Genomic DNA, 57671 nt, shown 5'->3' on the forward strand with positions numbered 1-57671 from the left:
CCTTCCCAACCAGCGCGTCAACGCCGGTCTTGATCAGAGAACCTTGGACTTCAGATCATCCCCGGGAAGGTGCGCCCACTTTCATGCCGCCCCACCGAGGGTCATCCACAGGTTCTGATCATTGCTCGGTGGTTGGCCGTATACCCCGCAACCATGGCAACCACGAGGTGTAGCCCTGCAAGCCGTGGCCGCGGCCCGACCACGAGAGCCAGACTCGCTAGACCAGGAAAGAGGACCAGCCATGTTGCACGATCGGCGTTGAGGGTGTCGCCATCCCAAGCGAGGAACCACAGCGCGAGCGCCGTCAGATATCCGAGCCCACACGCCGCGGCGAGCACGGCGATCGCGGCTGGGGGAGATCGCGTGAACGTCACCGCCAGCATCAACCAGCCCGGGACAAACGCACACAACACCGCAAGGGGTGTCCAGCACCACGCGACAATTGCTGCATCGGAAGACATTTCGGGAAGGCACACAAGAAAGTACAGAACGTAGCCGCCGCCGATGAATCGGCTTAGTGCCGACCGGATCCGTTGGCCATCGGCGACTGGATCCGCAGCACGTTCGGCGAGGATCACGTACCGATCTGTCCGCGTTGGGGGTACGGCAGGAAGCCGTCTTCCATCGCGCGTTTCGGGAAATCGAGCTTCGATCGGATCGGCCGGCCAGCTTCTGCGTACTTGAGCCGAATCCTTTTGAGGTAATCGTTGACGGTCTCGACGCTGATACCTAGGCCACGGCCAATGGCCGCGGCCGTTTGTCCGGAGGCGTATCGCGTGAGGACCCGCTGTAACTGGGGGCTGAGATCGACCGTACCGAGGTCAGGATCGCCGTCGATCGCCGCCGCCCACTCTTTAGTGACGACGGGCTGCTCTCGCACCACCGCGCGGATCGCGCTCAGCACGGCTTCGTTGGGTTCCGATTTCAGAACGATCCCGAGAACGCCCGCTCGTGCCGCTGACCGCAGCAATTCGGGGTGCTCGCCTGAGGTGTAGACGAGCACCTTGACTCCGCGTGCGCGGAGATGTTCGACGTTGTCGTACGGTGTCGAGCCGTCGACAAGCCGTAGGTCCAGGACTGCAACATCGACATGCCCATAGTCGCTTAACATTTCCTCGACGGTTGCGCTTGCTCCCACCCACTCCACGTCGGCGGCGGTGTTGAGGAGTTGCTCCAGAGCGAGTGCAAACAAGGGGTGGTCATCGATCAACCCGACGCGGCAAATCGGGTGCGCCTGCGACCGCTTCGATTGGTCTTCCACGGAGCCTATCGTCGCTGACGAATTGACGACTCGCTCGCCAATTTCGTCAACCGTCGTTCGTGAGTCCCACGCGCACGGTAGCTCGAATTCCCGACCAACCATCACCTCGGTGTCCGGCAGAAGTAGCCTGCGTGAGGCTCTGGGCGAGCTGCTCACCGGGTTGTCCTCGAGGTCGTAGGCAGCACCGCTTGATGGTCTGGCCAATACTCGCTGGGGTGATTGGAAGGCGTGGCTGCCGCTGATGGCTGGTGGGCGGCAGTTCCGAATCGCCGCGGTGCTGCAGGATCTGTTGTGGCGCAGGGGCACGGCGGTACGCGGCGAGGTTTTGAAACCTTTCCGGATGGCGCGTTTCACGAGCTGTGACGCCCCCACGGCGCAGCACCAATGCCACCAACAATGGGGGCCACATAGTTGGGCTTGTTGGCATCGCCATTGACCTAGTACTTACTGTGTATGCCGCAAACAACTATTGCCCACTGGGATGACGAACTCGGCGAACCCACTCCCTCCCAAGCCATCTCGGCGCTATGCGGCATCGGTGCCGCTCCGGTTCGCCGCCACGAGGTAGTCTTCCATGCCTGAGTCCCTGCTAGCTCAGGCCCAGCGAGAGCGATGTTCTGAAGGCCGGTATCGGCGGGTTTCGGCACGCCACGGGCTCCCGCACAGTTTGCCCCCTGCCTCGACCGCGGCAGCGATAGGAGATGCAGATGTTTGAGCTTCGAGCCGGAATAGCCCTCGCGATGGCAGCGGCGGCAACACTCATTCTCAGCCCCGCCGCGTCGGCGGACCCCGATCCACACATACCGAACGCAAACGAAGATTATTGTCCCGGTGGGCAGCGGTCCGACTACGGCGGCATCAAGTATTGCCTAGGCATTTCGTTCCCTAGTGGTGCGTTCTACGCCCAACGTGGCGGGTTCGGGGCGGCTGGCCCCTTCGGGCCCTGGCGTTGGGGAAACGGCGCCACTTGCATGGTCATGATTGATGGCACCGCACAGTACGTCGGCCCCTCCGGTAGTGTGCCTGACTGCGGAGGACCTCAGTCCATCGACTTTGGCTAAAGCTACGTGTGTGTTGCGGCCCAAGCGAGTTACGCCATGCCTGTGTGTTGCCGGAATGAGTGGTGGATAGGCCGTCACTATAGTCACCGAATTTGGAACCCAAACGGTAGGTCAGGTCAAACTGTCACCTGATCGTGCAGCAGACCCAGGGGTGCCTCATCAACTGTGTTCGTGCGGCGGCTTCGAAGCTGTTGACGCGATGTGTTCGCGAGGGCGTTCGTCATTGGGAAGATTCGCCTAAGCTATCCAGCGGGATCGAGAGACCCTTCGGGGGGAGACCATGCAGCTCAGGAGGAGACCATGCAGCAGCATCGTCGTATCGTAACGGCGTTCATCGTCTTACTTGCGTGGTCTGCATCGGTGTCGTGTGGCAATGGCTCATTAGCCAGTCCGCCGGTGTCCTCTGCCGATGGAGTGAAGGTATCCGCGTCCGCCTCGGGCGACCGCACAGGACCTGTGCCTTTACCGTTGATGAGTCACGTCGAAAGGTGCGGCTACCTGACGGATGCTGACTGGCCTTTTCCTGCCGGGAGTTACGCTGAATACAGCTACGATGCATCCGAGCTATCTGGTGTGTGGTGCGACGATGAGGACAAAACATACAGCGCAGAAGAATTTGAGGCGATCCCAAACAAGACGTTAAAATGTACCGATGTGATATACACGGGCAATTGGCCTACTAACATGAACTTTTACGTCTCTCCGAGTGTTTCGGAGACCGACGCTCAATATATTTGCCAGTATTACCGCGCCTTCAGAACTCCCGCACCACCGGTTCCTTGATGTCGGGACCGTAGTGCTCGAGCGCGCACGCTGTCGCGGAGCCGGGCTTCGCTCAGGCGAATCTCTGTCACCTGTGTCGACGGCAACTGACCTCATAGCCCATCCCGCCGCGAAGTCCCACCACCATCACCTTGGACGAAAAATGGAGGTTAGAACCAGGGCCCGTCGTACGCACCGTTCTGCCCCCGCCGCAAGTTAGCCGCCGACATCTCGAGGTCAGAGCCGGGTTCGTCGGGCAAGACAATGACCCATCCCTCTGGAACAGGCGCGACCGGCCGAAGTTTCCATCCAGATGATACTTGCTCACTGTTGAGAAAATTAATCACTGGATTGTCCGACGCGTTGGTGATGTAGAGGAAGTCTCCACCGATACTCGTATTATCTAAGTCGATCTTGAGCCCGTCCAGCTTTTCAGCCGGCAGGTCCAAGAGCACGCGCATCTCGGATGTATCGAAGACCTTCAGATACTTGCCCTCGCCGCCTCGAGTGCCCTTAAGGAGAATACGCTCGCCATAAATGGTCCGATCGCTAGGTAACTGAGCAAACCCCTCACCGGCTGGATTATAGTCGATGTAAGGAGCGATGGGACCGGTCGACTTTTTGGACCGCATGTCAAAGTAGTAGAGGCCCGGCTGAATGTCAGGGCTCGGGTTGCTCGAAATGTTGCGTTCGACCAGAAATCCATGATCGACACGCCTCGGGCCAGATGCGTCAGAAAGCATTCCCACGTCTGCTCCATTGAAGTCGTAGAAGTGGAGGCCGGACCCGTTTTGGTAAATGGCGTATCCGTCGTAGCAGAGCCAAATGGCGTCCAACGTTGGGCCGGCGTTAACTCCAGTTACAGTTCTGCGGGTGTTGCCGTCGGCATCATAAATCGTGAGAGCAACTATGTCATTCTCGATAAGTTTTCCTACTGCGAAGCCGTGGGCAACGGTATACATCACCATTTGTTGGCCAGCACCGTCAAGATATGGACCGGTGTAGGGTTTTGTTTGCAACGGTGTATTCGATGCCGGGTCCATGACAACAATATCCGTATGCGTTGATTCTTCGGTTAATCCGTGCGACGGCGTCCGGGCTGTGATGAAGTAAACGATTCGCAGTTGACCGGCGTCAGTCGCGGTGACGGTACACGCATACCCAACCAACGCGTCACCTGCGGCAAGTGTCGGTGCAGGGAATCGACTGTTGGTACCAGTTTTGGCATTGAAAAGCTGGCCGAACGTGGTGTTGTCCGGCCACGTCGTCGTGTGGACAAAGCCGGGAGTACAGCCCGCATAGAGAGCGACTGGGTTCAGATGAAGATCGGCGCCGTCGCCTGACACAGGGAGTGCTGCTTGGGTGGTTCGTACCGGCGCTGTGGACGTCGATGAAGCAGTCGAAGTTTGAGTGCTGGCAGTTGACGACACGGACTGCTGCGCTCCCTGTCCCGAGCAACCGACCAGAGTGACGAGGGCCATCGCCGCGCCAACGGTCAACCTGCGCATCAAACATCCTCCCAGATCGTGCGGGCACCCCCGCCCTCCACTTCGGTGCTTGAGCGTAATGATCCGCCCCGGCGTGTCGGGAGGCTCTCTGACACGCCGGGGCGGATCACCCAGGACGGAGGCTACCGGTTCACCTGATCGCAGCCGCGCAATGATTTGCCGGCGTACCGGCGACGAGTACTGGCGAGGCATGTGACCTCCCGAAGATCACTCTGCCCTCAACTCTGACAACAGTGGACCCAACAACACGGGTACAGATCTCCCGGTCTCAATCACGGGAAAAACGCCAAACCGATCGGGGTCAGGCCAGTCCGTTCAATTACTTGGGCTGCGCACTGGAGAGCTTAGTCGGTTCAATCCATCCTGCGTCGGAGGAAGTAACAGCAGGGCTTGTTATCACCCACCGATTATTGATAAAGCTTTCTTGTTCTTCCGTAAGAGGACGACCGCTTAAATCTTGAGTATCCATTTGTAAGGTAATGCGAGAAGGGGTGGCGGCGGTCGGGTCGACCGGAGTCGCAAACTCAACCATTTGTCCTGTGATTTTCGAGATATCTTGCGAAGTAAAGGTTACCTGGACATCTTGTTGGCGGCGTTCGGTACGTGACAGTGTGAAGGTTTTGCCAAAACTCTTCATTACGTACGCATGTGGATTATCAAGGATTACGTTATCATAAGCTGCTGCAAGCATTTTCTTTGCAGTTGGCAAATCCTTAGCATACGCAGCAGCTGCGACTACAAGGGTCCGCAGGAGATTCGACTCGTTAGCGGTATTAGACAGCGCCGGCTCTACGAGCTGGGAGCCGGTAAGTTCCTCAAGCGGCATACGATTGTTTTTCTTTAGGTTTGCATTCAAGCGTTGATGGGCCGCTTCCAGAACGGTCATATTTGGGTAATCAGGATCCCGGCTGGGTGCTTGCAGCTGTTCAACTGCCCATTGCTGTCTTTCGGCATCCGTAAAGTTGCTGTCTGCATCAAACTGACTTGGCGTTGCGGCGTCGAGCGTAAGCCCCGCAGTATTGCTCGGTGCGGACGTCGAGTGGTCATTATCCCGGGTCGAAATTGCGGCCAGTTGTCCTTTAGCTTGAAAGTACCCCCACGCATACCAAGCCCCACAGCCCACTAGAACGATGACGACACCGATCATTACCCATTTCCCAAAGGTACCGTCATGTGGTGACGGATTTGCCATGCCCGCTCCTCTGTCGTTTCGCACCAGCCTGTTAGGTCTGTATCGCCCGCATCATGACAGACGTTTCGCGGTCAGGGCGGGTCAAAGGCCGATTAACGGGTCCGCTATACCGGGCCATCGCCTCCGGTAAATGTCAACACGGTCCTGAACGTTCCTCACCCAGTCGCGTTTTATACCCAACCATGACCACCCGATCACCACCTCGTGGGGGGCGGTGGCAACGGTTTCACCACCTCCCACCCCGGCGGGATGTGCACTATCCCGGTCTTATCGTCGCAGAACCGTTGCAGCGCTTGAGAGACCATCTCCGAACCGTTGTTCAAACGCAGCACCTTCGGCGGTCCACCGCGGGCGGCGAACATCTTTTTAAACTCCTCGACGAGCGCTTTGCCGGTGATCGAGTGCTCCACCAGATTCAGCAGGACTCCCCGGGTGTTCATCGAACATCGACGCGAACTTGACAGCATTGTCATCGATGGTCGAGTCGAATTGGAAGTCGAGGTATAGCAAAGGGTAGCGGTCGCACGCGCCAGATATCACTGGCATATTTCATGGATAATGTAGATTATCCATGAACGGCATCGAATCTTCTGGGTACAGCTTGATTGGCACGCCACTGCGTCAGAACGCGTATCGGCCGTGAATAGCCCGCGGATGCGCCCATCACGAAGACACTGGGCTGGTTTTTGGCGTGGCGCCTTGCTTAGCGGCACTTGCGTGACGGTGACACATTAGACGCACCCGACTCGACGGCGCGTATGGGTGGATCACGCTGTCAAGTAGTGGTTTCCGCGTGCCCGGTCTGGAACTAGTTGAGAATCGCACGAACCCGGAGAAGCGACGACCGGCGGCGGCTGGAGAAGAAGAGTGTGGCTGTCGGGCCGGAATCGAGATACTTGATTTTCGCCACCCAGCGGCGGGTCGGTGCATGAGTGACGCCACCTGCGGCTGATCAAGATCTGAACAACTTCCTAGTTATCGGATTCGCCACCAAACCGGAAATTGCCGTCCGCCATTTCTTGGCGGAATTCTGTACATGAGTAGGTTAGGGAGTGGGTGGCCGCCAGCTCGGCCTGGAACCTAGACCCCTTCGCTGCCGCCGCCCCGACCAGTTGCGAGATCTTCAATGTGGCTGACTGATTTGGCGTCGACTACCGGGGCGTGTCGATCTCCGTCGTCGTGCCGTCGCGGCGCGTCTCGATCATCCGGCCGTGCTCGTCTAGCGAGACGGGCGTGATGCCCTGCTCCGCCAGCTTCCGCCCGTAGTCGATCTGGTCGAGCTGAGCTGCGATGGCCTCCGCGATCGCCGCGAGCGCAGCCGAACCCTCGGGCCTCATACCCATTCCTCTAGTGTGCCGCGGCGATCACTCTGGGTCTGTCTCGGCCTGAGCGCCTAACTCTTAATCAGCAGGTCCTGGGTTCGAAAACGCGGATGGCCGCCGAGGCCGATGCGGGCTGAGCGAGGCCAGATTTGGGAACGCTTTTGGGAACACAACGCTGCGAAACACCCCAAAAAGTATGGGGCCCGGCGGTACTGAGCGGACCTAGACAACGGATTGACCACCACTTTGGGAATTTGGCGTGGCGACGAAAACGCCCGGTGCGTAGCTCATAACCCAGACGTCGCCACCGCTTCGATTGGCAGGTTCGTCAAAGGTGTTTTCCCACAGGCCGCGCGGCGGCCCTAGGACGTGGGGTCGGTCGTCGTTGAGCGCAATTGTGATCCGATGGGTCGACGGGCGGCCGCCGGCCAGTAGGCCCGCGCCAGCATCGAACGCGCTGCCCAGTCCTCAGGTTGCAATGCGTCCAAAGCGATTTCGAGCAACACTGTAGCCTCTGGGTCGTTCAGCGCTGTGTGCAGTTCCGCGCAGTTGAAGACCTTCCCTGAGGACACTGACCATAGATCACCGGAGGCTGTGCGCCGCAGCACGAGCTGGTCGCATTCAGCCAAGGCCTCGTCGACGAGCTCGCGAGCGGGATAGTCCTCGCCGGCGCCGGACCGGGCTAGGGCCTCGCGCAGTAGCTGGCCGACTTTCACCTTGGCTCCGGTCGGATGCTTGTATCGCCACATGTCGACGTAGCGGCTCATACCTTCGGGCAGTCCGGGGATTTGCGAGCCGAACTTGCCAAAATACAGCAGATTGGCGGCCACCGACTGGCGAACACCGTTGCTGTTCACTGCATCTCGCAGCGCGTCGCGGATCACGAATTTGTGCTCGGGGCTCTTGGCCGCCGCGGATAGGCCGCGTGCGATGGCCTTGGTGTCCTCCGGTACGGGCCCGTCGAGGCTGCCCAATGCCAGTTCGATGAGCCGGCGTTGGTCGTTGGGTCGTGTTGCGGCGACGCCGTCTTCGAGGACGTCGGCGGCCAGTTCGGGTGCGGCGCGATACAGCCAGCCTGGCCAGTGGCCTGTTTGGTCGCAGCGGGCGACGATATCGAGAACCAGGGCGCGATGGTGATCGCCTCCGGTGTAGAGCCGCCCGGCGGCGAACAACCAGGTGTTGCGCCAGTGCGGGCTGGCCGCGGTGGTGATCAAGTTGTGTCGGATCAGGTCGTCGCTGCCGTCGACAAGGGCACACCCGGCCATGAGTTCCTGCAGGCTGCGCACATCGAATGAGACGGTGTCTCCCTCGTCGGGTCCCAGCAGCACAAGTCGTTTGGTGGCGACCTCGATCATGCGGGCGGCGAGCTCGTTGGCGGCTGCGATGCCGTGTCCTACGGCCAGAAGCCGCTCTTTCGCCAACTCACGCAGTTTCGTTCGCGGCATGAGACCGCGTGTCTCGAACGTGGCTTCGCACTGGACTTGCAGCAGGAACCCGACCTCTTGGTGTAGTTCGGTGATGTCGGCGCGATGGTTGGTGAAAAAGTCCCGATAGGTGGTTGGCTTGGCGGCTTCGCGCCGAAACACCGTTTCGTAGTAGGTCCAAAAGAGCAGGTATCGGTTGGCCGGTAGGCCTCCTGAGCTGGCGACGATGACGGTCAAGATCAGCACCTGCAGTGGGGTTTTCAGCAGTCGCTCGGAGCCGGGGTTGGCCAGTGCAGCCTTGAAGGCGACCAGGACTGCTTCTCCGCGCTCGGGGTCGTCGTGGTAGCGCTGCTGCGTGACCAGGTGTGCGTAGGCTTCAGCTTCCTTCGGAAGCAGGTCGTCGAGATCCACCTGGCCGAAGTGCTCGGGCAGGAGCTGCTCGGTGTAGCCGGTGGGGCGTGTGGTCACGACGATGAACAGGTCGGCGTCGTTGGCATCGGCCTTTTCCACCAGCGCGGTGATCTCGCTCAGCACTCGCTGGCGCGCCCTGACTTGGGTGACCTCATCGAGGCCATCGAAGATCAGGACGCAGGGCCAAGCCTTAAGCCAGTCATCGAGAGTGGCGGGATTGACGTCGACGTTGGCGGCGTGATTGATCAGGCGGCACAGCCAGCGCCGCAGTGTGGGGCCGCCGTCGTCGGGCCCCATGGCCTCGGCCATCGGGGCGAGGTCGACCCGCAGCGGCCAGCGGGCCGACCTGGGCGGCCGCAGGCTTAGCCGTTTGAGCGAAGAGTCGGTGCTGGTGATCAGGTTTGCGATGGTGGGCTCGTTGACCTCGTTTTTTGTGAATGCGGCGCGGTAGACCTGCGTGATGTATTTGGCCAGCGTGCTCTTGCCGTTTCCGGGGGCGCCGGTGATGACGAGGTGCCGCGGTGGCGGGGGCTGATCAGGCTCGTCGGACAGCCACACTGATTGGCGTAGAACGTCATCGCCGCGGGCCAGTACGGGCCGCAGTATGTTGGTGCGCTCGTTGTACTGGTCCCGCGCGGGCAGATTGACGACGACGCGCTCGATTGACTGCTTGTCGGAGTCGTCGTGGCCAGCTTCGTCGAAGCGGATCCAGCGCTGCGTCCCCAGTGTGGTTTGGGCATGATCGACCAGAACCTTGGCGAAGAGCTGCGGGTCGACCACACCCGGCAGTCGGTCCTGCCCGCTCAATTGCTGGATTCGGTGCAGGATGTCGCCGGCGGTGAGCAGGGCTGGAAATGCGTGGCGGATGCTGTCGCTGACCGTGATCGCGGCGTTGAGGTAATCGCGATGCCAGAACTTGATGTTGCGTAGACCGCGGCCGCGCGGCGTCTTTGGTCTATCCGGTGGCCCGTACTTACGTTCCAGGAGTTCCGCGGCGAAGCGCTCGACTTGGTCGATGCCGCCGGCCGGGTCTCCCGACGACAGCCGCGCGTTGGTAATGATCAGCAGGTTGTTGGGAAATCGGCTGCGTGGGCTCTCGGGCTCCATCCACGCGTCGATCTCCTTGCGCAGATGCGGCTTGAGCCACGCGAGGTTTCGGTGCGGGTCCTCGGAGGGGTGTTCGCACTGTTTGGCCTGAACGACCGTATAGCCGTTCCAGGCCGCATCGTCATCGCCGCTGGCCGCCCAGTCGATTCGGCCGTCGAACGTGGCTTCGCGCCCCCCGTCGGGGCCAGAGCCGTATACCTGAAGGCCGGCCCCGATCACTTTCAGGGCGAGCGCGACAGCGAGCTGCTCGAAGCCACGTGGGCTGAGCTCTTCAAGCTGGTAGTCGTGCATGGGTTATCCAGCGGTCGTGCATGGGTGATCGGGTGTGGTGAGTCGGAGCGTTCGAATGACGATGTGGCTCATTGTCTCGCAGGAAGAGTGACACTGTCGCGAACGACGCCACCGGCGCGGCGGCCGGTACATCTGCCGTGTCAGGGCCGCATCGGGCAGCCAGTAGGACGCGACCGTAACTTGTGTGCGCAATCGTATCCATTTGATACGATTGCGCACATGGCAATCTGGGATCGGCTTGTTGAGCTTGCCGCCGAGCAGCATGGCTACGTCACGACGCGCGATGCGCGTGATATCGGTGTCGACCCGGTACAGCTTCGGCTTCTGACAGCGCGCGGCCGTCTTGAGCGCGCCGGCCGTGGTGTGTATCGGGTGCCCGTTCTGCCGCGCGGTGAGCACGACGATCTTGCTGCTGCCGTGGCGTGGACGTTAGGTCGCGGTGTCATCTCGCATGAGTCGGCTCTAGCGCTTCACGCTCTTGCTGACGTCAACCCTTCGCGCATTCACCTCACTGTCCCACGTGATAACCATCCACGTGCAGCCGGGAGTGGGCTGTACCGGCTTCACCGCCGCGACCTTCAGGCAGCCGACATCACCTCGGTCGACGCCATACCCGTCACGACGGTTGTGCGCACCATCAAAGACTGCCTGGACACGGGCACTGATCCCTATCAGCTTCGGACTGCGATCGACCGGGCCGAAGCGCAGGGCACGCTTCGTCGTGCGCCAGCCGCTGAGCTACGCGCCGCGCTCAATGGACACGGTCCCGGCGTGCGCACTAAGGGGGCGTCGGCGTGAACCAGCCGTATTCGTCACCGCCGACGAACCTGCGCTCATTGCGTGATCGGCTCACGCAGGCAGCGCAACGGCAAGGTGTGGTGTTTGGCAGATTGCAGCGCCACGTCGCGATGGTCGTTGTCGCGCAATTCGCGGCGATACTCACCGATGACAGCGGTGCTCCGCTGCTGTTGGTCAAGGGTGGATCATCGTTGGAAATGCGGCGGGGGATCCCCGATTCGCGGACCTCCAAAGACTTCGACACTGTCGCACGACTCGACATTGAGGAAGTACACGAGCGGCTGGCCGAGGCGGGCGAGACAGGCTGGGAAGGGTTCACCGCGATCTTCACCGTCCCCGAGGAGATCGACGTTCCCGGCATGCCGGTGAAGCCGCGCCGATTCACAGCGAAACTGAACTACCACGGCAAGCCTTTCGCATCTGTTCCGATCGAGGTCTCGACCGTCGAGTCTGGCAACACCGACCAGTTCGACGTCCTCACATCTGACGCCCTGGGCCTTGTCGGGGGGCCCGCGCTGGTATCCGTGCCGTGCATGACCGTTCCGTGGCAGATCGCGCAAAAACTCCACGCGGTCACCGCAGAACTTGGAGGGGGCAGGGTCAACGACCGCGCTCACGATTTGGTGGACTTGCAGCTCCTCGAAGGGCTGCTGCCACATACCGAACTTTCGTCAACGCGCAGCGCGTGCATTGCCGTATTCGAAGCGCGCGCGCAGCATTTGTGGCCGCCAACTGTGGCGGCGCTCGCGCACTGGCCGGCTATCTACTCGGGTGCGCTGGAGGGGCTGGACCACCTCGAACTTGCCCCGACTGCGGAAGAGGCTGCAGAGGTCGTGCAACGATTCGTTGCGCGGATAGAGGCCGCACGCAACGAGCCGTAGCGCCTTCAAACCCACAGCATGCAAGTCCGGCCAATCAGCCTCGATAGGCGGAAGGTCACCCGCAGCGCACCGACGACAATAGTGACCCCCGGTGTGCCGAGAGTGTGCCAAGACGCGCAAAAACGGGCGACATGCCCTCGACGCTGTGAAACCAATGCGACGCGCTGACCTGCGTGGATCCGACGAGAATGTACCAGACGAGACGACAGAGATACGTCAAAAAGCCATTTACACACCAGCGGTCGGCGGTTCGATACCGTCCGCGCCCACCATCGGTAAGGTTTCGCGTCATGCGGCTCGACCACGTCGTCTTGTGGGTCAAGGATCCCGCCGCCGCCATGGACTTCTACACCCGCGTCGTCGGCCTCGCGCCTGTCCGCTTCGAGCAGTTCACAGCCGGCGACGCGCCGTTCCCCAGTGTGCGGGTCTCCGAGGACTCGATCATCGACCTGGCGCTCATCGACACCGCCGATGACATAGCCGGCCACCGGGTCAACCACGTGTGCGTGGCGATGACCAAAGCCGAATACGACGCACTCGATCAGCGCCTGCAGGCCGAGGGCATCGACACCAGTGACCGGCTGGCCCCCACCTTCGGTGCTCGCGGATGGGGGCCAGAGGGCATGTACTTCCCGGACCCGGACGGCAACGTCATCGAGGCCCGCTACTACGACGACTGACTAGTGACCCATACCGGGCATGCTCGCGGCCATCGGCTGGCCCAGCGTGGGCACCACGGTATTGGCCACATTCGCCGGGTCGACCACACCGCGGAAGCAGCCCACGGAGTACGGGTACTCGCTGTTGAGCACGTAGTGGTAGATGTTCTGGATCTTGCCGTTCCACATCACCGGCGACGTCATGCCATGGCATTCATCCAGCTGGGCGTTTTTGATCTCCTTGCCGTCGGCGCCGCGCGGTCCGTAAATGCCGAACCCGTCCAGCGCGTAGCCGAGCAGCGGTGACGGACCGCTGGTCCCGTTGGGCAGGCACTTCCACGAGAACGCATGCAGGTGGTACTGCTGGCTGTAGGGATGTCCGAAGCATTGGTCCAACGGCAGAATTGAAATCGGGTTGTACCAGGCATTGGTGGACGCATTCGCAATTTCGGCGTGCCACACCGTGCCGGTCAGCGTGACGCCGGTGATCAGGTATTGGATCGGTTGCGGAGTGCTGAGGTACTTGGGTGCCATCGGCACTTTGATGTCGAGGTTGTACGGCGAAATTCCGATAGCGGCGGCATTCGGATACGGCTGGCCGAATCCGGGGGTGCCAGGTGTCGTGTTGGTACCACCGGGAGCGCCCGCGTAATACGGATAGGCCGGAGTGCCGGATTGCACGGGGCCGAATTTGCCCATCGGCGTGCTGGGCAGACCGTTGCCTTTGAAGTACCGATAGTTCTTGTCCGAGGTGACCTTGAAGACGCTGCCGCGCGGATCGATGTCCTTGGCGGATACGCTTCCCGCCACCGTCGGCAGCTTGGCGATCACAATCGAATTGCTTGCCGCATCCACCCACGGCAGGGTGCTGGTCTGCAACGTGGTTCCCGGCGGGATGACCACCGAGAACAGTTGGCCCCCAACATAAATACCGCCCTTCTGAGGTGTGAAGATGCTCAGATTCGGTGCAGAGTTGCCCACCGAAACCGGCGCCACCGCGGACGCCGGCGTTGCCGCTGAGGTGGCTGCCACCAACACTCCGGCGAACAGCGCAGCGACCGCGCTCTTACTGCGAATCATCATGTCTTCCCTTCGATTTATGCGCTGATCACCGACACCACCCCCGACAGCGAGGTGATGTAGACATTGCCTTCGTTGTCGCCGGTGGGGCTGATCGCGACCCCGTACGCGAAGGCGCTGATATCGATGTTGTTGATGACCACCCCGTCGGTATTGATCACCGACACCGTCCCCGCCCCACCGTTGGTGACGTAGACGTAGCCGGTCGAACTGACCGCCACGCCTTGCGGATTGGGGCCGACGGTGATGGTCTTGGCGACGTTGCCCGCGGGGTTGATCACCGACACCGTGTCGGCCCCGCTGTTGGTGACGTAGACGTAGCCGGTCGAACTGACTGCTATCCCTTGTGGATTGGGGCCGACGGTGATCGTGTCGACGACCGAGCCGGCGGCGTTGAGCACCGACACTGTGCCACTGTTGTAGTTGGTGACGTAGACATTGCCGCCGGCGCTGACTGCAACGCCGCTCGGGCTGTCGCCGACCGTGACGGTGTTGACGACGTTGCCGGCCGGATTGATCACCGACACGGTGCCGTCCATGTTGTTGGCAACGTAGACAAAGCCGGTCGAGCTGACCGCAACCGCGCTCGGGCTGTTGCCGACGGTGATGGTGTCGATGACATTGCCGTCGGAGTCGAGCCACGACACCGTGTTGTCGCCGCTGTTGGTGACGTAGATGTCACCAGTTGGGCCGACCGCCACGCCATTTGGGCTGTTGCCCACTGTGATGGTGGTGACGACGCTGCCGGTGGGAGTGATGTAGGGGAGTGTCCCGAGGAAATCGGCGAGGTAGATGTTGCCCGCGTTGCTGCCGCCGGCGCCGGCCGCGCCCACCCCGCCCAGGAAGCCGCCGACGTCGATCGTCGACACCAAGAACGTCGACCCCGCGGCACCGCCCGCTCCGCCCGCACCGACGACACGGGTGACGGCAGCGCCGCTGGATCCTGCGGCGCCGGCACTGCCGCCGTTGCCGCCATCGCCGGCGAGCCCGCCGAGGCCGGCTGCGCCGCCGTCCCCGCCGTCCCCGCCGGTGCTCACCGAATCGGTGCCGGCGTCGGTCGTGTAGACGCTGCTGTTGCCGCCGAATCCGCCGGCCCCGCCGGTCGCGAATGCGCCGCCCGCACCACCGTCACCGCCGGCTCCGGCCGTCGCGTTGCCGCCATCGCCACCGCTCGCCGAGCCGGTGGCGGCGTTGCCGCCGAAACCGCCTGCGCCACCGTCGGCCAACAGCGCGCCCGCGCCGCCCTGCCCGCCGGCACCGCCTGCCGCCGCGCCCGCGCCGTCGGCCTTCGCAGCACCGCCGACACCACCCACCCCTCCGGTGCGTCCGAGGGCGCCCGCCCGGCCGCCGTCGCCGCCGTCGCCGCCGGTCGCCGTTGCCGTGCTGCTGACCAACGACTCCCCATAGCCGCCTGCGCCGCCTGCGCCGCCCGCGGCACCGATCGAGCCACGACCGCCGTCGCCGCCGTTCCCGCCCGTCGCCGATTGGTTGGCGATCGCCGACCCGCCTGCGCCACCGGCTCCTCCTGTGCCGCCGGTGATCCCGTCACCGAAAATGCCGCTGTCACCGCCGTCGCCACCGTGACCGGCGATCGCCACGCCCTCGCCCTGATTGATTGCCCCGTTGCCCGCGAACGGCAGATCGGCGTTGCCGCCGTCGCCGGCCCGGCCGATGAACAACACCGAACCGCCCCGGCCACCCGAACCGCCTGTGGCGGTGCCCGTTCCCGACGAGCCCTCGCCCGCATCGCCGATGTTGGCCGAGGCGCCGCCACCGCCGGTCCCGCCATTGCCGCCGGGGCCGACCGTGCTGTCGCCACCGGCCCCGCCGTTGCCGGCCACCGCGGCACCGTAGGCGCTGAATACCACGCCTTCCCAAGCACTTCCGCCGGCACCGCCGGCACCGGCCAGTAGGCCGCCTCGGCCACCGTTACCGCCGTTGCCGCCCGTCGCGGTGCCCGCCGCGCCGTCGGCATCGATGCCGTCCCAGTTCTGGGTGGCCGCACCGCCACCACCGCCGGCGCCACCGTTCCCGAAAAGTCCGGTCAAGCCACCGTTGCCGCCATTGCCCCCGGTGGCATAGCCGTTCACCGCGAAGGAGACGTAGCCGCCGACACCGCCGCCGCCGCTGTTACCCGAGAGCAGGCCTGCGTTGCCGCCATTGCCGCCGTTACCGGCCGTCGCACCAAACCAATTCACGTTGCCGTTGTCGGCGCCGCCGTATCCGCCGCTGCCGCCGTTGCCCACCAACAGCCCGCCGTTGCCGCCGCGCCCACCGTTGGTGGCCGCCGACACCAAGAACCCGGTTGTGCTGTCGTACACGGCATCCGTGCCGTTGCCGCCGGCCCCGCCGTTTCCGAACAGCATCGCGTTGCCACCATGCCCGGCGTCGCAGGCGGGACCCATGCAGCCCGCAGCGCCACCGGCGCCGTCACCGGGTTTGAACACGCTGCCGAAGAACAGTCCGGCGTTGCCGCCGTTGCCGCCGTTGTACCCATTGCCGCCGGACCCGAGCAGCAGGCCACCGTGGCCGCCGTTGCACTTCACGATCCCGGTGCACTGCACATCGGTGGAGCTGTAGCTATAGCCGTTGCCGACCAACAACCCCGCGTTCGGGTGATCCGCAGTGCCGTTCGACACGAAGATCGAATAGATGGCTCCGGCGACCAAGCCCGGCTGCCACACCGGCAGCGCCGAAGCCGACGGGAGTTTGAAAGGCTTTGGTGCGCTGGTCCTTTCGGCGACAATTCGGGCCGGTCTCTCGGCGGCCTTGCCGGCTGCCGCCTTCTTGGCCGACCGTGTTGTCGAGACCGGTTTCTTCCCAGCGGTTTTGGTGCCGGGTTTTAGCCTGGCCGCGTGCGATGCCGTCGCGCCGGTTGCGGTGTCGGCGGTGGCGACACCCGCCCCGCCGGTCAGCGCCGCACCGGCCAGCGCCGCGCCCACACCGAGACTGAGTGCGCCCATTCCAAGCCAGGAATACGTGCTGGACTGATCCATCGGTTCGGCCCTTCCGGCAAACAGCAAATTCACAGGTTGCACCAATTTTAGGAATTTGCGTGTGCGAAAGTTGGAACCGACTCGCCGTTATTTTGATCCGCAATGCGGACTTAATGCGAAATGTTCCGCAATGCGGATTCAACCGCGACGGAATTCATGTGAATTCAAATCGGCCTTTTCTGGAAGTTCACCGATGAGCGCGTCGAGGAAGCCGCCGGCTTCGCGGCCGGCGCGGTCGGCGTCTTGGGCGGCGATCGCTTCGATCAGATCCGTGTGATCGACGTGGGGGTCCATCGTGCTGGTGATGGCGACACTGTCGGCCACCGCCTCGGTCAATCCGCGGTACAGCTCGATGAGCACGGTGTTGTGCGACGCCCGGACCACAGCGAAATGTAGGTCGGCATCGGCGCGCGAGAAGTCGGCGGCGCCGTGCTGGTCGTCTCGGCAGTTGAGGAGCTCGCGGAGCTCGACGACATCGTCTTCGGTGCGGGCTGCCGCCGCCAGCCGGGCGCCCTCGACCTCCAGGCATCGGCGGACCTGAAGCACCTCGCGCAGTCTCGATCCGCACATCCGGCTCAGCGCGCCGGAGATCTCACTGGTGGCGCGGACATAGGTGCCATCACCCCGGCGGACCTCCAGGATCCCGCTGTGTGCCAGCGCGCGGACGGCCTCCCGGACGGTGTTGCGTCCGACCCCGAGGGCGGCGGCCAAGCCCGGTTCGGTCGGGATTCGCGTTCCGACCGGCCATTCACCCGACGTGATGGACAGTCGCAGCTGGTCGATGGCGTGGTCGACCAGCCCGGCGGGGCGTGCGGCGGCGAGCGGCATCCGGAAAACCCTTTTCATCCGATCATGGGATGTATGGCAGGATAGCTCGGTGAGTCGCTACGAGCACGACCTGAGCCTCGAATTGGAGGGTTGCGTCGAAGTGCCGCCCGCCGGCCGGGTCGCCGCCGGCGGAGTCCTGATCGTCGCCGTGGTGCTCACCGCCCTCAACCTGCGCCCCGCGGTCACCAGTGTCGGGCCCGTCCTCGGCGATATGCAGCGAGCACTCGGTGCGTCCGCGATCTGGGCCGGTGTGCTGACCACTTTGCCCGGATTATGTTTCGCGGGAGCCGGTCTGGCGGCGGCGACATTGTCTCGCCGGTTCGGGCTGGGCCGCTCGATCAGCATGGCGCTGGCCATCTTGATTGCGGGCCTTCTTGTCCGAGTGCTCGACGGCCCCTATGTCGTCATCGGCGGAACATTGGTGGCGACGGCGGGAATCGCGGTCATCAACGTCCTGATCCCGGTGGTGATCAAGCAGGCGTTCCCCACCCAACTCGGACTGATGACGGGCATCTATACCGCCGCCCTCCAGGGCGGCGGTGCGCTGGGCTCTGCGGTCACACCGCCGCTCGAGAACGTCTTCGGTGGCTGGCGACCGGCATTGAGCAGTTGGGCGGTGCTGGCCATCGTCGCGCTGCTGGCGTGGCTGATCGCCGTGCGCCACGTCGGCGGCGGCACCCAGGACGTCGCCGGGTCGGGCGAGCACCGGTCGCTGTTGCGGAATCGGCTGGCCTGGACCGTGACGCTGTTCTTCGGAACGCAGTCGATGCTGGCCTACATCATGATGGGCTGGCTGCCCGAAGTGTTCATCGACAACGGCGTCGACAAGACATCCGCGGGCTTGCTCGTCGGGCTGCTCTCGGTGATCGCGGTGCCCATCAGCCTGATCCTCGCGCCGATGGCGGCGCGCTCGGCGCACCAGAGTGGCTGGATCGCCGCGCTGGGCGCGTGCGGTGTCGCCGGGGTGGTGGGCCTGCTGGTCGCCCCGGACTACAGCCCGCTGTTGTGGAGTGTCCTGGTCGGCATCGGCATGAGCGTGTTCTCGTTGGCCCTCACCGTGATCGCCTTGCGCTCTCGCACGCCGCAGGACACCGTTCAGTTGTCAGCCATGGCACAGGGTTACGGCTACCTATTGGCCGGCGTCGGCCCGTTCCTGTTCGGGACGCTCCATGCTGTGACGGGCGGGTGGACCGTACCGTTCATCATGGTGCTGGCTGTGTATGCGGTGCAGATCGTGCTGGGCGTGCTGGCGGGCCGCAACCGCTACGTCTGAGCGAGGAGGGGCGCGGTGTTATCGACGGACTGGTCGCGGTCGATCGGCATCGACGTTCCGATCGTGAACGCGCCGATGGGCGGCGTGGCCGGGGGTGCACTGGCCGCCGCGGTTTCGGGTGCGGGTGGCCTCGGCATGATCGGGATGGGCAGCTCCGGTACCGCCGAGCGACTTGCCGCCGAGCTCGAGCACGTGTCGAATCCGGAGCGCCCCTTCGGGATTGGCCTGGTGGATTGGGTGGTCGCCAGCCAGCCCGGCCTGCTCGATACCGCGCTGGCCGCGGGCCCCACGCTGCTGTGCGTGAGTTTCGGCGACACCTGGGATTGGGTGCCGCGCGCGCACGACGCGGGCGTGATCGCCGCGACCCAGGTCAGTGATCTGTCCAGTGCGCAGCGTGCGGTGGCCGCAGGCATCGACGTGGTGATCGCCCGTGGAGCCGAAGGCGGTGGTCACGGTCAGCCGCTCGTGGGCACGCTGCCGCTGCTGACGGCACTGCTCGATCGCGTATCAGTACCGGTTTTGGCGGCCGGCGGCATCTCGTCCGCGCGGGGGCTGGCCGCGGCGCTCGCCGCGGGTGCCTCGGCGGCGTGGGTGGGAACGGCATTCTGCGCGTGCCCCGAATCGCTGCTGTCCGACAAGGCGCGTGACGTGATGCTGGCGGCGGGGGAGACCGGAACCGTCACCACGCGGGTCTTCGATATCGCGCTGGGGTACCCGTGGCCGGCGCAGCTTCCAGAACGGGTGCTGCGCAACAGCTTCAGTGATCGCTGGGACGGTGACGAGGCCGCGTTGAGTGTCGATCCGGGTGCGGCCGAGGAGTTGGCTCAGGCGATCGCGGCCGAGAATTACTCTGTCGCGCCGATCAACGCCGGGCAGGGTGTTGGTGAGCTGGTCGAGGTTCGGTCGGTCGCCGAGGTGATCGACAAGCTGACTATGCGGGATTGAACGCGTGCCGCGGGATCGTCAGCGGCAGGTCCACCGAGCTCACCAGGCCGGGTTCGGCTGCGACGACATAGGGCACGGCATTGACGACGCGCATCGCGGTGGCCACCATGGCGCCCGCGCCGGACGTCATCGACTCGATGCCGGCCTTCTTGCGATCGCGCAGCGTCACGTCGAACGTGCAGTCGATATCCGGTGTCCCGGTGACAACTATGCGATAACCGAGGGCGTTGGGCAAGGTCGGCCAGTGCGGCGCGACATCGGGCGCCAGCCGGGTGACGTGCTCGATGACGATGGCTTCCTTGCCGTCGACGATTCCGATCGCCTGCATCCGTAACGCGCCGCAGGTGCCGGCCTCGACGGTGCCCATCGCCACGTCCAGCGTCCGCTCGGTGACCGCGCGGTCGAATGTCTCACGCACCTCCTGCAATTCGACGCCGAGCGCGTCGGCCACCATCCGGATCTGGCCGTGCCATTCGCCCGCGATCGCGCCGGGGAAACTGATCCATGGCGTGTAGTCCAGCGGCCGGCCGAATCCCAGTGCGTCGCTCATGATGTCGGGTACGCCGTAGTCGTCGTACAGGCCGATCTCATAGGAGTGGATCTTCTCGATCTGCGACGACTGCGTACTGAGCACGAGCGGCAGGTAATCCGCCGCGAAGCCCGGCTCGATTCCCGACGCGTACAACGTGGCCTGGCCCTGTTTGGCGGCGACCGCCAGTTGATCGCGCCACTGCGCCGGTTCGTAGGCGTGTGGATTGACCAACCGGGTGGTGCTGGTCGTCACGACGTTGAGTCCGGCGCTCAGCAGCGTGACGTAGTCGGGGATATGGCCGGCATCGCGCTCGGGCCCGCTGGCCGCATAGATCACGCAGTCCGGCTTCAGCGCGATCAACGCGTCGGCATCGGTGGTGACCGCCAGCCCGATCGGATCACCGTTGGCCAGCTCGCCGGCGTCACGGCCGTCCTTGTCCGGCGAGTGCACCCAGACGCCGACGAGGTCGAGATCGGGGCGCTGGTGGATGGCGCGGATCGCGATCGATCCGATGCCACCGGTCGACCAGACGACGACGCGGTATCGACCTTCAGCCATCCCGACCTCCGAAACCTAACGTTTGATCCGGAACCTAACAGTCGTCTGTCGGCACGGTCAAGGAAACGGGCGATCCGCCGTCATCGGGAACAAAATTTAGGTTATTGTGAGCCGAGCTCACGCCGCCCCGCGATACCACGCAACGAGGTGTCGCGGACGTGGACCTGTGCAGCTCTGGTCCCCAGATCACGCAGGATGTTCTCCGGGATCCAGCCGACTCCGATGACGGCACGGGCCAGCGTCTCGTTTGACGGGCAGTCGATGCTGATCTCGCCGGACCGGATACCCTCGGCCAGAAGTGATTTCATCTGTTCGACGCGAGTCGAGAACAGCCAGCCGGGGCTCGGGGTGTCCGGGGGGCACTGACGCATCCACGCCAGCTGGATGCGGAACTCGTCACCGAATCGGTCCAGCACGTTGGTGTGAATCCATGACATCGCATCGATCTTCTCCAGTGGCGAGGAGTTCGACTGCAGTACGCGGGTCCATCCTGGCGCGATCTTCTCGCCGAAGGTGCGCATGATGTCGGCCAGCAGTTGGTCTTTCGAACCGATCAGCCGGTACACCGTGCCTATCCCGAGGCCGGCGGCCGAGGCGATGTCCCGGATCGAGGTGAACTCGAAGCCCTTGCGGCCGAACTCAGTACGGGCGACCGCCCGGATACGTCCGCCCTCGTCGTCGGGATCGGTCATCTCTTGCCAGGATTGCACCACCTCGTCGGCGGCGCGGTACGCGGGCGAGGCATCGAGTTCGGCGTCGGTGACGATCTCGGCGGCCAGCCCTTCCAACAGAATCCGGCACAACAGGGCGGCGAGCTTGTCGGCGCCGGCATTGTGCCGGATGACATCCAGGCCGACGTGCAGCATCGTCTGCACGAATCGGTCGGCGAAGACCGGAAGGACGACATGCGCTCCGATGTAGCCGCTCCACCTCGCGGCCCGCAGCGTCTGCAGGGTGGCCGCCAAGATGGCGGCCGGCCGCTGCTGGGCGAGCGCGGTCAGCTCCGGGTCCGGTGACGGAAATTCGTAGAAGGTCATCTGCAATGCGGCCCGATGAGTCACCGCGCACTGGGCGATCGCCGAACCGAGATCGACGAGGCGGTCGAACGCCGACAACGTGCCCGGGTCGTCCAGACGACTCTCGGCCTGCGCGGCGATCCGGTCGAGATCCTCGTGGTAGCGCCGCAGCAGCTCGACAAGGATCGCTTCTTTGGAGTCGAAGTGGTGGTACAGGCTGCCCGCCTGGATGCCCGCGGCGTCGGCGATGTCCTGCAATGACGTTCGGAGCCCGGACACGGCGATCAGCGCAGCGGCGGACTGCAGTATCTCGGTGCGTCGTACCATTGCACCTCCGCCTAGCTGACCAGATGTTTGGTAAACGGTAACAGAACGCCGGTTACGCGCGGGCCGCTCTATCGTTGACGACGGCTAGGCGACTGGGTAGGGTCCGAACAAAAGTTAGGTCATGCACTCGATGGGCAGAAACAATGGCTGACGCACGCTTCGAGCCGAAGATGATGATCGACGGCAAGCTGGTCGACGGCGAGGCGGGCACCTTCGCCAACATCAATCCGGCGACCGAAGAGGTGATCGGCGAGGTGGCCGACGCGTCGAAGGCTGATATGCACCGCGCCATCGACGCGGCCCGGCGCGCGTTCGACGGCACCGATTGGGCCACCAACCACGCCTTCCGGCAGATGTGCCTGCTGCAGCTGCAAGACGCACTGGAAGGCGAGCGGGAAGAACTCCGTGAGGAACTCATCCGCGAGGTCGGCTGTCCGCGCGCCATCACCCATGGGCCGCAGCTCGACGCCCCGCTGGCAGATGCGCTGCGCTACCCGGTCCAGCTCATCGACGAATACGCCTGGGAGACCTCGTTGGGCGACACCGTCGTGTCGGTCACCGGGGTCAACACCACCCGCAAGGTCTGGCGGGAACCGGTCGGTGTCGTGGGCGCGATCGTGCCGTGGAACTTTCCGTTCGAGGTCACCATCCAGAAGATCGGCCAGGCCCTGGGGACCGGCAACACCGTCGTGCTGAAGCCTGCGCCCAACACGCCGTTCAACGCGACCCGGCTGGGCCGGCTGATCGCCGAGAACACCGACATCCCGCCCGGCGTGGTCAATGTCGTCACCGCGTCCGACCACTTCGTCGGCGAGGAACTCACGCTCTCGCCGAAGGTCGACATGATCTCCTTCACCGGATCGACGGTGGTGGGGCAGCGGATCATGGAAAAGGGCGCCGCGACCATGAAGCGGCTCTTCCTCGAACTCGGCGGCAAGTCGGCGACCATCGTTCTGGAGGATGCGGACTTCGCGATCGGCTGCATGATGGGCATCGCCCCCTGCATGCACGCCGGCCAGGGATGCGCCAACCCCACCCGCTTGCTGCTGCCCCGCTCCCGATACGACGAAGGGGTGGAGATCCTGCGCGGCATCTACTCCGGTGTCGCCGCCGGTGACCCACAAGATCCGGGCACGCTGTGCGGCCCGGTGATCTCCGACCGGCAGCGCAGCCGGATCCGCGGCTACATCGGCAAAGGTGTCGAGGAGGGTGCAACGCTGCTCGTCGGTGGAGCCGAGGCGCCTGAAGGACTCGACAAGGGATATTTCGTCAAGCCAACGCTTTTCGTCAACGTCGACAACTCGATGACGATCGCCCAGGAAGAGATCTTCGGCCCGGTGCTCTCGGTGATCCCGTTCGACGACGAGGATGACGCCGTGCGCATCGCCAACGACAGCCCCTACGGTCTGGCCGGCAATGTCATGGCGGGCACTCTGGACAGAGCACTGTCGGTGGCCCGCAGACTGCGGGCCGGGTTCATCGGGCTCAACGGCACCGCAGGCTATGGTGCCGATACGCCGTTCGGGGGATACAAGGCCAGTGGCGTGGGCCGACAGAATGGCACCGCTGGATTCGATCAATACACCGAGATCAAATCGGTTGCCTACCCGGCGAATTGAGGACAGATCTCTTGACCGACTACGACCTGGTGGACTTCTTCACCGACCAGACGCTGGTTCCCGACCCGTATCCCTACTTCGACCACCTGCGTTCGAAATGCCCGGTGACGCCGGCCACCGCGTTCAACGTGCTGGCCGTCACCGGATACGACGCGGCATTGAGCGTGTACAAGAATCCAGCGTTCTCGTCCTGCGTCTCGGTGGCGGGACCGTTCTCGGGCATGCCGATCACCCCGGGTCAGAGTGACGACGTCAGCGAACTGATCGAGCAGCACTGCGCCAATGTGCCTATGGCCGAACACATCACGTCGCAGGATCCGCCGCTGCACACCCGCACCCGCAGCCTGATGAACACTCTCATCACACCCAAGCGGCTCAAGGAGAACGAAGATTTCATGTGGCGGCTGGCCGACCAGCAGCTCGACACCTTCCTGGCCAAAGGACAGTGCGAGTTCCTGGCCGACTACGCAAAACCCTTCTCACTGCTGGTGATTGCCGATCTGCTTGGCGTACCCGCCGGGGATCATGAGGACTTCAAGGCGGTGTTCGCCAATGAGACCGTCGGTGAAATCGGCAAGGATGCGCCGACTACCTCGCACAACCCGCTGGAGTGGCTGAACGAGCGGTTCTACCGCTACCTCGACGAGCGCAGGCGCGCGCCACGCGAGGACGTGCTCACCGGACTGGCGCTCGCTAAGTACGAGGACGGGTCGACCCCCGATCTCGACGACGTGGTGAACCTGTCGACGTTCCTGTTCGCCGCCGGGAGCGAGACGACGACCAAGCTGGTGAGCTCTGCGGTCCGATTCATCGGCGACAACCCCGGATTCGAAGGGCAACTGCGAGACGACCGCAACAAGATCCCGGCGTTCCTCGAAGAGACGCTCCGGATGGAGAGCCCGGTCAAGGCCCACTTCCGGATGGCACGCACCACGACGACGATCGGAGATGTCACCGTCCCGGCCGGAACCACAGTGATGCTGCTGCCAGGCGCCTGTAACCGGGACGCCGCCAAGTTCGAGAACCCGCACGAGTTTCGCGCCGACCGGTCGAACGTGCGCGAGCACATCGCGTTCATCCGCGGTGCGCACTCCTGTCCGGGCGCACCGCTGGCCAGGGCCGAGGGCCGAATTTCGCTGAACCGCATCCTGGATCGCATGCACGACATCAGAATTTCCGAATCCCACCACGGGCCTGCCGAGAACCGGCACTACCGATACGAGCCGACGTTCATCATGCGTGGGCTCAGCGAACTACACATCACCTTCGAGGAGAACCGATGACCGGAAAGCTGGAAGGGAAGGTCGCTTTCATCACCGGCGCCGCTCGCGGGCAGGGCCGGGCGCATGCGATCGCGATGGCCAGGGAAGGCGCCGACATCATCGCCGTCGACATCTGCCGCGACATCCCGTCCAACCCTTACCCGTTGGCCACACCGGATGACCTGGCCGAAACCGAGCGCTCGATCAAGGAGCTCGGCCGCCAGGTCCTGGCGCGGGTGGGAGACGTCCGGGAGCGGCACGAACTGCGCGAAGCCGTCGAGGCCGGCGTGGCGAACTTCGGCAAGATCGACATCGTCGTCGCCAACGCCGGAATCCTGCCGATGGCCATGGGCCGCCCACACGACGCGATGTCGTTCGTGGACGCCAGCGACGTGGATCTGCTCGGGGTGATGAACACCGTCGCGGTGACGGTTCCACACCTGCCCAATGGATCGTCGGTCATCATCACCGGATCGACCGCGGGCATGATTCGGGGCACCACCGACAACCCGAACATGGGGCCCGGCGGGCGTGGCTACGGCTGGAGTAAGCGGGTCATCATCGAGTACGTCGAGGAGATGTCACTGGCTTTGGCGGACAGAATGATCCGCGTCAACGCGATTCATCCGACGAACTGCAACACCCATCTGCTGCAGAACGACGGGATGTACAGCATGTTCCGGCCGGACCTGACCCAGGCGGGTAAGCAGGCCAGCCGCGAAGACGCCGAGCCGCTGTTCACGCTCTTCCAGGCAATGCCGATCCCGTATATCGAGCCCGAGGACATGGCCAACCTCGGCGTGTTCCTCGCCAGCGACGACAGCCGCTACATCACCGGGCAGCAGATCCGGGTCGATGCCGGCTCACTGCTCAAATGGCCGAACGGTCCTGGGGGATAACGGGACACTCATGGGTGCGCTCATCATGCTCGGCACACTGCTCGGTCTGATCGTGCTGATCTTCGCTCTGGTCATCTACTTCGATCCGGAAGCGCGGGACAAATGAACACCTCGCTGACGCCGGTGATGATCGCCGGACTCACCTTCGCCTACGTCGGCGGTGTGGTGTTCCTGCTCGTCGGTGTGTACCTGAGCATTCGACGCGGTCGCATCCACCCGCTGCTGCTGGTCTCCATCTCGGCCATCTCGTTCTCGTGGATCGAAGCGCCCTACGACTGGGCGATGTATGCCCAGTTTCCGCCTGCGCTCCCACGGATGCCGTCGTGGTGGCCGATGAACATGACCTGGGGCGGCGGGCTGCCGTCCTCGGTGCCCATCGGATACATCTCCTACTTCGTCTTCCCGGCGCTGATCGGCGCGGCCGTCGGCCGGTGGCTGGTGAAGCGGTTCGGGTGGCGGCGCCCACAGACCCTGTTGATCGCCGGCTTGGGAGTCGGGTTCTGCTGGGCGTTGTTCTTCAACGCGGTCGTCGGTGCCCACCTTGGGGTCTTCTACTACGGCTACGTGATTCCGGGGCTGGCGATCTTCGAAGGGACCAAGCACCAGTACCCGATCTACGACTCGATTGCGATGGGCGTGCAGATGATGGTGTTCGCCTACCTGCTCGGCCGCACTGACGACCAGGGCCGCAACGCGATCGAAGTCTGGGCCGACAAGCGATCGTCGAGCCGAGCCGGGTCGGCGGTGCTCTCGATCGTGGCGGTCGTCGTCGTGGGACACCTTCTGTACGGGGCGGTGTTCGCACCGCACCTCGCGACCAAGCTGGGAGGCTACGTGACCGCAGGCCCGACCGAGCAGCTCTTCCCAGGCGTCCCGAACCAACCCAGATAGGCCGGCCCGGAATGTACTACGACCCTTTTGATTTCGCGATCGACGACGACCCGTACCCGGTGTGGCGGTGGATGCGCGAAGAGGCGCCGCTGTACTTCAACGACAAGCACGGCTTCTACGCGCTGAGCCGTTATGCCGATGTGGCACGGGCACTTCCGGACTGGCAGACGTACCGATCCGGTCGGGGCACCACCCTGGACATCTTGGCCAGCGGCATCGAGGTGCCGCCGGGCATTCTGCTGTTCGAAGATCCGCCACTACACGATCTGCACCGGCGGCTGCTGTCGCGCGTCTTCACCCCGCGGCGCATGCTGGCGGTCGAGGATCTGGTGCGGAGCTTCTGTGCCCGGGCGCTCGAACCGCTCATGGACGGTGACGGTTTCGACTTCGTCGTCGATCTCGGCGCGATGATGCCGATGCGAACGATCGGCTATCTGCTCGGCATCCCCGAGGAGAGCCAGGAAGCGATCCGCGACCGCAACGACCACCGCATCAGTGTCGCCGCCGGTGCCGGAGATGTCAGCCCGACGATCTTCCAGGATGCGATCGCGGAGTTCGCCGAGTACATCGAGTGGCGGTCGGCCCATCCCTCCGATGATCTGATGACCGACCTGCTCAACGCCGAGGTCGAGGAACCGGACGGCACCCGGCGGCGGCTGGAACGCAACGAGGTGCTCGCTTACACGGCGATGATCGCCGGTGCGGGCAATGAAACCACCGCCCGGCTCATCGGATTCATGGGCCAGTTGCTGGGCGAACACCCGGAGCAGCGGCATGAACTCGCCGGGGACCCGTCGCTGATCGCGGGCGCGGTGGAGGAGACGCTGCGCTACGAGCCGCCGTCGCCTGTCCAAGCGCGGTACGTGGCACGTGATGTCGAACTGTACGGCCAGACCGTCGCCGAGGGGTCGCACATGTTGTTGCTCAACGGCTCGGCGAACCGGGACGACGCGCATTTCGCCGACCCGGATCGCTTCGACATCCACCGCGGCGGCGGGCATCTGAGCTTCGGTCAGGGCATCCACTTCTGCCTCGGTTCGGCGCTGGCCCGGCTCGAAGCCCGGGTGGCGTTCGAGGAGGTTCTCAAACGATGGATCGACTGGGATGTGGACTACGAAAATGCCAGCAGGGGAAGGACATCCAGCGTGCGGGGCTGGGCGCGGCTGCCGGTCAGGACACGGTAGCCGGCTGGCGGTTCAGCCACCGCCGCACCGTGAAGAACGGTATCGTCCAGCCTAACCATGCACCGAGACCCGCGGCCAACCACAGGTAGTGGTCCCGATTACCCTCAAAGACGCTGTCCTGCAACGGCTGCAATGAGACAAAGATGATCGGCGTCCAGATCCGGTTGGTGACGATCGACAGCGCGAGGGTGGCGGACAGGACCATCTGACGGCGGTGCTCGGCGAATCGACGCCGGCGCGCGAACAGGTATCCGGTCGACGTGAACCACAACCACACGCACGCCAGCGTCACATTGCTGACCGCCAGGAGCGGCCCGAACGGGGTCGCGGCCCCGATGACCAGCGCGCTGAGCGCGGCAGGGATGGCGGTAGCCACGTAGATGCGACCGCAGCGGCGGTGCAGCGTCGGTCGCCGGGCACGCAGTCCCGGCCAGAGCTGGGCGACTGCCATCACCATCGCCACGGCGGCGAACATGACATGTGCCACCAGCAGCGGGTAGTGCAGCGCGAATGTCGCCGGCACCCGGGTATGGCCGGTGAGATAGGGCGGCAGGGAGAAGACGAGAAACACCGCGACGACCAGGGCAAGGATTTTTGCGTATGACATACGCAAAAGCGTACGCTATACGCACCAGCGGTGTGCGTCGTTTAGGCTGGCCCTGATGCCCAGCGAGAAATTGCGCCTGAGCCGCGACCGGATCGTCACGGCGGCGATCGAGCACGCCGATGTCGACGGCCTCGGCGCCCTGTCGATGGCCAGGCTGGCCGAGCGGCTGGGCTGCGGCACCATGTCGCTGTATCGGCATATCGCCAACAAGGACGAATTGGTGGTGTGCATGCTCTCGGCCGCCTCCGGGCCGCCGCCGGTGGCGGCCCAAGGCGCGGATTGGCGTGCCGCTCTTACTGATTGGTCCTTCGGTCTATGGGATGTCTACCACCGGCATCCATGGATCCTGGCGGCATCGGCCGCCGGGCCGCCCACCGACCCGGGCCAATTGGCTTGGCTGGATGCCGGTTTGGCCGCCCTCGGCGGGACTCGGATGAGCGAGCGCGACAAGCTGGCCGCCGTCCTGGCGATACTGCATTTCGCCCGCGGTGCCGCTGCCCTGGCAATCGAGGCGCCCGCGGACGGTCCGGACTACCCGGGACTGATGCGCAGCGTGATCGACTCGGATCGGTTCCCCGCGCTGGCGTCCGCGCTCGAGGCCGGCGCCTTCGACGACGGCGACGACAGCCATGTCGGCGAGTTCCGATCCGGGCTGGATCAGCTGCTCGACGGCATCTCGCTCAAGGTCTAGCCTGCCGGCTGATAGATCGACTTGGTCTCCAGATAGGCGGCCAACCCCTCGGGTCCGAGTTCACGCCCCAGGCCGCTGGCCTTCACACCGCCGAACGGCGCTGTCGGGTCGGGCAGGTAGTGGTTGATTCCCACCGTGCCCGACCGCACACCCTTGGCGACGGCCAGCCCGCGCTGCGGGTCGGTGGTCCATACCGAACCGCCGAGGCCGTAGTCGTTGGCATTGGCAATGCGGACCGCGTCCTCGTCGTCGTCGTAGCCGATGACTGTCAGCACCGGCCCGAAAATCTCCTCTCGGGCGATCGAGGTGTCGTTGTCCACGTCGGCGAAGACGGTCGGCGAGACGAACCACCCGGTGTCGAACGGACGCGTGCCGCCGGTGGTGAGGCGGGCGCCGCTGCTCGCGGCGGCGGCGATCGCGGATTCGACGCGGTCGCGCTGGCGCGAACTCACCAGCGGCCCGATCTGGGTGGCCGGATCCAAGGAGTCGCCCACGGTCAGCGAGGCCGCCAACGCCGTCACCACGTCGACGACCTCGGTGTAGCGGCTTCGGGGCGCAAGGATTCTCGTCCCGAGGAAGCAGGTCTGTCCGTTGTTGAGCAGCGTTGCGGCAAAGAGCTTCTCGCCGATCACGCCCAGATCCAGGTCGGCGTCGTCGAGGAAGATCGCGGCCGATTTGCCGCCGAGTTCCAGCGTGACCGGCCGCAGCAGTCCGCCGCACACCGTCGCGATCTCCCGGCCGGTCTGGGTGGAGCCGGTGAACGCCACCTTGTCGATTCCGGGGTGCGCCACCAGGTATGCGCCCGTCTCGCGCCCGCCGGGCACCACGTTGATGACCCCCGGCGGGATATCGGACTCGGCCACGGCTTCGGCGAACAGGACGGCGTCGAATACCGTCTCCGGCGCGGGCTTGATGACGAAGGTGCAGCCCGCGGCCAGACCGGGGGCGTACTTGAACGCACCCAGCACCTGCGGGAAATTCCACGGCACGATCGCACCCACCACTCCGACCGGGGTCCGCGTGATGGTGGTCTGTCCGCCGAGCAGGCCTGGTCGCTCGCTGCTGAACTCCTCGGCGCAGGCCAGCTGGGCGTAGTAGCGCAGCAGCAGCTGGGGGAACACCGCCTCGAGCTGGCCGGCGATCGTGACCGGCATCCCATTCTGAGTGCTGACGGCCTGTGCCAGTTGCTCACTGCGCCGGTCGAGAGCGTCGGCGAGGGTTTCCATGGCGGCCGCCCGCTTGTCCGCGGGCCAGTTCGGCCAGCCGTCCGGGGCGTCGAAGGCGGCCCTGGCCGCGGCGACCGCCGCATCGATATCGGCGTGGACACCCGCGGCAACCGTCGCGAGCCGCTGCTCGTTGTTGGGCGAGACCAGAACGATCTCTTCGCCGGAGCTCGGTGCGGTCCACCGGCCGCCGATCAGGAACCTGTCGTATTGGGTGCTCATGGGCCCACAACGTATTCATCCCGGTACCGCAGCGGTACCGGGATGAATAGCAATGCGCCCGAATGAGCGCCGGAAATATCCCTTCCGGGAGGGTTACGGGGCGTAGCAGCGCTCGTCACCGTTGATGTTGATCCAGCAGTTGGGGCTGATGAAGTGTGCGTTGGGTCCGGGCTCGTTCAGCACGCAGTTCGGGCCCTCCAGGTGAAAGCCGATTCCGCAGCCGTCGGCTGCGCTTGCGGTGGGAGCGAAGCTCAGGCCCAGGGCCAGCGCGCCGGCGGCGGCGACACTGGCGAAAAGTCCTGCGGCACGCTTCGAGATCTGTGCAGTCATCGTGTCCTCCGAGTTTCAGTCCTGCCCTGGTTGGGCGAGGTACGAAAGGAATAGTGCGCTCGGGGTGCCTCGTCGTCTGTCCGCCAAGCGGAGGTTGTGCGGGACGAATCCTGGATCCACCGATTGGGGGATGTATCGCGTTGACCGCCAAAAAAACTCGCCCGGGCCACAGGCCCGGGCGAGTTCGAGGGAGATCTCAGTAGCAGCGCTGATCCCCGGCGGCATTGATCCAGCAGTTCGGATGCCCCGGGTCGAAGCCGGCGTCGGGCCCGGGCGCATTGACCCGGCAGTCACCGCCGGCGAGGTGGTAGCCATAGCCGCAGCCGTCGGCTGCGCTTGCGGTGGGGGCGAAGCTCAGTCCCAGGGTCAGTGCACCGGCGGCGACGGCACTGGCGAAGAGTCCTGCAGCACGCTTGGTGATCTGTGCAGTCATGGTGTCCTCCGAGATTCTGGGCCTGCCCTGGCTGAGCGAGGCACGAGACGAATACTGCGCCCTGCCGCGCGGCGCGTCTGTCCGCCAAGCGGACCGGGTAACGGGCGAATTGCGCATCCGCCGATCGGGGGACGCCGTAGACTCCCGGGTAGTAGTAGCGGGGGGTGGCCATGCGTACAGCGGCCTGCATAGCGGGAATTGGCGGTTTTGCCGTGGCGCTGGGCGTGGGTGCCGCGGTGACCGCGGGTTGCGGGCTCGCCTCGGCCGACGCGCCCGATTCCGGGTCGTCGGCGCGTCAAGCGACGTCGAGCACTCACGCGAGCGTTGGCCGTTCGCCGCGGCCCAAACCCAAGACCGCCACGGCGCCGAAGACTGCGAAACCCTTGTCCGACAACATCTCCCGAATATCTTTGGGTCGGCCCAAGGCGACGGCGACGACGACAGCCGCCGTCGCCAGTTCGCCCGTCACCACCAAAGAAGGCTGGGTCACCGGCCCGAACACCCTGACGCCGAGCCGATTCGGTATCTATGGCACCGACGTCGGCATCATGTGGGACAACGGCATGACCGGCGACAACCGCCAGGTGCTGATGATCTTCGGGGACACCTTCAGCGCCGCGGGCATGAGAGGAGTCTGGCGCTCGAACGTGCTGCTGCGGACCAGTGATCCCATCAACCGCGTCTTCGCGCCCGGCTCGACCACCAACCCGTTCGCCGGTTCGCCGCTGAGTTCGGCCGGCATGTCCAAGCAGGTGATCGCCGGCAGCGCACGGCATCTCGGCCCATTCGGCTCCGAGGTGACGATCATTCCCACTGCCGCGATCTCAGTGCCCTACGACAATCAGTACGGCGCCCGGCAATATGTGAACTTCATGTCGGTGCGGTCCTGGGACTTCGGCGGCGCATGGACCACCAACTACTCGGCAATCGCCTACTCCGATGACAACGGCCAGAACTGGACGGTCGCACCGCAGACCATCAGGGCGGCCAGCTGGCTGCGGTCGAGCACGCCATTCGTGTACGGAAACCAGAACTTTCAGCAAGGTGCGTTCGTCAAGCCGCCAGCCGATTCCGAGGATGCCGGATACGTCTTCTCCTACGGAACCCCGTCGGGCCGGCTGGGCTCGGCCTATGTATCCCGGGTCAAAGAGGCCGACATCCTGGACCTGACGAAATACGAGTACTGGGACGGCGACGCCTGGGTTGCGGGCAAGCCCGGCGCGGCGGTGCCCATCCTGCCGGCAACTCGCAGTAATCAGTACGCCGGCGGGATCCTCGGCCAGCTCGGCCTGTTCTTCGGCAGCTGGGTGGCCGGTATCTTCGGGGTCGGCGGCCCCAGCGGACATGTCAGCGAGATGTCTGTGCAGTACAACACCTATCTCAACAAGTACGTGGCGATGTACTCCAGCAGCGTCGGCAGCGTGATCATCCGCACCGCCGACACCCCGCAAGGCACCTGGTCGGCGCCCACCACCCTGGTGACGTCGCTGCAATACCCGGGGCTGTACGCGCCGATGATGGATCCGTGGTCGACCGGCCAGGACATCTACTGGAACCTGTCGATCTGGGGCGACTACAACGTCGCGCTGATGAAGACGACGCTGGCTTAGGCGCCGGCGAAGAACTCCAGCGTTATCCCGTCGGGATCGCGGAAACTCAACCCGGAACCGTAGTGCGCGTCCACGATTCCGCCGTGGGCGATGCCCAGCTCGTCCAGGCGCGCCTCCCACTGCTCCAGTTCGGCACGGTTGGCGACGCCGAATCCGACGTGGTCCAGGCCGACGTTGTGCTCGCTGAACGGCTGATCCGCGGGAGCGGTGGTGTGCTGGTGCAAGCCGAACAGGGTGCCGTTGTCGAGCAGGAACACCGAATGGTGAAAACCGGCGTCGGTGTCCTCGTCGAGCACCGGATCCGAGCCGATGAGCGCGCGGTACCACGGCACGCTGACCGAGAGGTCACGCACCGTGACCGCGACGTGGGCGAGGGTGGGAAACGTCATGGCACACCTTCCTGGAGGGGTACTAACAACAGGTATTACGAGGATGCTCGGCCAGATGTTCATGCCGGCCGGTATCTGAGCCGCTGACTGCGTCGACGAACGCAGCCAGATCGGTGCGCTCGCCGCTGAGCCAGGTGCCACTCACGAGGGCCGTGTCGGCCAACTCGGCGGGATCCACGGCGTACGGATCTGCGGTCAGCTCGGTGAAATCGGCCAGCTTGCCGATCTCGATCGATCCGATCAGCTTGTCCCGGTGCAGGGTTCGGGCGGCATTGATGGTGTGCGCACACAGCGCCTGGTCGAGGGCGATGCACTGATCGGCGCCGTGGACCGTGCCGGCCCGGGTCCGCCGGGTCACGGCCGTCTGGATGTTGAGCACCGGCGTCGGCGGCGACACTGACCCGTCGTTGTGCAGCGAAACCACCGCCCCGGAGGCCACCGCGTCGGCGAAGGCCGCCCACCGGCTGCCGTGCTCGTGGTCGAAGATCTGTCCGTCCAGCAGATCACCCCAGTAGTAGTACTGGAACGGTGCCATCGACACGTGCACGCCCAGACTCGCGGCCCGGTCGAACTGCTTGCGGGTGCCAGCCCCGAGATGTTCCAGACGCCAACGGTGGTCGGTGCCGAGGAGGTTGTGGCGGTGCAGCGCATCTTGGTACGCGTCCAGCGCCAGGTCGACGGCCAGATCGCCATTGGCGTGAAAGGCCATCTGCCAGCCGGTGGGTGCCGCGACGTCGAGGACGGCGTCGAGCTGCTCGCGGGTGTAGTTCATCGACTGCATGCCGCCGGCCACCGCGGGGTCGATGCCTGCCGTTCTGGTGGCCTCGGTGCCCAGATACGGAAATGAGATCGCGATGTTCCCGATCCACGGTGACCCGTCTGTCCAGAGTTTGACGCCCTGCTTGACCAGCAATTGTTCTGCGACACTGAAGCTTTCGGCGGCGTTGTAGGTGTCGGTGGTCGACATCTCCCACATGCTGACCCGCAGCGGGCAGGACGGCGCGGCCGCCAGCGCCTCGTAGGCCGATTTGAATTTCGGGTCGTAGGTCATGTCCGAGGTCGACGTGTAGCCGCCCCGGGACATCCAGGCGTAGTACTCGGCGGCACTGACCAGCGGGTTGCCCAGTTGGGCCAACACCGGCCCGGCGACGGCGAGCAGCACCGCCGTCTCGAACCCCTGCCCGTCCAGGCTGCCGTCGGGATTCCGGCCGAAATGAGCGCCGACCGGATCGGCCGGCGGGTTAACGTCCCAGCCGTGCTGTTTCATGACCGCGGTGTTGAAATACACGCCATGGCCGGAGTTGTCGGTGACGACCGCGATCCGCTCGCCGAAGATGCGGTCGAGTTCGGGGGCCTTCGGCGACGGGCGCTTGTGCAGCAGCGCGTCGAAGCCGGCGAACAGCAGCGGGGTGGCGGGGTCGGTGTTGGCTTTCGCGTCGGCGAAGATCGCCTCGATATCTGACCAGGCCGGCGCGTCCCATGGCGCGATCGAACGTGCCGGCGCCTGGGTGGCGATTCCGCTCATGATCGGATGGCTGTGCGGCTCAACGAATCCCGGGAGCAGGGCGGCGGCACCGGTGTCGATCAGCTCGGCGTCGGGGTGCTCCGCCCGGCACTGCGCGACCGAGCCCACCGCTGCGATGCGCCCGTCCGTTATCGCAACGGCCTCCGCGCGGGACTGCACCGGATCCATCGTGATGACGGTCCCTGCTGTGAGAATTTTCGTCGACATCAGACGATCCGCTGTCCGCGTCGGGCCCTGGCACGCATATCCCAGAGGTAGAGCTGATAACCGAAGATCCACGCCTGATGGGGGATCAGCTTGTCCGCCAGGCGCAACGCGGCGAGCAGCCATTCGAAGCGGCGCTGCTGTTCGGCACCCCACCGCAGGCGCATCATCGAGCGGAACTCAGGCGGCAGGAAACCGGTCGTCGCGAACAAGTTGAACCGGCCGAGTGTCGCGCGCACCGGCCAGGGCATAAAGGCCATGGCCGCAACGCCTTTGAGATGTTCGCGCACCGGCGGGTCGATGGTCAGGTCGTCGAGCGCGTTCTTCCAGTACTCGTCGAACGCCGCGCGGTCGGCCGGCCACATGCTCTCCCGCACCTGCAGCGTGGTGCCCAGCCGGCTGGCGTCGGCGTACACCGCGTCGGCTGCGGCCTCGTCGAGCGGGCCGTAGAGGAATTCGTGCTGGTCGATGTAATAGCGGTACAGGCATGCCGCCACCCACAGTTGCAGCTGCGGATCGAAGGCGCGGTAGGACACCGGGCTGGCCGGCGTCGAACGCACCTGCGCGTGGGCGGTGTCGACCGCGGAGCGGATCAGGGCGCGGTCGGCATCGGTCCCAATGGTGGCCGCGGCCAGATAGGTGCCGGTGGTGCGGGCCCGCTTGATCGGATGCTTGTAGACGTTGCCGCTGTCCACCGGGCTCTCGAGCACGCCGTAACCCACACCGGGATGCGCGAGCTGCATGATCACGTTGGCCGCGGGTGCCAGCGCGGCGGCCGGGTTGAGCAGGTCGGAGACCCGCTTCGGATGGCGCATCATCGCGGCCTCATTCGGGCAGTACATCACGTGTGAGAGAGTGCCGGGGTGTTTGCGCGCAGACCGTGGCGGGGTGTCGGCATCCTGGCGGGCCAACTGGCCGACGTGGCCCTCGGCGATCCGGTACGTGGTCATCCCGTTTCGGGGTTCGGTTGGTGTGCAGCCGCACTCGAAGAACTGACCTACCGTGACAGCCGCGCGGCCGGCGCGCTGCACACCGCTGTGCTGCTGGGCGGGCTCGCTGTCTCCGGTGCGCTGGCGGAGCGGGGCAGGGGCGGTCCCGGACTGGCGTTGGCCACTGCCTCGGCCACGTGGTCGGCATTGGGCGGAACGACACTGGGCCGCACCGGTGAGCGGGTGGCTGATCTGGTGGCCGCCGGTGACATCGACGGCGCCAGGGCGGTGCTGCCGTCGCTGTGCGGCCGGGACCCGTCGGCACTCGACGCCGACGGGCTGGTCAGGGCGGCGCTCGAATCGGTGGCCGAGAACACCTCTGACGCCCACGTTGCGCCGCTCTTGTGGGCGGCGGCCGGGGGAGTGCCGGGCGTCATGGTGTACCGGGGCGTCAACACTCTCGACGCGATGATCGGACACAAATCCGAGCGCTACACCCGGTTCGGTTGGGCGGCAGCACGTTTGGACGACGCCGCCAACTACGTCGCGGCCCGGGTGGGCGGTGTGCTGGTGGTGGTCTGCGCGCCGCTGGTCGGCGGTTCTCCGGTCGGCGCGCTGCGAGCCTGGCACCGCGACGCGGCGCGACACCCCAGCCCGAATGCCGGCGTGGTGGAGGCTACCTTCGCCGGCGCCTTGGGGGTGCGCCTCGGGGGCCCGACGCAATACCACCATCAACTGGAAATCCGGCCCACCCTCGGCGATGGCCACATCCCGGGTATCGAAGACCTGCGCCGGGCGGTGCGATTGTCGCGGGCCGTTCAGTTCGCCGCGGCGGTCGTCGCGATCGGTCTCACTGTCGTCGGCCGTAACGGTCGGCGAGCTTGTCCTCGACCGTGACCGGGGCGGTCTTCTTCTCGGCGGCGGCCGCGGCATCGCGGCGGCGGGCCTTGATCTCCGAATAGGCGAAGTAGCCGAGTCCGATCGGGGCCACGATGCCGAAGGCGATCCATTGGATGCCGTACGAGAGGAAGGGCCCCGGGTCCAGATGCGGCAGCTCGGCGACGCCGAGAACGCCGGGCTGGTTCTCCACCAACTGCAGATACGAACCGGCCAGCGGCACCCCGGTCGCCGCCGTCACCTCTTTGGTGTCGATGGCGTAGACCTGCGTGAAGCCGTCCTCGCGGAACGGCGGCTTGTCAGCCGGCGCAGTCTCCGAATCACGCAGCCGCGCGGTGATCGACACCGTGCCGGCCGGAACCGGCGCGACCTCGGGGACCTCGTTGCCCTGGATCGGAAGCACGTAGCCCCGGTCGACGAGCACGGTCGGCCCGCCGTCGACCGCGAAGGGAACCAGGACGTTGAAGGCCGGTGAGCCGCCGACCACGCGCAGCCGGGCCAGCACCTGGGCGGTCGGCACATAGTGGCCGGTGGCCGTCACCCGATGCCACTGCGAATCCGGTGCCGACGAATCCTGCTGCGGCAGAAGCGTTGTCACCGGAACCGGGTCGGCCTTGAGCGAGTTCTCGATCTGCGAGTTCTCCCGGTTGGTCTTGGTGTTCTTGCCCAGCTGCCAGGGGGCCAGCACGGTGAAGCACAGATAGGCGAACGCCACCACCACCAACGCCAGGGCTATCCAGCCCGGGCGCAGCAGGAACGTCAGCCGCTTCATCAGCCGGTCAGGCCCTCGGCGGCCAGCTGCTCGTCGACCCAGGCGTGCAGGCCCGGCAGGGCCGCCTCGATCACGGTGAAAGTCTCCTCGAAATCGGCATGGCCGCCGTAGTACGGGTCCTCGACGTCGTCGGCGTGCTTGCCCGACCGCGGGTCGAACGAGCGCAGCAGCCGCACCCGCTCGGGTTCCACCCCGAGATGGGTCAGCATCCGCACGTGGTTGCGGCCGAGCGCGATCACCAAGTCGGCGCCCAGGTGATCGTCGTCCACTTGCGCCGCGGAGTGGTCGGTCGGGTATCCGTGCCGGCGCAGGACGGCGTTGGCCCGCTCGTCGGCCCCGTCCCCGACGTGCCAGTTGCCCGTCCCGCCGCTGGTGACCCGGACCAGGTGGCCCAGGCCGCGCTGCTCGATCTGGTGGGCGAACATCTTCTCGGCCATCGGTGAGCGGCAGATGTTGCCCGAACATACGAACGTGATGTGCACCAACTTCGAGTCAGACACCGAGCACCTCCCGCAGCGCCGACACCGTCGACACGTGGGCGGCCGCCGCCCCGGCGAGATGCGGCTCCAGGAAGTCAGCCGCGCCGTAGCCCCAACCCACCACGACCGTGTCGATACCGTGCTCGGCGGCGCCCTCGACGTCGTGGGCGCGATCACCCACCATCAGCACCCGCTCGGGCAGCGGCTGGAGCTGGCCCAGCGCATGGGCGAGCACATCGGACTTGTTCGAGCGCGACCCGTCGACGGTGGCGCCGGCGATCACGTCGAAGTGCTCGGCCAGCCCGAAATGCTCGAGGATCCGCCGCGCGGTGGGCTCGGCCTTGGAGGTGGCCACCGCCAGCCGCACCCCGGCCGCGCGCAAGTCACCCAGCAGCTGCGGAATGCCGTCGAACAGGCTGTTCATCGCCCAGCCGCGGCTGGTGTAGTCGGCGCGGTAGGCGGCGATCGCCTCGTCGGCGCGGTCGCCGAGGCCCAGGCCGGACAGGGTCAGATGCATCGGCGGCCCGACGACCCGGGTGGCCAGGTCACCGGCGGGCACCTCGGCGCCGACCGCGGCCAGCGCGTGCCGGAAGCTGGCCAGGATGCCGTCGGCCGAGTCGGTGAGGGTGCCGTCGAGATCGAAGATCACCAACTGCGGGCGGGTGTCGGAGGCCGTGCTTGTCACCGGTCCATTGTTGCCGATCGCCGCGCACTACTGTTCTTGGCGTGGTGGGCGTGAAACTGGCCGAGGTCATCGACGTGCTCGACGCCGCCTATCCGCCCACGCTCGCGCACAGCTGGGACTCGGTCGGCCTGGTGTGCGGCGACCCCGACGACGTCGTCGATTCGGTGACGGTGGCCGTGGACGCCACCGCAGAGGTCGCGGCGACAGTCGGCCCTCGCGGGCTGCTGCTGGCCCACCACCCGCTGCTGCTGCGCGGGGTGGACACGGTCGCGGCCAGCACCCCGAAGGGCGCGCTGATCCACCGGCTGATCCGGGCCGGTGCCGCGCTGTTCACCGCGCACACCAACGCCGACTCGGCCAACCCCGGGGTGTCCGACGCGTTGGCCGAGGTGCTCGGGCTGACCGTCGAGGCCGTGCTCGACCCGGCCGCCGGCCAGGACACCGACAAATGGGTGGTCTTCGTGCCGGCCGACGAGGCTGAGGCGGTCCGCTCGGCCATGTTCGCCGCGGGTGCGGGAGATACCGGCACCGTCGGATCGGTGGAGCCGGTCAGCGAGGACCGGGTCGAGGTGGTCGCCCCGGCGCGGTTGCGCGCCCACGTGCTGGCGGCGCTGCGCGCAGCACATCCATACGAGGAGCCGGCGTTCGACGTGATACCGCTGGCGGTGCTGCCTGCCGGTGTGGGCGTCGGGCGGATCGGGACGCTCGCCGAGCCGTTGCGGTTCGCCGACTTCGTCGCGCGGGCGGCTGCAGTGCTGCCGCAGACCACCTGGGGTGTGCGTGCGGCCGGTGACGCGGACGCGCCGGTTACGCGGGTCGCGGTCTGTGGCGGCGCGGGCGATTCGCTGCTCGGTGCGGCCGCCGCGGCGGGCGTGGACGCTTATCTGACGGCCGATCTGCGGCACCATCCCGCCGACGAGCACCGCCGCGCCAGCGGTGTCGCGTTGGTCGATGTCGCACACTGGGCCAGCGAATACCCGTGGTGCGCGCAGGCCGCGTCGCTGCTGCGCACTCATTTCGGTGCCGCGCTGCCGGTCGAGGTCTGCGACCTGCGCACCGACCCGTGGAATATCGAACTTTCGAAAGGCATGTCGTGAAAGCTGAATTGGCACAGCAACGTTCGTTGCTGGAGCTGGCCGAGCTGGATGCCGAGCTGGCCCGGCTCGCGCACCGGGCCGCCAACCTGCCCGAGCAACAGACCTTCGAGACGGTGCAGACCGACCACCGCGAGGTGGGGGATCGGCTGGCCGCGCTGGCCATCGCCCTCGAGGACGTCGACGCCCAGGTGGCGCGGTTCGAAACCGAGATCGACGGGGTGCGCCAGCGCGAGGACCGCGATCGCAAGCTGCTCGACTCCGGCACTGTCAGTCCCAAGCAGCTCGAGGAATTGCAGCACGAGCTGGAGACGTTGGAGCGAAGGCAGGCCAGCCTGGAGGATTCGCTGCTCGAGGTGATGGAACGCGTCGAACAGCTGACCAGTGACCAATCTGTGGAACGCGCGAAAGCCGAAGCGCTGCAAGCGGACCTGACCACCGCCGGACACAACCGCGACGAGGCGCTGGAGGAGATCGAGAAGCAGCGCGGACAGCGCACCGCCCAACGGGACGGGATCCTGGCCGGGCTGGACGCGGGCTTGGCCCAGCTGTACGAACGGCAGCGGGCCGCCTCTGGTGTCGGTGCCGCGAGGCTGCTGGGCCGGCGGTGCGGCGCGTGCCGCATCGAGCTGGATCGCGGCGAGCTGGCCCGGATCTCGGCCACGCCGGAGGACGAGGTGGTCCGCTGCCCCGAGTGCCAGGCGATCCTGCTGCGCCTGGGCGGGGCATCGTCGTGAAGGTCCTCGTCGAGGCCGACGGCGGATCGCGGGGCAACCCCGGCCCGGCCGGGTACGGCTGTGTGGTCTGGTCGGCGGATCACCAGACCGTGCTCGCCGAGCATGGCACGGCGATCGGGGTCACCACCAACAATGTCGCCGAATACCGCGGGCTCATCGCAGGCCTGGAAGAAGCACGGGCGCTGGGCGCCAATGAGGTTGCCGTGTCGATGGATTCGAAGCTCGTTGTCGAACAGATGACCGGCCGCTGGAAGGTCAAGCATCCCGCGATGGCCGAGCTGCAACAGCAGGCCCGTGCGCTGGCGTCGACATTTGATTCGGTGACCTACCAGTGGATTCCGCGCGAGCAGAACTCCTATGCCGACCGCCTGGCCAACGAAGCGATGGATGCTGCCGCCGCGGGAACGCCGGCCGCGGCGGTCGCCGTGCCGCCCGCGGTCTGGACCGGCAACCAGGGGGCGCCGACCCGCATGCTGCTGCTGCGGCACGGCCAGACCGAATTCTCCCGCGAGCGGCGCTATTCGGGCCGCGGCAACCCGGAGCTGACCGAGACCGGACGCAGCCAGGCCGACGCCGCGGCGCGGTACCTGGCCGAACGCGGTGGCATCGACGCGGTGATCTCCTCGCCGTTGCGCCGCGCCTATGACACGGCGTCCGCCGCGGCCAAGGCGCTAGGCCTGGACGTGACGGTCGACGACGATCTGATCGAGACGGATTTCGGTGCCTGGGAAGGGCTGACGTTCGCCGAAGCCCGCCAACGCGACCCGGACCTGCACGGGCACTGGCTGCGCAACACCAGCCTGCGTCCGCCGGCCGGGGAGAGCTTCGACGATGTGCAGGAACGGATTCAGCGGTTGCGGTCGCGGATCATCGCCGAGTACCCGGGCAACACTGTCCTGGTGGTCTCGCATGTGACGCCGATCAAAACCATGCTGCGCCTTGCGCTGGACGCGGGAACCAGCATCCTGCACCGGTTGCATCTGGATCTCGCGTCGCTGAGCATCGCAGAGTTCTATCCCGATGGCGGGTCGTCGGTGCGGCTGGTGAACCAGACCTCGTATCTGGGCTGAGGCCTACTGTCGCAGGTGAACTCGTTCGCCGTGCGGGCCGAACAGGATGATGGCTTCTACCGGGCCGTCGACCGTCCCGAACCAGTGCGGTGTCCACGTGCTGAATTCCACGGCCTCGCCGGGGTCGATGACGAAATGCTGGTCACCCAGAATCAACTGGAGGCGACCGGACAGCACATAAAGCCACTCCTGGCCCTCGTGGGTGGGCAGTTCGGGGGGTGGGGTGCGCCGCCGCGCACTGATGCGGATCTTGAAGGCCTGCGGTCCGCCGCCGCTGTGCCGGGTCAGCGGCCAGTATGTGACCAGGTGCCTGGTGTGCGACGGGGCGCGTACCCGGGGGTCGACGGTCTCCGGCGCGCCGAGTAATTCGTCGGTGCTGACCGACAGCGCCGCGGCCAGCCGGGGCAGGTGATCGAGGGCGAGCCGGCGCTTGCCCGATTCCAGCCGGCTCAGCGTCGAGACGTCGATACCGGCCCGGGACGCGACGTCCTCGAGGGTCAGCCCGAGCCGGCCACGCAGTTCGCGCAGCCGCCTGCGCACCCTGGAATCGACGTCGTCGTTTGCCTGCATGGCAAAAGACCTTGCCACCCCGGCACTGACGTCGGCAAGCTGGGCGCATGGACACCGATCACCACACCCACTGGGAAGCCCGCTACGCCGAGAAGTCACGGATCTGGAGCGGACGGCCCAACGCCCGCCTCGAAGAGATCGTCGGCGGGCTGACCGGGTCGCGTGCACTGGACCTGGGCTGCGGCGAGGGGGGTGACGCCATGTGGTTGGCCGAACACGGCTGGCAGGTCGTGGCCGTCGACGTCTCCACCACCGCGCTGGCCCGCGCCGCCGAAGACGCCGAGACCCGAGGAGTACTGGCGCACATCGATTTTCAGCAGCACGACCTGACCAAGACCCTGCCCGAGGGGCCCTTCGATCTGGTGTCGGCGCACTTCTTCCACACCACCCTGGAGATGGATCGGCTGGCGATCCTGCGCCGGGCCGCCGCCACCCTGACACCGGGCGGAACTCTGCTGATCGTCGACCACGGCGCCGCCCCGCCCTGGGCGTCGGAGGAGGTGCACCATCACCAATTCCCGCCCGCCGAGGAGGTGCTGGCCGGCCTCGCCCTGGACGACACGCAGTGGGAGACGGTTCGGCTCGGTCCGGTCGAGCGCGATGCGGTCGGGCCGGACGGTCAGCAGGGCCACCTCGTCGACAATGTGATCCAGCTGCGGCGCAAATGAGCTAGTTTGTTCAGGCGAACGAGTTGGCCGGGCGGCCGCGGCTCTATGTGAGTCGAGGAAAGTCCGGACTTCACAGAGCAGGGTGATTGCTAACGGCAATCCGAGGTGACTCGCGGGACAGTGCCACAGAAAACAGACCGCCGTCCGTCAGGGCGGTAAGGGTGAAACGGTGCGGTAAGAGCGCACCAGCATCCCGGGTGACCGGGGTGGCTCGGTAAACCCCACCCGAAGCAAGGCCAAGAGGCCGCACCTGGTGCGGCTGCGCAGGCGCTCGAGGGCTGCTCGCCCGAGCCTGCGGGTAGGCCGCTCGAGGCACCCGGCGACGGTGTGCCCAGATGGATGGTCGCCGCCGCCCTGCCACGGTTACCCGGGGCAGGGCGGGACAGAATCCGGCTTACAGGCCAACTCGTTCGCCCCAATCTCTACCGGGGCGGCACGGTCGCGTCGTAGACGAGTCCTGCCAGCCAGAACACAACGCTCTCCGACACTTCGCCCACGGGTTCACTGATAGGTGTTTTGAGAAATGCCTCAAGGGCTGCGGCTACGCGTCCGTCAACGGCCTTGGCAAAGGGAATGAAGCCGATCAAGTCGCCCCCGAGGTCCTTGAGTTCGTCGTAGATCTGGTGCTTGTTTCTGTTCGCGATCGCTCGCGCGAGGTCGACGAGATCGATGCCCATGCTTATCGCGGCAAGCCCATCGCCGACCAGCGGAATCCATCCAAAAGTCTTGTTGAATGTCTCCCACTGCTTCTCCCAGGAGGAGTCTTCGCTGTTAGCTCTATTGACAAACTGCCATTCCTGGAGTGAGTACGTCGTGACCCGTAGCTTCCTGCTCAGCTCACTCTGGTGGTACTCGGCGTCCACGGCTCTCGCCGTGTAGAAGTAGGTGACGTCCCAATCCAGCTCTGAGTCGGTGTAGGACTCGCCGCGTTCCACTAAGCCGATTACTTGCCCATCGCGGTAGAGGACGTAATGGTCGACTCGATCCTCATCGGTGCCCACCGATATCGTGATCTTCACCGAATGATCGGTCAGTTGAGAGGGTTTGAGCTTCGGTATGGGTAGCGGCGCGATGACGCCGCCTCCGCCGTCGCCACCCCCGCCGTTGCCGCCTCCGCCGGTGCCTCCGCCACCCGAGCTGCCCGCCGTCGTGATGACAATGGGTTCGCTGTCCGCGCTGTAATTTCCTGCGGCGTCGAACGCTTGGGCGGTGTAGCTGTATTCGGTTCCCGCATAGAGGCCATTGTCGACGAAGCTCTCCCCGATCTTGACGGGCAAGATGTTCACCTGTACGCCGTCCCGGTAGATGTCGTAGCCCTCGACTCCTACGTTGTCCGTGCTACCGAAGGCCAGCAATGTCGCAGTCGACGTCGTGATCGCGGTAGCGGTGATCGTCGGCGCCGTCGGCGGTTCGGTGTCGAGAGCCGGCGTCTTTACGACAAATGGTGTGCTGTCCAGGCTTTCGTGTCCCGCGGCATCGACGGCCCGAACGGTGTAGACGTAAGTCGTGTCGGGTTCGACTACTGAGTCGACGAACGTCGTCCCGGCTTCCACGACCGAGGAGTTGACTTTCCAGATCGTGGTCTGGACACCGGCTTGGCCGTAGTCGATGGTGTCGATGCGATAGACGTTGTATCCCGTCACCGCGACATCGTCAGTAAACCCTGAGGCCTTCAGCGACACGCTCCACGGGGTCTGTTTTGGGCTGGCAACGGTCGGGGCTTTCGGCGCCGTGATGTCGCCACCGGGAAAGACCGGCACGATGTTCTTCGGCAGAATGACGACCGAATACGAGCTTTGCCAACTCGGGTCTGTCGTCGCCGGCATCACAATCGAGAAGCCGCCATTGCCATCGGGTGCGAGCGCCATGATGGGGGCAGGGTGGACGATCGCGTCGCCGATGGTGAGTTGTTTTCCGCCACTGATGGTTCCGGGGTCCGTGGGCGATGTCGCCACCAGATACGCGGTGTAGTTGGACGCGGAGTACGTCAGATGGAGCGCTAAAGCGTTGTTCTTGAGCTGGGATTGGACGAACGCATTCTGTGTGTACGGCGTGGTGTAGGTGAACGTCGTCTGAGTGGCCGAGAAGGGATCTTGATTAGGGCCGCTGTAGACCTCCAACAACGCATTCTCTAGCGCCCATGACGTGTCGTTCAGCGTCGCCGGAATGTTGTTCTGTGTGGTCCCCGCTGTCGGTGACGAGATGTAGCCGCCGTACTTTGCGACATCGGATATCAGCTGACTCCACGTGCTGATTGTGACCGTTGTCGCGGCTGACGGGGCCGCTGCCGGAGCAGCAGCAGCGTTGCTCTCACCGGTTTGGCGGCGGGCGGCACCCAACATCACCCACAGGGACTCTGATTGTGCGGGGGCGCCGGGACCTGAAGGCAGCAACGTGGACACGGCGTTGAGCGCGGTGACGCGTACCAAAGACTGGGCGGCCTTGGGTGCTTGTGGCGCCGACGTTTCCTGTGGGGCAACGGGATCTGTGCTGTCAGCGTTGACCGGCTCGGGGTCGGGGACGATGGACGTCTTGGGGCCCTTGTTCACCTTGCCGCCGGGCGCAGTGGAGGCGCGACGCTTGGAGTTGGCTTGAGCCCCGTGTCTTGGCCCGGCTGCGGCAGACGAACTGGCCGACGATGGCGACGAATTCGATGTCGCCTTGCCGGTCCGGGACGACTCGTCGTCGGCCAAAGCTGGGGCCGCCAGCGCGGTTCCGACCCCCAGCATGACCGCGAGTGCGCCGACACGACCGACGTAGCGTGCATAACCCATGATTCCCCCGACGATGCGTTGCTGTGATGTGGTGATCGTGTCGATTCACGAGATTCAGCAAAACGTGAATCGATTGATGGTAAACGCAGGAGACTCGCCGTAACCGGGAATTCGACCAGCGTGTCAAATCTACTTGCACGCGCAATAGCAGGGTGCGCTGCCGAGAATGGCAACGGTGCACGGTTACTGAGCAGGGCTTCGCTGGGATGTCCGGCTTACGGCTGCCCTCAGAAACTGAACGCCAAGAAGTGGTACCGCTGGGAGTCGACTTCGAACACGGCCAGGGATTGTGCTCCGAGTTTCGTGGTGGCGGTGTGCAGCGACCGGGGATTGTCCGTAGACACAAAGAGCACGCCCAGGTCGAAGCGCTCCCGATAGGCCGCCCTGGTGGCCGCATTGAATGCGGAATAGACGCCGCGGCCTCGGGCGGCCGCGTCGACGCACACCGGCCCGCGCAACGCAAAGCGCTGCTGCGCGATCGGTTTTCCGTTGAATTCCAGTGACTCAGCGAGATCGAGCACCCGCTGGATGATCGGTGACAAGCCCGCCTGTGCGGGGGCGGGCGGATCGGTCACGGCGATGAAACCGACGACGCTGCCGTCATCGGTCACCGCGCCGTGTACTCCGGAGGAGTCCACCGCCCAGGTGAACCAGTCCTGCGTCTGGAGATTGGAGATGAAGCCATTGGCGCGCTCCGACGGATCGAGATTTCCGACGTAGTAGCGCGCTTCCAGCGCCATCATGTCGGCAATGTCGCGCCGGGTCGCCAACCTTATCGCCACATCAGATGTCATTCGGTACCCGCCGGCGCTAGTGCGTCTTCTTGAAGGTCTTCCGCAAGGCACTCAGGGCGTCGTCGAGCTGTTCGCGGCAGCGGTTGGCCAGGTCGTCTTCCAGCTGATAGAGCAGGCCGTAGGTGAACGTGTCCTCGCCCGCTGCGTGCGCAGCCAACGACTGCTGAGCCAGGTGGGTGCGGCTGACCACGCTATCTTGGTGATCGCCGAGCAGGGTCTGGATCGTCTTGGCCCGATCCGACACCTTGGGCTCACCGGTTGCGGCCGCAACATAGCGAAGTCGCTTGGCGCCCTTGCGAATTCGGTGTAGCGCCTCGTCGCGGTGCTCGGTGGCCGCCGCGGCGTTCTTGGCGGCCTTCTGCACCCGCTTGTAGGCCGAGTCGATGCTGACCGGTTTCGGCTCCTCACCCGGCGCGGCTTCCGGCGCCTGTGCGGCCACCAGCGCCTCGAGCGCGTCGAGTAACCGGAAGTAGCGCGTCGAGCGCATCGCGGCCAGCGACCGCCGCAGACCGGCCTGATAGCTGCGCTTGGCCCCGGAGACCAGGCGCTCATACACCGGGCCACGGATCAGGTCGTCGGGCAGGCCCTTCAGGGCCGCCTCGTAGCGTTCGGCGAGCACCTCGGCATCGCGGGCCACACCCAGCACGGCGGCCAGCTGACGCAGCTCGTCGAGGATCCACGCGTCGTCGGTGAGGCCGAACGCGTCCTCCGATGCCTGCAGCAGGCTGCGGATCTTGCGGGTGGTCACCCGCATCTGATGGACCGAGTCATAGGTGTCGGCCCGCACGGCGCGGTCCCACACCAACAACTCGTCCACCTGCTCGGCGACCGCGCGGTGCACCGGATCCGCGGACTCCACGGCGTCCTCGGGCGCATCCGGCAGTGAGCCCGCGGTCTCGAGCACCTTCACCAGCTTGGACCCGTGGCCCGCGGGCGCCGCGCCGGCGTCGAGCAGCCGGTTGCCCAGCCGCTTGAGCAGGTCCCTTCCACCCTCGATCTCGCCGTCGGCCAGCTCCAGCTCCCACTCGTGCCAGCGCTGTTCCTCGCCCGCTGCACCGTCGCCCGATCCCAGGGCCCACGCACTGACCTCGTCGTCGCAGAACTCCGCCAGGGCCGTGCCGTCGGCGCCGTAGAGCATCACGACATTGCGGGTCGTCGCGATCCGTGCGACCGGTGCCAGCGGGCGGTCCCGCACGACGGCCAGCACGATGTCGAGCAACTCCTCGGGCACCGTCGTGTCACCGGCCTCGCCGGAACTGTCCAGCGGCGCCTGGACCTCGGTGCGGGCATCAGGCCCGGCGGGCAGCTTGAGATGCCAGCCGGCGTCCGGCCCACCCGTGCGGCGGCGCAGCGTGATCTTGTGGGCGGAGAGGTCCCGGTCGGGCGTGTCGAAGTACACGGCGTCCAGTGACTGCGCGGGTTGCCGCTCCACCCGGGCCACCGTGGCGAGCCCGTCGAAGGACGGGAACACCGTGCCCGCAGGGACGTCGAACTTCTTCTCCACCTCGACGTGGCGGTTTCCAGAACCCATGTTCACCTTCGCTCGCGACGATCATCAGCGGTATGCAGTGCCGGACAGGGTGTCATACCCAAGTGAACACGACGTCTCGCCGAGATGGTGGCGAGCTGACCCACCCTGTCAGCTGGCGAGCTGACCCGCGAACTCGCCGGCCTGGTCCCAGGCGCGGCGCTCGGCCGTGAACGCCTGCGCCTGCTGTGCCCGGAATTCGGCGATACCGTGCGCGTTGTCAGCCAGGAACTGCTCGTAGCCGGCCATCGAGAAGGTGCCGTCGGTGATGTCGACGTCGCCGCGGCCCGCGGCCATGTCGGCCCGCAGGTCCAGGAGCTCCTCGGCGCTGACCGGGTAAAAGCCGATCCGGTCGAAGTAGCGCAGCAGCCACGGGGTTCCCGGTTCGAACGAGCGGGAGTCCTGCGGATGCCGGTGGTTCCACACCTGCGTGGTGCGCCCGACGAACTGGTAGCCGCCCGGTCCTTCCATGCCGTAGATGCACAGATACGCACCGCCGATGCCGACGGCGTTCTCCGGTGTCCACGTGCGCGCGGGGTTGTACTTGGTGGTTACCAGCCGGTGGCGGGGATCCAGGGGAGTGGCCACCGGTGCGCCCAGGTAGACGTCGCCCAGCCCGAGCACCAGATACTGGGCGTCATAGACGATGTCGTGCACCTGCTCGACGTCGGCCAAACCGTTGATGCGCCGGATGAATTCGATGTTCCACGGACACCACGGCGCGTCGGCGCGGACCCCGTGGATGTAGCGCTGGATCGCCTCGTGGGTGGCCGGGTCGTCCCAGGACAGCGGCAGGCGCACGGTGCGGCTGGGCACGACGAGTTCGTCGGTGGCCGGCAACGACTCCTCGGTGCGGGCCAGAAGGTCCACCAGTTCCGGTGTGCTGACGACGGCGGGATCGAACTGCACCTGAAGCGAACGAACGCCCGGAGTCAGCTCGGTGACACCGGGAACCGCACTGGCCAAAAGGGATTCGTAGAGCACATGGACCCGGGCGCGCATCGCCAGGTCCAGCACCATCGGCCCGAATTCGACGAGCACGCCGCCGTCGCCGTCGCGGCGCACCGTCACATCGGTGCCCTCGGCGCCGACGAATCGGGTCAGCACGCCGTCGTCGGCGTCGCTGGAGGTGGAGATCACCAGCGGCATCGACGCCCGCCGATCGGCGTCGATCGTGCCGAGCGACGGCGCCCGATCGGCGCGCACCGGCACGAAGCGCACGGTGTCGCCGGGGGCCATCTGGCCGAGCTTCCACCGATCGCCCCGCACCACGGTGACCGGGCAGACGAACCCGCCCAGGCTGGGCCCGTCCGGGCCGAGCAGGATCGGGGTATCACCGGTGAAGTCCAAAGTGCCGACGCAGTAAGCATTGTCGTGAATGTTCGACGGGTGCAGGCCGGCCTCGCCGCCGTCGGTGCGGGCCCACTGCGGTTTGGGTCCCATCAGGCGTACACCCGTGCGATCGGAGTTGAAGTGCACGGTGTAATCCGTGCCGACGATCGCCGCCATATCGGCCCGGGTGAAGAACTCCGGTGCGCCGTGCGGGCCTTCGGTCACGGCGACCTGCCAGCGGTGGCCGATGGCCGGCTGTTCGTCGATGGCCGCGCGGGCCGGGCGCACAGACTGCGGGCCCGGGTCAGCACCCGTGGCCAGCACGTCGCCATCACGCAGCGGTCGGCCGTCGTGGCCGCCGAAGAGGCCCAGAGTGAATGTCGCTGCGCTGCCCAGGTATTCGGCCTCGCACAGCCCACCGGCAACCAGCACGTAGCAGCGCATGCCAGGGCCGGCAACCATCCCGACGTCCAGCACGCCGCCGGCGGGGACGGTGATCGATTGCCACATCGGCACCGGCGCGCCGTCGAGGCTCACCGGGGCGGCCGCGCCGGCGACGCACACCCGGCCGCCGTCGGGAAACCGCAGGGCCGGACCGGCTTTCGTGCACTCCAGTCCGGCGGCGCCCTCGGGGTTGCCGAGCACCCGGTTGCCGATCCGGAACGACAGATCGTCCATCGGGCCCGACGGGGGCACCCCGATATGCCAGTAGCCGACGCGGCCGGGCCAATCCTGAACGGTCGTCAGCATTCCCGGCCGCATCACCTCGACGGTGGTCATGAGGACGTGATCACCATCCGCACCGGGGTGGGGTCGAATCCGTTGCAGGGGTTGTTGATCTGCGGGCAGTTCGACACCAGTACCAGGGTGTCGGTATCGGCGCGGACAGTCACCGACTTGCCCGGCGCCGACAGGCCGTCGACGATGCCGAGCGTGCCGTCGGCCTCGACCGGCACGTTCATGAAGAAGTTGATGTTGGAGACGATGTCGCGCTTGCCCATTCCCCACTTCGCCGCCTCGGCGAGGAAATTCTCCGCACAGGCGTGCTGGTGCACGGTGTGGTGCCCGTAGCGCAGGGTGTTGGATTCCTTGGAGCAGGCGCCGGCGATGGTGTCGTGATTACCCACCTCGTCGGCGACGATCGTCACCAACGGCCTGCCGTCGGCGGCGCGCAGCACCGAGCCCGTCGTCAGGAAGATATTGCGCTGGGCGGCGACGGTAGCCTGCGCGCTGTAGCGCCCGGCCGGGTCGACCCGATTACCGTCGACGGCGTAGAACAGGGTGTCGACCGCCTGATTGCCGTGTAGGTCGATGATCTGCAGAGACTGACCCGCACGCAGAATTTTCGACCACGGTGCGCAGGCCGCGACGATGTCGTCGGAGATCATTGTGCTGCCGCCCAAGTGGATTCGGTGTTGAACAGGGCCCGGAAGTACTCCGGGTCGGTGTTGACGGGAACGCGGAGTTCTTCGTCGGCTCGCCACGCCACGATGTCCAGCCCGGTGGTTGCGGGCTCCGGGTCCAATGGATGTGCGGTGTTGACCACGGCGACGACGACGGGCAGGTGGATCAGCAGTTCTACCGCCGTGCCGGGCCCCGCCGAGCCGGTGAACGTCAGCGCGCCGTTGTCTTCGACCCGCACGCCCTTGAACAGGGTCGCCGACGGCGCGACATCGCGAATGTCCATGCCGTGCTTGCCGGCGGCCAGCAGCATCTTCTGCCTGCCGGCGGGCGGCGGACCGCACAGCAGATCGTGGCGGCCGGAGGTGTCGGCGACGACCGTCGCCAGCAGGCGGCCCTGGTCGCTCAATAGCGGGTGGCCGACGCCGAGGTAGGCCTGCCACGGCACCTTCATGGTGTCGGCGACATTGAGCCGCTCCCAGGACGCGTCGGCCCGGAACAGCAGCAGGTGCGCGCAGGCGCCACCGTCGGGGTCGGCGAGCCGCAGCCGGGTGCCCCGCCCGAGCACCCGGGAGACGTAGGACTCCGCGGGCACGGCCTCGGCCCACACCAGCCGGGCTCCGTCGATCCCGTCGGGCAGGGCCGGGACCCGCATGCTGGCGCCGCTCGCCTGGGATCGCGCGTGCGAGCGGGCGCCGTCGGTCGACGCGGTGGTCATGTGGTCACTCCTGTCCGGACCCGATTAACTGTCAAGTGAAAGTTTTGTCAAGCGCCGTTCCCGCCGGGTGTCGCCGGTGTAACGACTGGGTTGACTGCATTTCGATCAAGTGACAGGTATTTGGCGAATGCTTGAATGGCCTATGCGCAGCGCGGGCCACGAGGGGCGGGGCCGTCCCCGGCTCGAACAATCCCGTCGACCGGGCAACACGGCTCGCGAGGAGATCCTGGACGCCGCCGCCGAACTGTTCACCACGATCGGCTACGCCGGAACCTCGACGCGGCGGATCGCCGACGCGGTCGGTATGCGCCAGGCCTCGCTGTACCACCATTTCGCCACCAAGGACGACATCCTCGACGCACTGCTGGCCGGGACCGTCGACGAAGCGCTGCGGCTGGCCGGTGAGCTGCTCGCCCAGGGCGGTTCGGCCGGCGAGCGGTTACATGCCCTGGTGGTCGCGGACTGTTCGCAGTTGTGCGGCAGTCGCTGGAACCTCGGCGCGCTGTACCTGCTGCCGGAACTGCGCGTCGAGCGCTTCGCCGAGTTCCGCGCCAACCGCGAGGAGTTGCGCCGCCGTTACCGCCGGCTGGCGGCCCAGGTGATCGCGGAGTGCGACGGGATTCCCGACGCCGACGACCTGCCGTTCCGCCTGGTGGAGTCGGTGATCAACCGCCGGTCCGACAACGAGGAGTGCACTCCCGAGACACCAACAGTAATAGCCGATGCCGCCCTCCGGATCCTCGGCTGGCATTGCTAACGTTCCGGTGAGTGAGCACCTACCAGACCCTGTCCTTCGAGCAGTCCGGCCCCATCGCGCGGATCGTGCTGAATCGGCCCGATGCCGCCAACGGCATGAACGACGTGATGACCGCCGAACTCGCGCAGGTCGCGGCCCGCTGCGATGTCGCCGAGACGAAGGCTGTCGTGCTCACCGGCGCCGGCCGGTTCTTCTGCGCCGGGGGAGACCTCAAGGCGATGGCGGCCTCGCCGCTGGGCCCGGGCCGGTTCGTCAAGGGGATCGCCGATGACCTGCACCGGGCTGTCTCGACGCTGGCCCGGATGGACGCCGTGCTGATCACCGCCGTCAACGGGGTGGCCGCCGGCGCGGGTTTCAGCCTGGCAATCGCGGGAGATCTGGTGCTGGCCGCCGATACCGCGTCGTTCACCATGGCCTACACCAAGGCCGGGCTGAGTCCGGACGGCAGCTCGTCGTACTACCTGCCGCGGATCATCGGCGTGCGCCGCACTCAGGAACTGATGCTGACCAACCGGACGCTGAAAGCGGCCGAGGCCGCTGACTGGGGACTGGTCAACGAGGTCGTGCCCGCCGCTGAGCTGGCGGCCCGCGCGCAGGAGTTGGCCGAGCAGATCGCTTCTGCGGCAAAGGGTTCCAGTAGCGCGGTCAAGAAGCTGATGCTGACCACATTCGGCAGTGGGCTCGAGGAGCAGATGGAACTGGAAGGCCGACTGATCGCGGCATGCGCCGACAGTGCCGACGGCCGTGAGGGTATCGACGCGTTCCTGAACAAGCGCGCCCCTGAATTCGGCTAGACCAGGCACCGGAACGCCCCTGGTGCCGGCGACGCCGGCCGGGCATACTGGGCCAAGCAGCCCATTTTATTGGGATGCTTGACCCAGGAAGAGGTGTACTCATGTCACCCATTCACCACCGCTATGCCACGGTCGACGGCCGCCGCCTGTTCTATCGCGAGGCGGGGGCCCCCGATGCACCGACAATCGTGCTGCTACACGGCTTTCCGACGAGTTCGTATATGTTTCGTCAGCTGATCCCGATCCTTGCCGATCGGTACCACGTGGTCGCGCCGGACATGTTGGGATTCGGACTGTCCGACGCGCCCGCCGTCGATGAGTTCGACTACACCTTCGACGCCCTGGCGTCGCTGACCGCCGGCCTGCTGCGAAGCCTCGGCGTCGGTCGGTACGCCATCTATGTCCAGGACTACGGCGCACCGATCGGATGGCGCCTCGCTCTGGCGGACCCGTCGGCGATCACCGCTGTGGTCAGCCAGAACGGCAACGCCTACGACGCCGGGTTCGTCGACGACTTCTGGAAAGCGGTATGGGCCTACCAGGACCGGCCATCGCCGGAGACCGAGGCGCCGTTGCGCGGATTTCTGAGCCTGGAGGCCACCCGCTGGCAGTACGTCACCGGCGTGGCCGACGAGACGCTCGTTGATCCCGAGAGCTGGCACCACGACTACGCGCTGCTCTCCCGTGCCGGAAACGACGAGATCCAATTGGCGTTGTTCCGCGACTATGCGACGAACCCGCCGTTGTATCCGAAGGTGCACGACTACTTTCGCCAGAGCGCCGTGCCGCTACTCGCCGTGTGGGGCCGGGGGGATGAAATCTTCGGCCCCGCCGGTGCGACCGCGTTCGCCGACGATCTGCCCGATGCCGAGATCCACCTGCTCGCCGGTGGGCATTTTCTGCTCGAATCGGCCTTGGCTGACGTCGCGGCGTTGCTCGTCGATTTCCTGGGGCGCCGGCTCGCGCGTTGAGCCCGTGAACAGAAAAAACTGCCGGTAATCTGGGCCGATGTCTCCGCCGGCGCGCCACGACGATCGGCGCCTCACCGCCAGGGGGAGGGCGACGCGCGACCGGATCGTCTCGGCCGCCGCCGATGTCATCCTGGACGGGGGATTGTCGGCGCTGAACAACGAGACCCTCCGCAGTGCCGCTTCGGTCAGCGGCTCACAGCTCGCCCATTACTTCGCCGACAAACGCGCGCTGATCGGGGCGGTGCTGGCCAAGCAGATCGAGGTGGTGCTGGACTTCCATCGTCAGCCCAAGCTCGGTGGCTTGGAGTCGCTGGATGACTTCGAGACCTGGATCGACCTCAATCTGCGGTACTTGCGCCGCATCGGCTATGCCGGTACGCCGACGTATCACGCGCTGGCGGCCCAGCTGGTGAAGTCCGACGCTGAGACGCGCGGAACCCTGGCTGACGGCTATTGGGCGTGGATTTCCTTCTTCGAGAAGGCAATTCAGCAGATGAAGGACCGCCGCATTCTGACGGCGAAGGCTGACCCGCTCCAGCTGGCGATTGTCCTGGTGGCGACGCACCAGGGCAGCGGCACGATGGCGTTCACCTATCGCGAGGAATGGCCGCTGGCCGACGGACTCCGCTTTGCGGTCAACCGACTTCGCGGCTATGCCACCGATCCGGCGCAGCGCACACCTCGTCCTCCGCGACGTGTCCGTCGTGCCGCGCACACCGACGATGCGCAGGTCGCCGACTTGCGGTTCACCCGCAAGGGACTGGAGACCCGGGCTCGCATCATCGGCACCACCGCAGAATTGATGTTTCAGCGCGGCGCGACCGGAACGAGCGTCGACGATGTGCGCATCTCGGCCCGCGTCAGCGGATCGCAGATGTCGCACTATTTTCGGGACAAGCGTGAGCTCACCCGAGAGGTCATCGCCTCGCGGCGTGCTCAGGTGCGCGGATTTCACACCGACCCCAAGTTCGCATCGTTCGATCGCGTTCGCGATCTGCAAGCGTGGGCCGACGCGTGTGTCGCCGACATCGACGCGGTGTATCGGGTGGGTGGCTGTGTGTATGGCTCACTGGCCGGCGAACTGATCGACTCCGATGAGCAGATTCGTGCCGACCTCGCCGCCGGATACGACGAGTGGATCGGTCTTTTCGACGCGGGTTTGACCGCGATGTGCGAACGCGGTGACCTGACTGAGGACGCTTCCCCTCGTCATCTGGCGGCGAGCCTGGTGATCGCTCATCAGGGCGGTGCGATGTTGACTCATGTCACCGGTGACCCGGAGCCCTTGCGCGCGAACGTCAATGCAGCTGTCGACTATGTGCGTTGCTTCAGCGTGCGGACGGCCGAGCGTAAGCGCTGACCGCTCGGTGCTGATCGCTCTGGACTTTTCTGGGTGGATCAGCCCATAATAATGGGACATACAGCCCACTTAATTTTCGCCCCGGAAGGTGCGCAGCATGGGTTTGGCTTGGCAACAGGGTCCCTTGGCCACCGGAACCATCGGCCACTTTCTGACCCCTGAACCACTTTCGCAGCGACTACTGTTCGCCGAACCGCTGCGTCGTCGGATGAGAGTGCGATTCGGCGATCGTTGGATCGCGGACAGTGAAGACATCGTGCTGCTGCACGAGCCGGGCCGCTACCCGATCGCGTATTTTTCGCGCGATGATGTCGAGCCCGGAGTGCTTGCAGCTGAAGCGCAAAGGACCGAACACCGCGAGCTCGGAGTGACGGCGTGGTTCGCGGTGACCGCAGGAGAGCGCAGCGTTCGGCGCGCGGCGTGGTGCCACATCGCGCTGCCCGGCCACGCCACCGTGCTGACCGGGCGCATCGCGTTCGCGTGGCGGGCGATGGACGCGTTCTACGAGGAAGACGATCGCATCGTCGGACATGCGGCCGACCCCTATCACCGCATCGACATCAGATCCACATCCCGACACCTCGTGGTGCGTGACGGTGAGCGGGTGATTGCGGAGAGTCGCGGCCCGCTGGTTCTCTACGAGTCGGGTTTCGCACCCCGCTGGTACGTGCCGCGCGTCGATGTCGACGAGAAGGCGCTCACCTCTGTCGACGGCCAAACTTTCTGTCCCTACAAGGGTTTGGCCAGCTACTACACCATCGGTGAGCGAGTTCGGTGCGCCTGGTCATACGTCGACGCATGGCCTGAGGTCGCCGCCGTTCGGAACTTGATCTCGTTCGAACCGGACAAGATCGATGTCGAGCTCGACGGGCAACGGTTGCGGCTGGACCCCGGGCAGACGGTGCTCCCGCACGGGATCGATCGGGGGCTCGACCCCGACGAACTGTTGCCCCTCGCCGAACAGCGAAAGGTGCACACACCGTGACCGAAAGTACCTACGACGTGCTCGTGATCGGCGCCGGGCCGGTCGGTCAGACCGTCGCAGATCGTTGCCGCGCCGCGGATTTGACCGTGGCGGTCATCGAACGTGAACTCGTCGGTGGCGAATGCTCGTACTGGGGATGCGTCCCAAGCAAGGCTATGCTCCGTCCGGTGCTGGCGCTTGCCGACGCGCGGCGCGTCGACGGCGCACGCGAAGCTGCGACCGGCACCCTCGACACCAACGGGGTGTTCACCCGTCGGGACCGCTATGTGAGTAACTGGGATGACAGCGGTCAGGCGGCCGCCGTGATGGCCACCGGTGCGGACCTGATCCGTGGCCACGGACGACTCGACGGGCCGCGCCGGGTGTCGGTGACCACGCCGGACGGCCACGTCATTTCACTGCTGGCCCGGCACGCAGTGGTGATCAGCAGTGGAAGTGGCGCGGTGATTCCCGACATACCCGGGCTCGACGAGGTTCGCCCGTGGACCAACCGGGAGGCAACGGATTCCAGCGACGTGCCGTGTCGTCTGGCCATTGTCGGAGGCGGGGGCGTTGCAGTCGAGATGGCCACCGCGTGGCAGGGTCTCGGCGCTGCCGTCACTCTGCTCGTGCGTTCCCGCATTCTCGCCGGCATGGAGCCTTTCGTTGCCGACGCGGTCGAGCGAGGCCTGAGCGAGGGGGGAGTCGACGTGCGCACCGGGGTGAACATCCGCCGGCTGCGCCGCGGCTCGGACGGGATCGTCGTCGATCTCGACGACGGTGCGGTGATCGAAGTGGACGAGGTGATGTTCGCGACCGGGCGTACACCGCTCACCGGCGACATGGGTCTCGACACGGTCGGCTTGATGCCGGGCGCCTGGCTGGACACCGACGACACTCTGACGGTCACCGCCGTCCCGGGTGACTGGCTCTACGCCGCCGGCGATGCGAACCATCGGGCACTGCTCACTCATCAGGGCAAGTACCAGGCCCGGATTGCGGCCGCGGTGATCGCCGCTCGTGCTCATTCGTTGCCGGTCGACGCCAGCGCATGGG

General features: G+C 65.7%; 51 protein-coding genes and 1 other RNA gene (1 of these 52 running past the window's edge). 24 read left to right on the forward strand and 28 right to left on the reverse strand.

Annotation, left to right across the window (positions count from 1 at the left end):
- Positions 1–574 precede the first annotated feature (574 nt).
- The 6 genes from HPC46_RS22835 to HPC46_RS22860 all read right to left on the reverse strand — a co-directional run bounded on the left by HPC46_RS22835 (position 575) and on the right by HPC46_RS22860 (position 10339).
- Positions 575–1417: a response regulator transcription factor gene (locus HPC46_RS22835; RefSeq protein ID WP_325096737.1), complete on the reverse strand. Its 843-nt coding sequence runs from the start codon at positions 1415–1417 to the stop codon at positions 575–577.
- Positions 1418–3254: 1837 nt separating this feature from the next.
- Entirely contained in the window at positions 3255–4592 is a 1338-nt protein-coding gene (locus tag HPC46_RS22840) for a hypothetical protein (RefSeq protein WP_179474167.1), read from the reverse strand.
- Positions 4593–4911: 319 nt separating this feature from the next.
- Complete coding sequence (locus HPC46_RS22845; RefSeq protein WP_179474169.1) at positions 4912–5784, reverse strand: tetratricopeptide repeat protein; 873 nt, start codon at positions 5782–5784, stop codon at positions 4912–4914.
- Between the two features lie 194 nt (positions 5785–5978).
- A complete protein-coding gene (locus HPC46_RS22850; protein ID WP_179474171.1) occupies positions 5979–6224 on the reverse strand; it encodes an integrase catalytic domain-containing protein in 246 nt (81 codons plus the stop codon).
- A gap of 711 nt (positions 6225–6935) precedes the next feature.
- Positions 6936–7127 (reverse strand): hypothetical protein, encoded by a 192-nt coding sequence (locus HPC46_RS22855; RefSeq protein ID WP_179474173.1) that lies wholly within the window; start codon positions 7125–7127, stop codon positions 6936–6938.
- Positions 7128–7468: 341 nt separating this feature from the next.
- Entirely contained in the window at positions 7469–10339 is a 2871-nt protein-coding gene (locus HPC46_RS22860) for an NACHT domain-containing protein (protein ID WP_179474175.1), read from the reverse strand.
- A 180-nt stretch (positions 10340–10519) separates the two neighbouring features.
- On the opposite strand from HPC46_RS22860, the gene HPC46_RS22865 reads away from it, so the two are divergent.
- From HPC46_RS22865 to HPC46_RS22875, 3 genes are all read left to right on the forward strand, one after another.
- Positions 10520–11137, forward strand: coding sequence for a type IV toxin-antitoxin system AbiEi family antitoxin domain-containing protein (locus tag HPC46_RS22865; RefSeq protein WP_179474177.1), 618 nt, complete (start codon positions 10520–10522; stop codon positions 11135–11137).
- Positions 11134–12018 carry a nucleotidyl transferase AbiEii/AbiGii toxin family protein gene (locus HPC46_RS22870; RefSeq protein ID WP_179474179.1) on the forward strand — a complete coding sequence of 295 codons (885 nt, stop codon included), beginning with the start codon at positions 11134–11136 and terminating at the stop codon, positions 12016–12018. Before HPC46_RS22865 ends, HPC46_RS22870 begins: the two co-directional genes overlap by 4 nt.
- 290 nt (positions 12019–12308) lie before the next feature.
- Positions 12309–12698 (forward strand): VOC family protein, encoded by a 390-nt coding sequence (locus HPC46_RS22875; RefSeq protein WP_179474181.1) that lies wholly within the window; start codon positions 12309–12311, stop codon positions 12696–12698.
- Here HPC46_RS22875 and HPC46_RS22880 read toward each other — a convergent pair whose 3' ends face one another.
- From HPC46_RS22880 to HPC46_RS22890, 3 genes are all read right to left on the reverse strand, one after another.
- Positions 12699–13760, reverse strand: coding sequence for a YHYH protein (locus HPC46_RS22880; RefSeq protein WP_179474183.1), 1062 nt, complete (start codon positions 13758–13760; stop codon positions 12699–12701).
- Between the two features lie 14 nt (positions 13761–13774).
- Positions 13775–16753, reverse strand: a complete 2979-nt coding sequence (locus HPC46_RS22885) for an NHL repeat-containing protein (RefSeq protein ID WP_179474185.1) — start codon at positions 16751–16753, stop codon at positions 13775–13777.
- 138 nt (positions 16754–16891) lie between these two features.
- Positions 16892–17581: a FadR/GntR family transcriptional regulator gene (locus tag HPC46_RS22890; protein WP_179474187.1), complete on the reverse strand. Its 690-nt coding sequence runs from the start codon at positions 17579–17581 to the stop codon at positions 16892–16894.
- Positions 17582–17630: 49 nt separating this feature from the next.
- Between HPC46_RS22890 and HPC46_RS22895 the strand changes: the two genes are divergently transcribed.
- A complete protein-coding gene (locus tag HPC46_RS22895; RefSeq protein ID WP_407665549.1) occupies positions 17631–18854 on the forward strand; it encodes a CynX/NimT family MFS transporter in 1224 nt (407 codons plus the stop codon).
- A gap of 15 nt (positions 18855–18869) precedes the next feature.
- Positions 18870–19799 (forward strand): NAD(P)H-dependent flavin oxidoreductase, encoded by a 930-nt coding sequence (locus HPC46_RS22900; RefSeq protein WP_179474191.1) that lies wholly within the window; start codon positions 18870–18872, stop codon positions 19797–19799.
- On the opposite strand, the gene HPC46_RS22905 is transcribed toward HPC46_RS22900, so the two are convergent.
- Both HPC46_RS22905 and HPC46_RS22910 read right to left on the reverse strand, forming a co-directional pair.
- Complete coding sequence (locus HPC46_RS22905) at positions 19786–20889, reverse strand: NAD(P)H-dependent amine dehydrogenase family protein (RefSeq protein WP_179474193.1); 1104 nt, start codon at positions 20887–20889, stop codon at positions 19786–19788. The genes HPC46_RS22900 and HPC46_RS22905 overlap by 14 nt on opposite strands.
- Before the next feature lie 101 nt (positions 20890–20990).
- A complete protein-coding gene (locus HPC46_RS22910) occupies positions 20991–22232 on the reverse strand; it encodes a TetR/AcrR family transcriptional regulator (RefSeq protein ID WP_179474195.1) in 1242 nt (413 codons plus the stop codon).
- A 143-nt stretch (positions 22233–22375) separates the two neighbouring features.
- On the opposite strand from HPC46_RS22910, the gene HPC46_RS22915 reads away from it, so the two are divergent.
- The 5 genes from HPC46_RS22915 to HPC46_RS22935 all read left to right on the forward strand — a co-directional run bounded on the left by HPC46_RS22915 (position 22376) and on the right by HPC46_RS22935 (position 28087).
- Positions 22376–23851: an aldehyde dehydrogenase family protein gene (locus tag HPC46_RS22915; RefSeq protein ID WP_179474197.1), complete on the forward strand. Its 1476-nt coding sequence runs from the start codon at positions 22376–22378 to the stop codon at positions 23849–23851.
- 11 nt (positions 23852–23862) lie between these two features.
- The gene (locus HPC46_RS22920) at positions 23863–25134 is read left to right on the forward strand and encodes a cytochrome P450 (RefSeq protein ID WP_179474199.1); all 1272 of its coding nucleotides are present in this window, start codon (positions 23863–23865) and stop codon (positions 25132–25134) included.
- Positions 25131–26012, forward strand: a complete 882-nt coding sequence (locus HPC46_RS22925) for a mycofactocin-coupled SDR family oxidoreductase (protein WP_179474201.1) — start codon at positions 25131–25133, stop codon at positions 26010–26012. Before HPC46_RS22920 ends, HPC46_RS22925 begins: the two co-directional genes overlap by 4 nt.
- A gap of 102 nt (positions 26013–26114) precedes the next feature.
- On the forward strand, positions 26115–26903 hold the full coding sequence (locus tag HPC46_RS22930) for a spirocyclase AveC family protein (protein WP_179474203.1): 789 nt from the start codon (positions 26115–26117) through the stop codon (positions 26901–26903).
- Between the two features lie 11 nt (positions 26904–26914).
- On the forward strand, positions 26915–28087 hold the full coding sequence (locus tag HPC46_RS22935) for a cytochrome P450 (RefSeq protein ID WP_179474205.1): 1173 nt from the start codon (positions 26915–26917) through the stop codon (positions 28085–28087).
- On the opposite strand, the gene HPC46_RS22940 is transcribed toward HPC46_RS22935, so the two are convergent.
- The gene (locus HPC46_RS22940) at positions 28074–28694 is read right to left on the reverse strand and encodes a DUF2306 domain-containing protein (protein WP_179474206.1); all 621 of its coding nucleotides are present in this window, start codon (positions 28692–28694) and stop codon (positions 28074–28076) included. The two genes, HPC46_RS22935 and HPC46_RS22940, sit on opposite strands and share 14 nt — an antisense overlap.
- Before the next feature lie 55 nt (positions 28695–28749).
- Here HPC46_RS22940 and HPC46_RS22945 point away from each other — a divergent pair, with 55 nt between their 5' ends.
- On the forward strand, positions 28750–29385 hold the full coding sequence (locus tag HPC46_RS22945; RefSeq protein WP_179474208.1) for a TetR/AcrR family transcriptional regulator: 636 nt from the start codon (positions 28750–28752) through the stop codon (positions 29383–29385).
- On the opposite strand, the gene HPC46_RS22950 is transcribed toward HPC46_RS22945, so the two are convergent.
- The 3 genes from HPC46_RS22950 to HPC46_RS22960 all read right to left on the reverse strand — a co-directional run bounded on the left by HPC46_RS22950 (position 29382) and on the right by HPC46_RS22960 (position 31593).
- Complete coding sequence (locus HPC46_RS22950) at positions 29382–30830, reverse strand: aldehyde dehydrogenase (protein WP_179474210.1); 1449 nt, start codon at positions 30828–30830, stop codon at positions 29382–29384. The genes HPC46_RS22945 and HPC46_RS22950 overlap by 4 nt on opposite strands.
- 93 nt (positions 30831–30923) lie before the next feature.
- Positions 30924–31160, reverse strand: coding sequence for a hypothetical protein (locus tag HPC46_RS22955; RefSeq protein WP_218894561.1), 237 nt, complete (start codon positions 31158–31160; stop codon positions 30924–30926).
- 196 nt (positions 31161–31356) lie between these two features.
- Positions 31357–31593 (reverse strand): GCG_CRPN prefix-to-repeats domain-containing protein, encoded by a 237-nt coding sequence (locus HPC46_RS22960; RefSeq protein ID WP_218894562.1) that lies wholly within the window; start codon positions 31591–31593, stop codon positions 31357–31359.
- Between the two features lie 170 nt (positions 31594–31763).
- Here HPC46_RS22960 and HPC46_RS22965 point away from each other — a divergent pair, with 170 nt between their 5' ends.
- Entirely contained in the window at positions 31764–33203 is a 1440-nt protein-coding gene (locus tag HPC46_RS22965; protein ID WP_179474212.1) for a glycoside hydrolase family 183 protein, read from the forward strand.
- On the opposite strand, the gene HPC46_RS22970 is transcribed toward HPC46_RS22965, so the two are convergent.
- The 3 genes from HPC46_RS22970 to HPC46_RS22980 are packed head-to-tail and all read right to left on the reverse strand — an operon-like array spanning position 33200 to position 36139.
- A complete protein-coding gene (locus HPC46_RS22970; protein WP_179474214.1) occupies positions 33200–33592 on the reverse strand; it encodes a VOC family protein in 393 nt (130 codons plus the stop codon). The two genes, HPC46_RS22965 and HPC46_RS22970, sit on opposite strands and share 4 nt — an antisense overlap.
- Before the next feature lie 22 nt (positions 33593–33614).
- The gene (locus tag HPC46_RS22975) at positions 33615–35324 is read right to left on the reverse strand and encodes an amidohydrolase (RefSeq protein ID WP_179474216.1); all 1710 of its coding nucleotides are present in this window, start codon (positions 35322–35324) and stop codon (positions 33615–33617) included.
- The gene (locus tag HPC46_RS22980; protein ID WP_179474218.1) at positions 35324–36139 is read right to left on the reverse strand and encodes an oxygenase MpaB family protein; all 816 of its coding nucleotides are present in this window, start codon (positions 36137–36139) and stop codon (positions 35324–35326) included. Before HPC46_RS22980 ends, HPC46_RS22975 begins: the two co-directional genes overlap by 1 nt.
- A gap of 45 nt (positions 36140–36184) precedes the next feature.
- Here HPC46_RS22980 and HPC46_RS22985 point away from each other — a divergent pair, with 45 nt between their 5' ends.
- The gene (locus HPC46_RS22985) at positions 36185–37147 is read left to right on the forward strand and encodes a cobalamin biosynthesis protein (RefSeq protein ID WP_179474220.1); all 963 of its coding nucleotides are present in this window, start codon (positions 36185–36187) and stop codon (positions 37145–37147) included.
- Here HPC46_RS22985 and HPC46_RS22990 read toward each other — a convergent pair.
- Genes HPC46_RS22990 through HPC46_RS23000 form a run of 3 tightly spaced genes read right to left on the reverse strand, consistent with a single transcriptional unit; the run spans position 37101 to position 39083 of the window.
- Complete coding sequence (locus HPC46_RS22990) at positions 37101–37919, reverse strand: SURF1 family cytochrome oxidase biogenesis protein (RefSeq protein WP_179474222.1); 819 nt, start codon at positions 37917–37919, stop codon at positions 37101–37103. The genes HPC46_RS22985 and HPC46_RS22990 overlap by 47 nt on opposite strands.
- Positions 37919–38419 carry a low molecular weight protein-tyrosine-phosphatase gene (locus HPC46_RS22995; protein ID WP_179474224.1) on the reverse strand — a complete coding sequence of 167 codons (501 nt, stop codon included), beginning with the start codon at positions 38417–38419 and terminating at the stop codon, positions 37919–37921. Before HPC46_RS22995 ends, HPC46_RS22990 begins: the two co-directional genes overlap by 1 nt.
- Positions 38412–39083: an HAD-IA family hydrolase gene (locus HPC46_RS23000; protein ID WP_179474226.1), complete on the reverse strand. Its 672-nt coding sequence runs from the start codon at positions 39081–39083 to the stop codon at positions 38412–38414. Before HPC46_RS23000 ends, HPC46_RS22995 begins: the two co-directional genes overlap by 8 nt.
- A 44-nt stretch (positions 39084–39127) precedes the next feature.
- On the opposite strand from HPC46_RS23000, the gene HPC46_RS23005 reads away from it, so the two are divergent.
- The 3 genes from HPC46_RS23005 to HPC46_RS23015 are packed head-to-tail and all read left to right on the forward strand — an operon-like array spanning position 39128 to position 41984.
- A complete protein-coding gene (locus HPC46_RS23005; RefSeq protein WP_179474282.1) occupies positions 39128–40180 on the forward strand; it encodes a Nif3-like dinuclear metal center hexameric protein in 1053 nt (350 codons plus the stop codon).
- Complete coding sequence (locus tag HPC46_RS23010) at positions 40177–40914, forward strand: zinc ribbon domain-containing protein (protein ID WP_179474228.1); 738 nt, start codon at positions 40177–40179, stop codon at positions 40912–40914. The genes HPC46_RS23005 and HPC46_RS23010 overlap by 4 nt, the downstream gene beginning before the upstream one ends.
- Positions 40911–41984 carry a bifunctional RNase H/acid phosphatase gene (locus HPC46_RS23015; RefSeq protein WP_179474230.1) on the forward strand — a complete coding sequence of 358 codons (1074 nt, stop codon included), beginning with the start codon at positions 40911–40913 and terminating at the stop codon, positions 41982–41984. The genes HPC46_RS23010 and HPC46_RS23015 overlap by 4 nt, the downstream gene beginning before the upstream one ends.
- A 3-nt stretch (positions 41985–41987) precedes the next feature.
- On the opposite strand, the gene HPC46_RS23020 is transcribed toward HPC46_RS23015, so the two are convergent.
- A complete protein-coding gene (locus HPC46_RS23020) occupies positions 41988–42554 on the reverse strand; it encodes a type II toxin-antitoxin system RelB family anti-toxin (protein WP_179474232.1) in 567 nt (188 codons plus the stop codon).
- A gap of 47 nt (positions 42555–42601) precedes the next feature.
- Here HPC46_RS23020 and HPC46_RS23025 point away from each other — a divergent pair, with 47 nt between their 5' ends.
- The gene (locus HPC46_RS23025) at positions 42602–43222 is read left to right on the forward strand and encodes a class I SAM-dependent methyltransferase (RefSeq protein WP_179474234.1); all 621 of its coding nucleotides are present in this window, start codon (positions 42602–42604) and stop codon (positions 43220–43222) included.
- Between the two features lie 19 nt (positions 43223–43241).
- An RNA gene (rnpB, locus tag HPC46_RS23030) (RNase P RNA component class A) lies at positions 43242–43635 on the forward strand.
- A 9-nt stretch (positions 43636–43644) separates the two neighbouring features.
- Here rnpB and HPC46_RS23035 read toward each other — a convergent pair.
- The 6 genes from HPC46_RS23035 to HPC46_RS23060 all read right to left on the reverse strand — a co-directional run bounded on the left by HPC46_RS23035 (position 43645) and on the right by HPC46_RS23060 (position 51769).
- Positions 43645–45996, reverse strand: coding sequence for a fibronectin type III domain-containing protein (locus HPC46_RS23035; protein WP_179474236.1), 2352 nt, complete (start codon positions 45994–45996; stop codon positions 43645–43647).
- A gap of 227 nt (positions 45997–46223) precedes the next feature.
- Positions 46224–46790, reverse strand: a complete 567-nt coding sequence (locus tag HPC46_RS23040) for a GNAT family N-acetyltransferase (RefSeq protein WP_179474238.1) — start codon at positions 46788–46790, stop codon at positions 46224–46226.
- A 16-nt stretch (positions 46791–46806) separates the two neighbouring features.
- Positions 46807–48321, reverse strand: coding sequence for a CYTH and CHAD domain-containing protein (locus HPC46_RS23045; RefSeq protein WP_179474240.1), 1515 nt, complete (start codon positions 48319–48321; stop codon positions 46807–46809).
- A gap of 108 nt (positions 48322–48429) precedes the next feature.
- Entirely contained in the window at positions 48430–50430 is a 2001-nt protein-coding gene (locus HPC46_RS23050) for a 5-oxoprolinase/urea amidolyase family protein (protein ID WP_179474242.1), read from the reverse strand.
- Entirely contained in the window at positions 50427–51038 is a 612-nt protein-coding gene (locus HPC46_RS23055) for an urea amidolyase associated protein UAAP2 (RefSeq protein WP_179474244.1), read from the reverse strand. The genes HPC46_RS23050 and HPC46_RS23055 overlap by 4 nt, the downstream gene beginning before the upstream one ends.
- On the reverse strand, positions 51035–51769 hold the full coding sequence (locus HPC46_RS23060; RefSeq protein WP_179474246.1) for a DUF1989 domain-containing protein: 735 nt from the start codon (positions 51767–51769) through the stop codon (positions 51035–51037). Before HPC46_RS23060 ends, HPC46_RS23055 begins: the two co-directional genes overlap by 4 nt.
- Before the next feature lie 127 nt (positions 51770–51896).
- Between HPC46_RS23060 and HPC46_RS23065 the strand changes: the two genes are divergently transcribed.
- From HPC46_RS23065 to HPC46_RS23090, 6 genes are all read left to right on the forward strand, one after another.
- The gene (locus tag HPC46_RS23065; protein WP_325096738.1) at positions 51897–52526 is read left to right on the forward strand and encodes a TetR/AcrR family transcriptional regulator; all 630 of its coding nucleotides are present in this window, start codon (positions 51897–51899) and stop codon (positions 52524–52526) included.
- 11 nt (positions 52527–52537) lie between these two features.
- Positions 52538–53320: an enoyl-CoA hydratase/isomerase family protein gene (locus HPC46_RS23070; RefSeq protein ID WP_179474248.1), complete on the forward strand. Its 783-nt coding sequence runs from the start codon at positions 52538–52540 to the stop codon at positions 53318–53320.
- A 101-nt stretch (positions 53321–53421) separates the two neighbouring features.
- Positions 53422–54291, forward strand: coding sequence for an alpha/beta fold hydrolase (locus HPC46_RS23075; protein WP_179474250.1), 870 nt, complete (start codon positions 53422–53424; stop codon positions 54289–54291).
- Between the two features lie 37 nt (positions 54292–54328).
- Positions 54329–55651: a TetR/AcrR family transcriptional regulator gene (locus HPC46_RS23080; RefSeq protein WP_179474252.1), complete on the forward strand. Its 1323-nt coding sequence runs from the start codon at positions 54329–54331 to the stop codon at positions 55649–55651.
- Between the two features lie 97 nt (positions 55652–55748).
- Positions 55749–56636, forward strand: coding sequence for a DUF427 domain-containing protein (locus HPC46_RS23085; RefSeq protein ID WP_179474254.1), 888 nt, complete (start codon positions 55749–55751; stop codon positions 56634–56636).
- Positions 56633–57671: the 5' portion of a dihydrolipoyl dehydrogenase family protein gene (locus HPC46_RS23090; RefSeq protein ID WP_325096739.1), read on the forward strand. Its footprint extends 392 nt past the window's final position; only the first 1039 of its 1431 coding nucleotides appear in the window; the start codon lies at positions 56633–56635; its stop codon lies off the right edge, out of view. Before HPC46_RS23085 ends, HPC46_RS23090 begins: the two co-directional genes overlap by 4 nt.

The organism is Mycolicibacterium vinylchloridicum (genome assembly GCF_013404075.1).
Classification (GTDB): domain Bacteria; phylum Actinomycetota; class Actinomycetes; order Mycobacteriales; family Mycobacteriaceae; genus Mycobacterium; species Mycobacterium vinylchloridicum.

What these genes read in the sequence shown, in the direction of transcription:
- HPC46_RS22840 (WP_179474167.1), bottom strand. Translation starts at nt 4,592, where the DNA reads ATGCGCAGGTTGACCGTTGGCGCGGCGATGGCCCTCGTCACTCTGGTC.
- HPC46_RS22845 (WP_179474169.1), bottom strand. Translation starts at nt 5,784, where the DNA reads ATGGCAAATCCGTCACCACATGACGGTACCTTTGGGAAATGGGTAATG.
- HPC46_RS22850 (WP_179474171.1), bottom strand. Translation starts at nt 6,224, where the DNA reads ATGAACACCCGGGGAGTCCTGCTGAATCTGGTGGAGCACTCGATCACC.
- HPC46_RS22855 (WP_179474173.1), bottom strand. Translation starts at nt 7,127, where the DNA reads ATGGGTATGAGGCCCGAGGGTTCGGCTGCGCTCGCGGCGATCGCGGAG.
- HPC46_RS22860 (WP_179474175.1), bottom strand. Translation starts at nt 10,339, where the DNA reads ATGCACGACTACCAGCTTGAAGAGCTCAGCCCACGTGGCTTCGAGCAG.
- HPC46_RS22875 (WP_179474181.1), top strand. Translation starts at nt 12,309, where the DNA reads ATGCGGCTCGACCACGTCGTCTTGTGGGTCAAGGATCCCGCCGCCGCC.
- HPC46_RS22880 (WP_179474183.1), bottom strand. Translation starts at nt 13,760, where the DNA reads ATGATGATTCGCAGTAAGAGCGCGGTCGCTGCGCTGTTCGCCGGAGTG.
- HPC46_RS22885 (WP_179474185.1), bottom strand. Translation starts at nt 16,753, where the DNA reads ATGGATCAGTCCAGCACGTATTCCTGGCTTGGAATGGGCGCACTCAGT.
- HPC46_RS22890 (WP_179474187.1), bottom strand. Translation starts at nt 17,581, where the DNA reads ATGCCGCTCGCCGCCGCACGCCCCGCCGGGCTGGTCGACCACGCCATC.
- HPC46_RS22905 (WP_179474193.1), bottom strand. Translation starts at nt 20,889, where the DNA reads ATGGCTGAAGGTCGATACCGCGTCGTCGTCTGGTCGACCGGTGGCATC.
- HPC46_RS22910 (WP_179474195.1), bottom strand. Translation starts at nt 22,232, where the DNA reads ATGGTACGACGCACCGAGATACTGCAGTCCGCCGCTGCGCTGATCGCC.
- HPC46_RS22915 (WP_179474197.1), top strand. Translation starts at nt 22,376, where the DNA reads ATGGCTGACGCACGCTTCGAGCCGAAGATGATGATCGACGGCAAGCTG.
- HPC46_RS22925 (WP_179474201.1), top strand. Translation starts at nt 25,131, where the DNA reads ATGACCGGAAAGCTGGAAGGGAAGGTCGCTTTCATCACCGGCGCCGCT.
- HPC46_RS22930 (WP_179474203.1), top strand. Translation starts at nt 26,115, where the DNA reads ATGAACACCTCGCTGACGCCGGTGATGATCGCCGGACTCACCTTCGCC.
- HPC46_RS22935 (WP_179474205.1), top strand. Translation starts at nt 26,915, where the DNA reads ATGTACTACGACCCTTTTGATTTCGCGATCGACGACGACCCGTACCCG.
- HPC46_RS22940 (WP_179474206.1), bottom strand. Translation starts at nt 28,694, where the DNA reads ATGTCATACGCAAAAATCCTTGCCCTGGTCGTCGCGGTGTTTCTCGTC.
- HPC46_RS22945 (WP_179474208.1), top strand. Translation starts at nt 28,750, where the DNA reads ATGCCCAGCGAGAAATTGCGCCTGAGCCGCGACCGGATCGTCACGGCG.
- HPC46_RS22950 (WP_179474210.1), bottom strand. Translation starts at nt 30,830, where the DNA reads ATGAGCACCCAATACGACAGGTTCCTGATCGGCGGCCGGTGGACCGCA.
- HPC46_RS22955 (WP_218894561.1), bottom strand. Translation starts at nt 31,160, where the DNA reads ATGACTGCACAGATCTCGAAGCGTGCCGCAGGACTTTTCGCCAGTGTC.
- HPC46_RS22960 (WP_218894562.1), bottom strand. Translation starts at nt 31,593, where the DNA reads ATGACTGCACAGATCACCAAGCGTGCTGCAGGACTCTTCGCCAGTGCC.
- HPC46_RS22965 (WP_179474212.1), top strand. Translation starts at nt 31,764, where the DNA reads ATGCGTACAGCGGCCTGCATAGCGGGAATTGGCGGTTTTGCCGTGGCG.
- HPC46_RS22970 (WP_179474214.1), bottom strand. Translation starts at nt 33,592, where the DNA reads ATGACGTTTCCCACCCTCGCCCACGTCGCGGTCACGGTGCGTGACCTC.
- HPC46_RS22975 (WP_179474216.1), bottom strand. Translation starts at nt 35,324, where the DNA reads ATGTCGACGAAAATTCTCACAGCAGGGACCGTCATCACGATGGATCCG.
- HPC46_RS22980 (WP_179474218.1), bottom strand. Translation starts at nt 36,139, where the DNA reads ATGATGCGCCATCCGAAGCGGGTCTCCGACCTGCTCAACCCGGCCGCC.
- HPC46_RS22990 (WP_179474222.1), bottom strand. Translation starts at nt 37,919, where the DNA reads ATGAAGCGGCTGACGTTCCTGCTGCGCCCGGGCTGGATAGCCCTGGCG.
- HPC46_RS23020 (WP_179474232.1), bottom strand. Translation starts at nt 42,554, where the DNA reads ATGCAGGCAAACGACGACGTCGATTCCAGGGTGCGCAGGCGGCTGCGC.
- HPC46_RS23025 (WP_179474234.1), top strand. Translation starts at nt 42,602, where the DNA reads ATGGACACCGATCACCACACCCACTGGGAAGCCCGCTACGCCGAGAAG.
- HPC46_RS23035 (WP_179474236.1), bottom strand. Translation starts at nt 45,996, where the DNA reads ATGGGTTATGCACGCTACGTCGGTCGTGTCGGCGCACTCGCGGTCATG.
- HPC46_RS23040 (WP_179474238.1), bottom strand. Translation starts at nt 46,790, where the DNA reads ATGACATCTGATGTGGCGATAAGGTTGGCGACCCGGCGCGACATTGCC.
- HPC46_RS23045 (WP_179474240.1), bottom strand. Translation starts at nt 48,321, where the DNA reads ATGGGTTCTGGAAACCGCCACGTCGAGGTGGAGAAGAAGTTCGACGTC.
- HPC46_RS23050 (WP_179474242.1), bottom strand. Translation starts at nt 50,430, where the DNA reads ATGACCACCGTCGAGGTGATGCGGCCGGGAATGCTGACGACCGTTCAG.
- HPC46_RS23055 (WP_179474244.1), bottom strand. Translation starts at nt 51,038, where the DNA reads ATGATCTCCGACGACATCGTCGCGGCCTGCGCACCGTGGTCGAAAATT.
- HPC46_RS23060 (WP_179474246.1), bottom strand. Translation starts at nt 51,769, where the DNA reads ATGACCACCGCGTCGACCGACGGCGCCCGCTCGCACGCGCGATCCCAG.
- HPC46_RS23065 (WP_325096738.1), top strand. Translation starts at nt 51,897, where the DNA reads ATGCTTGAATGGCCTATGCGCAGCGCGGGCCACGAGGGGCGGGGCCGT.
- HPC46_RS23075 (WP_179474250.1), top strand. Translation starts at nt 53,422, where the DNA reads ATGTCACCCATTCACCACCGCTATGCCACGGTCGACGGCCGCCGCCTG.
- HPC46_RS23080 (WP_179474252.1), top strand. Translation starts at nt 54,329, where the DNA reads ATGTCTCCGCCGGCGCGCCACGACGATCGGCGCCTCACCGCCAGGGGG.
- HPC46_RS23085 (WP_179474254.1), top strand. Translation starts at nt 55,749, where the DNA reads ATGGGTTTGGCTTGGCAACAGGGTCCCTTGGCCACCGGAACCATCGGC.